Genomic DNA, 55,159 nt, shown 5'->3' on the forward strand with positions numbered 1-55,159 from the left:
GTCGGGAGGCCTTTCTCATTACATCGAACGCGGAACCCGCGAGCCGAGGTTGTCGATGACCTCGCGGGCGTTGAAGGCGTTCGGGTCGTTGGCGGGCTTGGCGCCACGGCCCATGACGATCTCGGACGAGGCCTCGAAGCGCTCGATCTCGCGAACGTCGAAGTTCGGGCCGAACGGATCGCGCCACGGGTTCCAGTAGCCGCCGCGATAGTAGCGCCACGACGGACCCCAGAACGGGCTGTACCGGTCGTAGTAGAACGGATCGCGCATGCCGGTCAGGCGGACATCGCGGTCGGTGGCGCGGTTTACGGTGGCGAACCAGTCGTAGCCGTTGTCGCGGGTCAGCTCGGCGGCTCGCAGCAGCAGGCCCATGTCGACCTGATCGCGGGAGGTGACGGAGTTGCCGGAGAAGCTGATGCGGTAACGGTCGGAATCGATCCGCTGTTCGGAATAGCCGTAGCGGCTGTCAGGGCCGGCCGGCGCATAGGGCGTGGCCGTGGCGCAGGCGGACAGGGTCAACGCGGCCGCCGCCGCCAGCATGACAGGCTTGATAAGGCGGGTGTTCATGGGAGTACTCCTTGACGCGACATCACGCGCCCTGTCGGCTGAACGGGACATGAACGGCCGGGTTCCCGGGGCGAACAAGCCCTTATAAACGCGAGATAATAAGCACGGCCGCAGCCAGCAACAGCAACCCGGTCAGAATGGCGAACCCGCGACGGAAGCGGGGCTCGGACATGCGTCGGGCGAGAGCGGCTCCACCCAGACCGTAGGCGGACATGCTGAGGACGTCCATGCCGATGGTGGCCACGGCGAACAGGGCCAGCTGGGGCGCGGCCGGGCGGTTCACGTCCAGAAACGGCGGCAGGACGGCGGTGAAGAACAGGACCGCCTTGGGGTTGGCGATCTGGACCATGAAGCCGTCGACCAAGGCGCTGCGGCCCATTTTCACGGTCGGCGCGTCAGGATCGGCGGCGGTTGCGAAGGCCCCTCGCAGGGCCTGAACGCCGAGCCAGCCGACGTAGAGGGCGCCGCCGATGGAGATCAGGCGAAACACCTGCGGGAAGGCGACGACGAGCGCGCCGAGGCCCAGGGCCGCTGCGCCGAACCAGACCAGGGTCGCGGCGTTCATGCCGACCACGCCCAGAAGCGCGCCGGCCGGGCCTCTCTGCACGCCATTGGCGACGGAGAAGACATTGGCCGGTCCCGGCGTGATCGCCATGACGGCCATCACGCCCAGAAAGGTCGCGTAGAGGTGCGGATCGACCGGAAGCTGAGCCATGCGCCCCTGTCGGGCCGCAGACGCCTCCGGTCAAGATGTCGCAGGCAGGAGGATCAGGCGCCGGTCTTTACCGACACGGCGACGGCCGGAGTCGGGGTAGCGATCTCGACCGCGACGGCGTCGACGGCCTCGACCTCGTCCATGGCCGCGTCGACCTCGTCCATCGCCTCGCCAAGGGCGTACTGGGCCATCAGGGCGTAGGTCTGCATGTGCTCGGGGTCCTGCGAGGCCCAGGCGCCGTTCATCGCCATGCCCTGACCGACGGCGAGGGCGCCGGACAGGTCGACGTTCGACAGGGCTTCGGTGATCAGCCCGTCCAGGTCGATGTTGGCGAGGGCCTCGCCGGCGATGGCCGAGGCGTGCTCGGTCACCTGGGCGGTGAAGGCCTCGACGTCCGGCGCATACTCGGTCCAGAGGGCGGCGATGCGCGCCTCCTTCTGGTCGTCAGACAGGCTGGCGTCGTCCCCGATGGCTTCGGCGCGTTCGCCGAAGGCTTCCATGCGGGCTTCGAACCGTTCCGCGGCGGCCTCGATGGCCGCCTCGGAGTCGGTCTGGGGGTCGGCGGCGGCCTGCGACAGCGGCAGCAGGGCGAGGGCGGCGGCGAGGGAGAGGGCCTTGATCATGGTCGGGCTCCTGAGAAAATCTGCCCGGAAGGTCCGTCCAACGCCGTTCGACCTCAAGTGAAATCGCGGTAAGGCGCGATTACTGGCCCGCCGTGCCCTCGTCCTCGCCCGGATCCTCGCCGGTGATCAGGGCCTGGGCGATCTGCTCGGGGAACATGCCGCGCACCATCGTGGCCGCCTGGGCGGCCTGCTCGGACGTGGCGCCTTCCGAGGCGGCCTGCAGCAGGATCATCGCCTCGAGCGCGTCGCCAAACTCGTTCAGAACCGGCTGCTTGTCGGCCAGCAGGGCGCGGATGCGGGTTTCCTTGTCGGCGGCCGACAAGGCCGCGTCGGCGCGGATGACCGCGGCCCGCGGCTCCAGCTCGTCCATCATCTCTTCGAGAGCTTCGCCGGCCGCCTGGATGCGGTTGATGACGGCCATCTGCTCCGGCGTCGGCTCGGCGGGCTGCGCTGGTGCGGCCGGCGCGGCGGGGGGAGCGGGCGGCGCGGCGGGCGCGTCCTGTGGCGAAACCAGCAGGGCGGCGGCGAAAGTCAGGGAAAGCAGCACAGGAACCTCGGGGGGAGGGTGAGAGGAATTACGATCCTGCTACACCTGCCCCTCCGAAGCGAGCTTTGCTTCAACCCTTGTCGCGGGCGTCGCGCTTGCCGAGCACGCGCAGGCGCAGGGCGTTCAGCTTGATGAAGCCGGCGGCGTCGCGGTGATCGTAGGCCACGGCGCCCTCCTCGAAGGTCACCAGCTCCTGATCGTACAGGCTGTTGGGGCTCTCGCGGCCGATGATCGAGACATTGCCCTTGTAGAGCTTGACCCGAACCGTGCCCGAAACCCTGGCCTGCGAATGATCGATGGCGGCCTGCAGCATCTCGCGTTCCGGCGAGAACCAGAAGCCGTTGTAGATCAGGTGGGCGTACTTGACCGCCAGTTCGTCCTTCAGGTGCATGGCGCCGCGATCCAGCGTGATCGACTCGATGCCGCGGTGGGCCGCCAGAAGGATGGTGCCGCCCGGGGTCTCGTAGACGCCGCGCGATTTCATGCCGACGAAGCGGTTCTCGACGAGGTCGAGGCGGCCGACGCCGTTGTCGTGACCCAGTTCGTTCAGCTTGGTCAGGATGGTCGCCGGGCTCATCGCCACGCCGTCGATCGAGACCGCGTCGCCCTTCTCGAAGCCGAGGGTGAAGACGGTCGGCGTGTCCGGCGCGTCTTCCGGCGAGATGGTGCGCTGGTGAACGAACTCGGGCGCCTCGATGGCCGGATCCTCGAGGACCTTACCTTCGGACGACGAGTGCAGCAGGTTGGCGTCGACCGAGAACGGGGCCTCGCCGCGCTTGTCCTTGGCGATCGGGATCTGGTGCTTCTCGGCGAAGTCCAGCAGCGCCTCGCGGCTGCGGAACTCCCACTCGCGCCACGGGGCGATCACGTGGATGTCCGGCTCCAGCGCATAGTAGCCCAGCTCGAAGCGGACCTGGTCGTTCCCCTTGCCGGTCGCGCCGTGGCAGACGGCGTCGGCGCCGACCTGACGGGCGATCTCGATCTGGCGCTTGGCGATCAGCGGCCGGGCGATCGAGGTGCCGAGCAGGTACTGGCCCTCATAGACGGTGTTGGCGCGGAACATCGGGAAGACGAAGTCGCGCACGAATTCCTCGCGCAGGTCGTCGATGAAGATGTTCTCGGGCTTGATGCCCATCTTCAGCGCCTTCTCGCGTGCCGGCCCGAGCTCCTCGCCCTGGCCCAGATCGGCGGTGAAGGTGATGACCTCGGCGTTATACTCCGTCTGCAGCCACTTCAGGATGATCGAGGTGTCCAGGCCGCCCGAATAGGCGAGCACGACTTTCTTGACGGGCTTGTCGGCAGCGTTGGTCATGAGATCGGTCCTTCGGCGAACGCGGGGAGGCGTTTCTGGCGGCGCTTAAAGGGCCAGATGACCGACGATGCAAGGGCAGGATTGCGGCTATCGCCTGTCGCCGTGCGCAGAAGCGAGGGTTTCGAGCATGTCCAGGAACTCCTTGACCATCTCAGCGAGGAATTTTGCCCAAGGGGGCATGCTGTCGAAGGCCGCCGCAATACTTCCGACGATAGAGCTCGACACTCCAAAGTAGCGTGCGACGGCTGCCAGTGCCTCGCGCGCCGAACGAGGCAGAAACGTCTGCGCCGTTTCCCGGTGCCTATCCGCAGTCCAGAGTTTGAATTCCAGGTTGGCTCCGGTCAGCCCAAAGCGCCGGAGATTTCTGCCCAAGCGCGGATCGTCCCTTTCCAGAACGCGGATCATCCTGCCTAAATTCTGCACGACGCCGTCTTCGAAAGCACGTCGTGCGAGTGCTTTCGCTTCCTCAAGCTCGAATAACTCCGGAAAGGGGTTGTCTTCCTGCGTTGATTCTTCGGTTGCCAGAACTATCGCGAGGTCATCGCGGAGTCGGGACAGGAAGGCGACAAGGGCCGCACGATCAGCGTCGGTTGGCGTTCCGTCAAAACCCACGTCCGTCATTTCGCACTCCTGATTGCGAGCAACTTTACAATCCTTGCGTGTCTCTTTCCAGCGGACCCATGTTCGCCGGGTAAGGTTTGCTCAACGTCCTGGAAGGGCGGTCTTAAACATTGCGGTTCAAGGTCGCTGGAGTGAACCTGAATCGCGCCCAGTCTCCGGTCGAAAAACTCGCCGTGGCCATCGTGCATGAGCCGACGCGTGCGTCGCCTCCGCATGCCGGCGCGCGTGAGGAGGCGCTGCGATTCCTGCTGCAGACCGCCGGTGACGCGGGCGTCACCCTGATCGCCACCCAGCCGGGCGGCGACGGCGAACGTCTGCTGGGCCAGGCCTGGCCCTTCCCCTCGCCCTTCCAGGTTTCGGTTCGGACCGTTTCGATCGCCGACGGCGTGGATCGCGTCGAGGCGCGGGCCCGCCGGTCGCTGGAGCGACTGGGCCTGCCGCGCGGCGATGTGCTTCTGGCCTCGTCGGCCTGCGATCTGGCCGGCGCCGAGGGGCGCGCCCTGTGGGATCGGATGGTGGCGCTGAAGGAGCGCGGGCTGTTCAAACGGATCGGCTTCTGCGCGACCATGGAGGACGGCCCGGCCCTGCTGGCCCGTCGCTTCCAACCGGACGTAGTTCAGCTGCCCTGCAATCTTCTCGACCAGCGGGCGCACCGCACGGGCGTGCTGGACGAGCTGGCGGCGCTGGATGTCGAGATCCACGCCTCGTCGGTGTTTGCCGACGGCGTGCTGTTCATGAGCGGCGACATCCTGCCGGCGGAAATGGCCGGACAGGCGCATCAGCTGTCGCGTATCCGGCGTCGACTGGCCGAGGCGCGCGTCGATCCGATGCAGGCGACCCTGGCCTATACGCTGAACCTGCCGCAGGTGACCGCGGTGGTGGCCAGCGTGGCGTCAGCTGCCGAACTGCGCGCCATGCTGGCGGCGGCCCATGCGCCGGCGCCCGCCCTGGACTGGGAGGCGCTCCAGCTGGAGCAGCCGGCCGTCCTGACGACGGCCGGCGCCCGCAACCGGATCAGTAGCGCAGCCTGATCCCGACGTAGCCGGAACGACCCGGCTCACCGTAACCCAGCACCTGCTGATAGTGCTCGTCGGCGAGGTTCTCGACGCGCGCCGTCAGGGTGACGTTGTCGTTGAGAGCATACGCGGCGTTCAGATTGGCCGTGACGAAGCCGTCGCGGACCGGAGCCGTCGCCGAGTTGGTGTCGCGCTGTTCGCCTTCCGCGCGGACCGTCAGGGCGCCTGACAGGCGGTCGCCGGTCCAGCCCAGGGTGGCCGAGCCAGCATGCTCCGGGATGCGGGCCAGGGCGATGCCCGTGGTCTCGTCCTTCGCATCGGTCCAGGCATAGGCCAGGCTCAGGTCGAAGCCGCCGCCAAGGATAGCCCGGCCTTCCAGCTCGACGCTGTCCGTCGCCGTCTCGGCGATGTTGACGTAGTAGCTGTCGAAGGTCGTCGTATCGAAGAAGTAGGTGATCTGGTCCTCGACGCCGAGGTGATAGATCGTGGCGCGGGCCTCGATCCGATCGTCCGACGACCGCCAGCCGATGGCGGCTTCATAGCCCTCGGCCTTTTCCGGACGCAGGGTCGGGAAGGGGACCGACGAGAAGCAGAAGTCGCAGACGGCCTGGCTGACCGACGGCGCCTTGAAGCCCGTGCCCCAGGCGCCCGACAGGGTGAAGCCGTAGCCCAGCTCGTACGCCGCCGAGATCCGGCCGGTGGTCTTCGAGCCGAAGTCGTCGGTGTCGTCGAAGCGCAGGCCGCCGGTGACGCTCAGGGCGTCGCTGACCTGATAGCGGCCGGTGGCGAAGACCGAGCTGGTCCCCAGATCGACGCTGTCGCCGGTCGAGATGCTGCCGCTGCTTTCCTCGCGCTCGGCGCCGAAGGCGAAGGTCGCTGCGCCGGTCTCGCCATTGGCCTGCCAGCGATACGCCTGACGGTCGGCCTCGAAGACCGAGCCGAAGGCGCTGAAGGTCTGGCGCTCGATATCCGAACCCGAGACGCTGAACTGGTGTTCCAGACCCAGGGCCTGAACCGTGGCGCGGGCGACGCCGGACCACTGTTCCGACTCCGAGCGGTCTGCGTTGTCGGAGATCGGGAAGCCGTTATCCAGATCGGCCTCGCTCTGCGACCAGCGGGCCGAACCGTCAAACTTCACGGTCGGGGACACGGCATAGCGACCACGGACGCCAACGGTGGTGTTCTCGAAGCCGTCGGCCTCGGGATTGCCGTTGGCTTCGTCGGCGACCGAGATGCCGTCGGTGTCGAAGCGCGAGACATAGCCGCCCAGCGCCCAGGTCTCGTTGGCGCGGCCAACGGCGATGCGGCCGCGGACCGTGTCGAAGCTGCCGGCCTCGGCCTCGGCGCGCAGGCCGTCGATTTCCTTCGTGGTGAAGGCGATCACGCCGCCGATGGCGTCTGAACCCCACAGCGACGACTGCGGGCCTGACAGGACCTCGATGCGCTCGATGTCGCCCAGGTCGAAGCCGGAGAAGTCATAGGCGCCGTTGGGCTCGGCCGCGTCGTTGACCGGGGCTCCATCGACGAGGACGAGGGTCTTGCCCGGCGTCGCGCCGCGCATGCGCACCTGGGCCACGCCGCCGAACGCGCCCGAGCGGGTCACGGACAGGCCGGGCACATCGGCCAGGATGTCGGCGGCGAAGACCGCGCCGCGCTGTTCGATGGTCGCCGCGTCGATGACGCGGGCGCCGGGGGTGTCCTCGACGATGGCCGGGATACGGGTGGCGGTGACCACCACTTCGGGAAGCGTGTCGTCCTGCGCCTGTTGGGCGAAGGCGGACGAAGGGACGAGCACGGCCGCGGCCGTGGCGAGCAGAAGGGATCGCGTCATTTGCGAAACTCCGTCGTCTCCGCGCGAGCGCGTCGCGGCGACGTGAGGATGGCGACCGACCCGTCCGGGATGGACGGCGCAAGTGTCGGGTCGCCTCGACGGAACACCGCGTCTCTGTCTGGTCCCGGACAGCGGACGGACGACGTCGGCGGCCAGGTCTCCTGGCTTGCGGGTCAATGACGGACGATCACGCCTTCCCGGGGGCTCCCAGTGGCGCCGGAGCGGATGCTCCGGATCGATCGGTCGTCTCGCCGCCTACAGTTGCGGGCACAGCCGCGGTTTCGCACCGCGTTCCCTTAACCGCCTGCCGCGGCGTATCGCAGCGCCGCGAAGCTTGTGCAAGACGGGCGGATCGCGCTTGAGACGTTGGCTCCGATCCGTCACCCTGCCGCCACGCATGAACGCCCCCGTCGCCCATCCCCCGCAAGCCGAGCCGGTTCCGTCCATGGAGGGCGTGACGCCGTTCATGGCGCAGTATCTGACGGCCAAGGCCAGCGTGCCGGACGCCATCCTGTTCTTCCGCATGGGCGACTTCTACGAGCTGTTCTTCAAGGACGCCGAGATCGCGGCCGCGGCGCTGGGCATCACCCTGACGAAACGGGGCAAGCATCAGGGCGACGACATTCCGATGGCCGGCGTGCCGGTGCATGCGCTGGAAGGCTATCTGGCACGGCTGATCCGGCAGGGATTCAAGGCTGCAATCTGCGAGCAGATGGAGGATCCGGCCGAGGCGAAGAAGCGCGGCTCCAAGGCGGTGGTCCGGCGCGACATCGTGCGGGTGGTCACGCCCGGCACCCTGACCGAGGACAGCCTGCTCGACGCGCGCGGCGCGAACCGGCTGGCGGCCGTGGCGATCCGCAAGGGTCGGGCGGCGGTGGCGGTGGTCGAACTGGCCGGCGGCGTGGTCGACGTGGTCGCCTGCGCGCTGGAGGATCTGGGCGCGACCCTGTCGTCCTTCCGGCCGTCCGAGGTGCTGGTGCCCGACCGCCTGTTCTCGGACGAGGCGGCCAAGGATGCGCTGGATGGATCCGGCGGCGTGGTTCAGGCCCTGCCGCAGGCGCTGTCCGAACCGGTCGGCGCGCGGGTGCGGGTCGAGCGCCTGTATGGCGTGGCCGCGCTGGACGGCTTCGGCGCCTTCGAGGAGGCAGAGGTCTCGGCGCTGGGCCTGATCGCCGCCTATCTGGAGACGACACAGGCCGGGAAGATCCCGGCGCTGGCGCCGCCGCGACGGTCGGGCGACACGGGCTTCCTGGCCATCGACCCGGCGACGCGGCTGAGCCTCGAGATCGACCGGACACAGCGGGGCGAGCGCGAAGGCTCGCTGCTGGCCTCGATCGACCGGACGGTGACCTCGGGCGGGGCGCGGGCGCTGGCCGAGCGGATCGCCCGGCCGCTGCGGAACACGACGGCGATCAACCATGGACTCGATGCGGTCGAGTGGCTGCTGGAGCGGCGCGACCTCAGGCGTGACCTGCGCGACGGCCTGCGGGCCTCGTCGGATGTGGCGCGGGCGGTGTCGCGACTGGCGCTGGGCCGGGGCGGTCCGCGCGATCTGGCGGCGATCCGGGGCGGCTTGTCGATCGCGGGCGGACTGGTCAGCCTGTTCCCGACGCCGGACGAAACGCTGGACGGCCCGCCGGCGCGGATCGCCGCCTGCCTCGACCGGCTGACACTGTCGCCGGAGCTGGGTGGCCTGCTGTCGGGTCTGGCCGAGGGTCTGGCGGCCGAGCCGCCGCATCTGGCGCGCGACGGCGGTTTCGTGAACCCCGGCTTCCGGCCCGAGCTGGACGAGGCGCGGCAGCTGCGGGACGACAGTCGCCGGGTGGTCGCCGACCTCGAGGCCCGCGCGGTCGCCCAGAGCGGCGTGCCGTTCAAGGTCAAGCACAACGCCGTGCTGGGCTATTTCCTCGAGGCGACGGCCAAGGCGGCGGAACCGCTGCTGCGGCCGAGCGAGGACAGCCCCTTCATCCATCGCCAGACCCTGGCCAATCAGGTGCGCTTCACGACGGTGGAGCTGTCGGAGCTGGACGCGAAGATCAGCCAGGCCGGGCACCGGGCGCTGGCAATCGAGGGCGAGACCTTCGAGACGTGGCGACGCACGGTGCAGGCGCTGGCCCAGCCGCTTCAGGCCGTGGCCGAGGCCTTGGCTGAACTCGACGCCCATGCCGCGCTGGCGGAGTGGGCGCAGGAGGTCGGCGCCGTTCGACCTCACGTCGACGACACCACCTGTTTCGAGGTCAGCGCCGGCCGTCACCCGGTGGTCGAGGCGGCGGTGAAGGCGGCGGGCGACCCCTATACGCCGAACGACTGTCGGCTGGACGGATCGGGGGCAGGCTGTGCGCGCCTGTCGATCGTCACCGGCCCGAACATGGCGGGTAAGTCGACCTTCCTGCGCCAGAACGCCCTGCTGGTGGTGCTGGCCCAGGCCGGGGCCTTCGTGCCTGCGAAGGCGATGCGGCTGGGGGCGGTCGACCGGCTGTTCTCGCGCGTCGGGGCGGGAGACGATCTGGCGCGCGGGCGGTCCACCTTCATGATGGAGATGGTCGAGACCGCCGCCATCCTGACCCAGGCGACCGAGCGTAGCTTCGTGGTACTGGACGAGATCGGGCGGGGTACGGCGACCTATGACGGTCTGGCCATCGCCTGGGCCGTGGCCGAGGCCCTGCACAATCGCAATCAGGCGCGGACGCTGTTCGCCACCCATTATCACGAGCTGGCGGCGCTGGAGACGCGGCTGGCCCACGTCTGCAACCTGTCCATGCGGGCGAAGGAGTGGAACGGCGATCTGGTCTTCCTGCACGAGGCCGCGCCGGGCGCCGCCGATCGCTCCTACGGCGTGCAGGTGGCCAAGCTGGCGGGCGTGCCGGGGGCGGTGGTCAGCCGGGCGCGCGAGGTGCTGGACCGGCTGGAGGGCGAGACCTCGGCCGCCGCGAACCTCAACGACCTGCCGCTGTTCGCTGCCGCCGAGCCGGCCGTGCCCCCGATCACGCCGCCGCCGTCCTCGGCCGTCGATGACGCCCTGCAGGGCATCGAGCCGGACGAGCTGACGCCGCGCGAGGCGCTGGAGGCCCTGTACCGGCTGAAGGGGCTGGCGAAGCGGTGAGCCAGCCGCTGGCCGAGCGGCTGGAGGAGGCGGCGTCCGCTCCGGATGTGCGCAAGGCGGTCGCGTCGGCGCTGCGCGATCACTGGGACGCGGACCGGGCGAAGGCGGCGCGGAAGCTTGAGGGCGGGGCGGACGGCGTGGCCGTGGCGCGGCTCTATTCGGTCGCCGCAGACGAGATGCTGACGGCGCTGTGGGACTTCACCGCGGGCGTTCTCTACCCCGCCCCCAATCCGACCGAGGCCGAGCGGCTGAGCCTGATCGCCGTCGGGGGCTATGGCCGGGGCGTGCTGGCGCCGTTCTCGGATCTGGATCTGCTGTTCCTGCGCCCTTGGAAGTCGAGCCCGCGCACCGAGCAGGTCATCGAGTTCATGCTCTATGTCCTGTGGGATCTGGGCGTGAAGGTCGGACAGGCGGCGCGGTCGGTGGACGAATGTCTGGCGCTGGCCAAGACCGACATGACGGTGCGCACGACCCTGCTGGAGGCGCGGCCGCTGGCGGGAGATGCGATCCTGTCCGAGGACTTCATCGCCCGCTTCCATGCCCAGGTGACCAAGGCCGACCCCCGCGCCTTCATCGCCGCCAAGCTGGAGGAGCGGGATGTCCGGCACCAGAAGACCGGCGCCGTGCGCTATCGGGTCGAGCCGAACGTCAAGGACGGCAAGGGCGGCCTGCGCGATCTGAACACCCTGTTCTGGATCGCCCGGTCGCTGGCGCCGGACAGCCCGTTGGGCGAGCGGGTGCTGGACGACCTGCTGACCCCGCGCGAGCGGCGCAGCTTCGAGGAGGCGTTCGACTTCCTGTGGCGGACGCGGGCGCACATGCATCTGATCGCCGGGCGGGCCGAGGAGAAGCTGACCTTCGACCTGCAGCCCGAGGTGGCCAAGCGGATGGGTTGGCGCGGTCGGGGCGACGAGCCTGCGGTCGAGCGCTTCATGCGCCGCTATTTCCTCGTGGCCCGCGATGTCGGCGGCCTGACCCGCGCCCTGTCGGCCAAGCTGGAGGGGCGGCACCAGAAGCCGACCATGAGCCTGTCGCGGCTGATTCCGGGCCGGAAGCGCAAGCTGGGCGTCGAGGGCTTCGTCGAGGCGTCGGGCCGTCTGTCGGTGACCGGGCCGGAGGTGTTCGCCGAGGCGCCGGAGAAGCTGCTGATCCTGTTCCGGACGGCCGACCAGCACGACCTCGACCTGCACCCGGACGCCTTCTCGGCGGTGACGCGGTCGCTGTCGCTGGTGACGCCGTCTTTGCGACGCGATCCCGAGGCGACTCGGGCCTTCCTCGACATCCTGGCGCACGGACAGCGGCCGTACCGGGTGCTGACGCTGATGAACGAGACGGGACTGCTGGGCCGGTTCCTGCCCGAGTGGGGGCGGATCGTCGGCCAAACCCAGTTCAACATGTACCACGCCTATACGGTGGACGAGCACACCCTTCAGGCCATCGGCATCATCAACGACCTGTGGCGCGGCAAGCTGGGCGAGGAGCACCCGGTGGCGACCGAGATCGTGCACCGGATCGACGACTTCGAGGCCCTGATGCTGGCCATGCTACTGCACGACGTCGGCAAGGGCGGCGACCGGGGACAGCTGGAGGACGGCGCAATCGCCGCGCGTCGGGCCTGCGACCGGCTGGGGCTTGACCCGCGGCGCACAGAGTTCGTGGTCTGGCTGGTGCGCAATCATCTGATCCTCAGCGACTATGCGCAGAAGCGGGACGTGTCTGACCCGGCGACGGTGCGCGCCTTCGCCGATCTGGTGGGCGACCCCGAGCGGCTGCGGACCCTGCTGATCCTGACGGTGGCGGACATCCGGGCGGTGGGGCCGGGCGTCTGGAACAGCTGGAAGGGCCGGCTGATGCGCGACCTGTACCAGCGCACGGAGGCGGTGTTCCGGGGCGAGGACGTGGTGCGCACCGATCCGCGCGACGAATTCCCCGATCTGGCCGCGCGGGCGGCGAAGACCGGCGCGGCGGCCGAGTCCGTGGCCGACTGGCTGGGCGACGCCGAGCAGCGCTCGGTGGCCTCGACGCGCGTGGCCATCGCGGCGCGGGACCGGCCGGGCCTGTTCGCCGATCTGGCCTCGACCCTGGCGGCGGCGGGAGCCGACATCGTCGGCGCGCGGGTGGCGACGGCCGAGGATGGCATGGCGCTGGACGTGTTCGACCTGCAGGACGGCGTCGGCGCCCCCTATGGCCGGGACGAGCCGCGGCGGCTGACGCAGTTGATCGGCGCGCTGGAGCAGGCGGCGAAGGGCGGCACGCCGCGCAAGCCGGCTCCGGCCCAGCCCAATCCGCGTCGGGCGACCTTCGATGTCCGGCCCGTCGCCCTGATCGATCTGGACGAAAGCCCCGACGCGGCGGTGATCGAGGTGTCCGGCGCCGACCGCCCCGGTTTGCTGGCGGATCTGGCGCGGGCGCTGGCGGATCACGGCCTGTCGATCCGCTCGGCCCACATCGCCGGCTTCGGCGAGCGGGCGGTGGACAGCTTCTATGTGACCGATGCGGACGGGGCCAAGCCTGCGGCGGGGGAGGCGCTGGAGACGGTGCGCGCCGCTCTGGAAGGGGTGCTGGACCGTCGCGCCGCGCCGGGCGGATCGGTCTCGGCCCCGGTGCGGGCCAGCCAGCGGGACGTCACCGAGTTCGGCCGTCGCCGGCCGCGCGTGGAGCCCGTATCGCCGACCCCGGAAGCGCGCTAAGCGTCAGATATCCCGACCTTCGAGAACGCGATGAGCCTCGCCCGCAATACGATCGTCCAGGCCACCCTGACCCTGGGCAGCCGCATCCTCGGCTTCGCCCGAGACCTCGCCCTGTCGGCCCGCTTCGGCCAAGGGCCGATGATGGACGCGTTCACGACGGCGCTCATGCTGCCCAACATGTTCCGCCGTCTGTTCGCCGAAGGCGCCTTCGCCCAGGCCTTCGTGCCGGTTTACGGCGGCGTGCGAGCCCGCGAGGGAGACGAGGCCGCGGCGGTGACGGCGTCGGAGGCCATGTCCTTCATGCTGGCGGTGGTGGCCGGGTTCTGCATCCTGCTGCAGCTGTTGATGCCATGGATCATGCCGCTGCTGCTGTCGGCCTATCGCGGCGACGAGGCGGTGCTGCGGGTGGCGGTGACGGCGACCCAGCTGGCCATGCCCTATCTCGCCTGCATGACGGTGGCCTCGCTGCTGTCCGGCGTGCTGAACACGGCCGGCAAGTTCGCCCTGTCGGCGGCGGTGCCGGTGTTCCTGAACCTGTGCACGCTCGCGCCCCTGCTGGCGGCCTATGTTGTGCCCGCCAGCCAGCCGACAGTGCTGATGTGGGTGACGGCGGCGGTGACGGTGTCGGGCTTCATCCAGGCCGGTCTACTGTGGTGGGGCGTGCGGCGGCTGGGCGTGACGCTGAAGCTGTCCGTGCCGCGCCTGACGCCGAACGTTAAGCGGGCGCTGGCGCTGGCTGTGCCCGGCGCGCTGGCGGGCGGGGCGATGCAGGTGAACTCGCTGGTCAGCCAGGTGCTGGCGGGCTCGGACGAAGGCGCGCGCTCGGTGATCTACAATGCCGACCGGCTGTACCAGCTGCCATTGGGGCTGATCGGTGTGGCGATCGGACTGGCGCTGGTGCCGCGCCTGACGAAGGCTTTCGTGGCCGGGGATCACGAGGGCGGTCGAAAGACGCTGGACGACGGCATCACCCTGGCCATGGCCTTCACCCTGCCGGCGGCGGTGGCCTTGTTCGTCATTCCCTTCTTCATCATCGACGCGACCGTGACGCGCGGCGCCTTCACCAGCGCCGACGCCGCGCGCACGGCCGACGTGCTGCGCCAGTTCGCCTGGGGCGTGCCGGCCTTCGTGCTGGCCAAGGTTTTGACCCCGCCCTTCTTCGCCCGCGAGGATACGCGCCGGCCGATGATCTATGCGGTCTCGGCGGTCGTCTTCACCATCGTGGTCGGCTCGGGCCTGTTCTTCTGGCTGTCGTCGCAGGGGATGGACGGGGTGCTGGGTCTGGCCATCGCCACCAGCCTGTCGGCCTGGGTCAACGTGGCCCTGCTGGGCGGGACGCTGATGCGCGAGGACGTGTGGCGGCCCTCCCCGGCCTTCGTCTCGCGCATCGCGAGGGTGCTGCTGGCCAGCGCTGTCATGGCCGGCGCGCTGCTGGCCGCGGGGATCCACTACGAGACGCTCGGCCGCCTGTTCCTGGCCAAGGAGGTCGCCGTGCTGGTGGTCTGCGGGGCGGGCGCGGCCCTGTACGGCGTCTGCCTGCTGGCCTTCCGGGCGGTGACGATCCGCGAGCTGAAGGCGGTCCTTCGTCGCGAGCCCGGCGCTTCGGTCCCGTCCGGTCTGGAGTAGATCGTCGGGTCACCGGTCCGCAGGCGGGTGCAGCAGAACATGTTGGTCATCGGCGTCCGCGATCGCACGGGCGAGGCGCGCGAAGAGGTGGTCCCGGACGTACTGTTCGAGTTTCGGCGTATGCGTCCGGAACAGGCGCCAGGCGTCGTCTGCCGTGCCGGTCGTCGAGGGCTTCCCGGTCGTGTCGGGCAGGACCTCGCCGAGCAGGCGCATCAGATAGTCGGGCCACGACTGCTGGTTCAGGCATTCCGACGGGCGCAGGCGGTACTCCGCCTCGGTCTCCGGCGCCAGCAGATCGTGCAGCGGATCCCATCCCGTGTGCAGGGGCGGCAGGACGGCGTGCAGATCCGTCTCGTCTCCGGTCTCCAGCAACCGGGCGGCGGTGACGCGGATTGCGATGTCCTGCTCGGGAAACAGCAGGCCCTCAACAGCGAACAGATTGAGCACTCCCGGGATGTTGGCCCAGTTGCGCAGCTTCTTGCCGGTGACGATGTCGGCGAAGGCGAGGAAGGCGGTCTCGGCCGTAACGAAGCGGTTGGATCCGACGAAGAGGCTGAGCGTGCCGCGATCGACCCGTCTCGCGACGGAGAGCGTTCGCCGTCCCTGATGCTGCGTCCATGCGCCGGGGTCGTCGTGCACGTCGGTCAGCAGTTGGCGGGCCTGATCGACCCGAAACGTCTTCCCGAGAACGACGAAGACATTGCCGCCGTCGCGGTCATCCTCGAGAGCCTGTGCGAACTTCGCCCGGACCTCGGCGATGGCCTCGTCGATGGCGCGTTCGCATTGCTCGGCGGTCGGGGTGATCATGGCGACAGTCTGGATCAGGTCGGGATGATTGTCTCCGGTCTGGACTGACCGTCGGCGAGACGATAAGCGCGTCAGCCATGACGATATCGGGACTGAACGCCGCCGGCCGGCGATGGCGCGGCTGATCTTTCACAGCATTTCCCGCGCGCGCGTCCCTGCGCGCCTGATCCAGACCTTCTCCCCGAGTATCCGACCATGACCGATCCGACCCCGGCCTCCCCCGCGCCGGCTCCCGCCATCCCCACGTATGATGGCCCGCGCCGCATCCTGTCCGGCATCCAGGCCTCCGGCGCCCTGCATCTGGGCAACTATCTCGGCGCCCTGAAGCGCTTCACCCAGCTTCAGGACCAAGGCGCGCCCTGCTTCCTGTTCGTCGCCGACATGCACGCCATCACCGTGTGGCAGGACCCGGCCCTGCTGACCGCCCAGACGCGCGAGATCGCGGCGGCCTATCTGGCCTCGGGTCTGGACCCGGCGAAGTCGGTGATCTTCCCGCAGTCGGCCGTGCGCGCCCACGCCGATCTGGCCTGGATCTTCAACTGCGTCGCCCGCCTCGGCTGGCTCGACCGGATGACCCAGTTCAAGGAGAAGTCGGGCAAGCACAAGGAGCGCTCGTCGGTCGGCCTGTACACCTATCCGGTGCTGCAGGCGGCGGACATCCTGCTGTACAAGGCCACCGAGGTGCCGACCGGCGAGGACCAGAAGCAGCACCTCGAGCTGACCCGCGATATCGCCCAGAAGTTCAACAACGACTTCGGCGCGCCCGGCTTCTTCCCGCTGCCAGAACCGCTGACCCAGGGCCCGGCCCCGCGCGTGATGAGCCTGCGTGACGGCGCGGCCAAGATGTCCAAGTCGGACCCGTCGGACGCCTCGCGCATCAATCTGACGGACGACGCCGACACCATCATGGCCAAGGTCCGCAAGGCCAAGACCGATCCGGGCAACCTGCCGGAGACGGTCGAGGAGCTGAACGACCGCCCCGAGGCGAAGAACCTGGTGACCATTTACGCCGCGCTGGCGGACATCAGCCGCGAGCAGGTGCTGGCGCAGTTCGGCGGACAGGGCTTTGGCGCCTTCAAGCCGGCGCTGGCCGAACTGGCGGTCGAGTCGATGGCTCCGGTCACCGCCGAGATGCGCCGCCTGATGGCCGACACGGCCGAGATCGATCGCGTGCTGAAGGACGGCGCCGAGCGCGCCGCGGCCGTGGCCGATCCGGTGGTGGAAGAGGTCAAGAAGATCGTCGGCTTCTGGCGGGCGTAAGCTGCCGGATGACGGGCGGCCATCCCCTCGACCGCGCCGTCCGCAACGCTCTGAACGGGCGGCAGGCGGGGCTGTCCGTGCGCTCCGGCGACGTTCTGCGATTCGATCCGGCTTACGCCCTGTTCGCCGCGGCCGGGCCGGAGGCGACGGATGACGACTGGGTCGCGCTGGCCCGGGCGACCGGGCCGGTGGCCCTGTTCGAGACCGATCCGGTCGTGCCGGCCGGCCTGCGCGAGGTCGACCGGATCGACTGCCTGCAGATGGTGGCGACGGAGATCACGTCCGGCGGGCGCGAGGTCGCTTGGGAGGTCCTGACCGACGCGGACGGGCCGGAGATGCTGGCGCTGGCGACCCTGACGAAGCCGGGGCCCTTCTATGCGAAGACCCACCTGCTGGGCCCGTTCATCGGCGTGCGCCACGAGGGGCGGCTGGTGGCGATGGCGGGCGAGCGGTTGAGCCTCGACGGCTTCGGCGAGGTCAGCGGCGTCTGCACCCATCCCGACTGGCGCGGCCATGGCTATGCCGGGTCGCTGATGCGGGTGGTGGCGCGGCGCATTCTGGCGCGGGGCGACGCGGCCTTCCTCCACGCCCGCATCGGCCACGCGGACACCATCGCCTTCTACGAGACCCTGGGTTTCCGGCCGCGCGCGATTCCAAGTTATTCGGTGATGGAACCGATCTGAGTCCGGTTATAGCCTGCAACCAAGGCATTGATCGGGGGCGTCTGTGGATCGAGAGCAGCGAAGTTTCCATTACCGCCCAAGAATCGTGGCCGCGTATCTCCTCCTCGCGGTCGCTACCGGCCTGAGCCTGTATCTCGGCCAGGGCGGAGTCGGCAGGTATTCGATATACATTTTTCTCGAAGAACCTCCGGGGTCGTATTTCCTTTATTTGGTGGGCGGTGTCCTTGCTCTTGGCCTTCTCAGGGAGCTTCCAGCATTCGTCAGGGCCGTCGTAAGAATTCCTGCGGTCCAGTTCGATGGGCGGACGCTCCTCGTGCGGGGGTGGGACAACCACGCCTTCGACACTGTCGAGGATTCATCGATCTGGCATTCCATCAATGACGCCGGATCAGTCATCACGATCGGGTCCGGCAAAGGCGCGAAAGCGCGCATCTACACGAAGCAGGTCGAAGGCCATCTTTCCCTGTTGAGGTTCCTCGACGACCTGCTGGGGCCGCGCGCCGAAACCTAGGAGACGCGATCCAGACGGGCGACGAAGAAGCCGTCGACGCCGCCCTTTTCAGCCCACATCGAGGGCAGGATGCGCAGCCAGCCTTCGGGAGTCAGCGCCTCGTCCGGGGCGCCGATCTCGGCCGGGACCGCAGGCGTGGTCTGGAAGGCCGGGTTGCGGCGCAGGAAGGCGATGATCTGGGTCTCGCCCTCTTCGCGCTCCATCGAGCAGACGCAATAGACCAGGCGGCCGCCCGGCTTCACACGCTCGGCGGCGGCGTCCAGCAGGCGGTGCTGGACGTCGGCCAGCTTGGCGACGTCGGCGGGCTTGGTGGCGCGCAGGACTTCCGGATTGCGGCGGAAGGTGCCGGTGGCCGTGCAGGGCGCGTCCAGCAGGACGGCGTCGAAGGCGCGGTCGTCCTCCCAGTCCTCGGCCGGGGTGACCACGACCTCGGCGGTCAGGCCGGTGCGCTCCAGATTGGCGCGAAGGCGCTTCAGGCGGGTGTCCGAACGGTCCAGCGCGACGACCTCGGCGCCCGAGGCGGCCAGCTGCAGGGTCTTTCCGCCCGGGGCGGCGCACAGGTCGGCGACGGTCTCGCCGGCCTTCAGGGCCAGCAGGCGGGCGGGGACGGCGGCGGCGGCGTCCTGCACCCACCATGATCCCTCCTCGAAGCCCGGCCAGCTCGCCACGTCGCCGCGGCGACCGGTGCGGACCGTGCCGCCGGGCAGAGCCTCGCCCTCGACGGCGGCGGCGAGGGCTGCAACGTCGACATCGGGCTTGGCGCTGAGGTCGGTGGCGGGCTCTTCGCGGGCGACGAGGGCCAGGGCAGTCAGCGCCGCCTCGCCCCAAGTCGCGCGCCAGCGGGCGGCCAGCCAGTCGGGCAGGTTGCTTTCGGCCGTGGTCAGGCCGGGGCCGTCGCGGCCGACGCCGCGCAGCACGGCGTTGACGAGGTTCTTGTAGGGCCGGGTCCTGGTGTCGCGCTCGGCCAGCTTCACGGCCGTGGAGACGGCGGCGAAGGCGGGTGTTTCGAGCACGAGGATCTGGGCCAGAGCGATGCGCAGGATGGTGCGCACGGCCAGCGGCGGGGCCTTCTGCAGGCGACGGTCGAGTATCTGGTCGATCTCGCCCAGACGACGCAGGGCGGCCATGGCCACGGCGCGGGCGAAGGCGCGGTCGGGACCGGGCAGGGCGGCGACCTCGCGGAACGACAGGGCGGCGTCCAGACCGCCCCGGCCCTCGAGCGCGGCGTTCAGAAGGACCCCGGCGGCCAGACGGGCCTCGACGCCGATGTCGGCGGCCTCGTCACGAGGCTGCTCGACGCGCGGCGGGCGCGGGCCGCGCGCCTTGTCGGCCATGCGGCGGCCGTGTGCGGCGGAGTTGCGGCCTGCGCCGTTGCGTTCGTTCATACGGAGACCTGCGTGCCCAGTTCGACCACGCGGCCGGGAGGAATATGGAAGAAGTCGGTCGGGTTGGCGGCGTTGCGCATCAGGAAGATGAACAGCCTGTCCTGCCACATGGGCATGCCCTCGGTGGCCGAGGCCACGACCGAGCGGCGGCCGAGGAAGAAGCTGGTCGACATGATGTCGAATTTCAGACCCTGCTTGCGGCACACGCCCAGCGCCTTGGGCACATTGGGCTGCTCCATGAAGCCGTAGGAGATGGTCAGCTTCTTGAAGTCGTCCGAGATCGGCTCGATGACCACGCGCTCGCTGTCGGGCACGCGCGGGCGGTCGCTGGTGCGGACGGTCAGGATGACGTTCTTCTCGTGCAGCACCTTGTTGTGCTTGAGATTGTGCATCAGGGCGACCGGGGCGATGTCCGGGTCCGAGGTCAGGAAGATGGCCGTGCCCGGGGCGCGATGCGGCGGACGGGCGCGCAGCATCTCGATCAGGTCGTTCAGCGGCAGGCTGTCCTTGCGGGTCTTGGCGGTCAGGATCTGCGTCCCGCGCACCCAGGTCCACATCAGCAGCACCAGCGCCGCGCCCAGCACCAGCGGCATCCAGGCGCCGTCCGGGATCTTCAGCAGGTTGGACGTCAGGAAGACGGTGTCGATGAAGCCGAACGGGATCAGCGTGCCCAGCACGGCCCACAGCGGCCACTTCCACTTATGGGTGATGACGAACCAGGCCATCAGGGTGTTGATCAGCATGACCCCGGTGACCGCCACGCCATAGGCGGCGGTGAGGTTGTGCGAGCTCTGGAACATGACCAGCAGCACCAGCACGCCGATCATCAGGAAGGTGTTGACCGCCGGGACATAGATCTGGCCGGCCTGGGTCTCGGACGTATTGCGGATGTCGATGCGCGGCAGCAGGCCCAGCTGGACAGCCTGCTGGGTCACCGAGAAGGCGCCGGTGATCACGGCCTGCGAGGCGATGACGGTGGCGGCGGTCGCCAGCGCCAGCATCGGCCAGTAGATGACCTGTGGCACCATGCTCCAGAACGGGTTCTCGGAGGCGCCGGGATTGTCGAGGATCATCGCGCCCTGGCCGAGGTAGTTCAGCGTCAGGCAGGGCAGTACGAAGTAGAGCCAGCCGGCGCGGATCGGCGCCTTTCCGAAATGGCCCATGTCGGCATAGAGGGCCTCGGCGCCGGTGACGGCGAGGAAGACGCTGCCGAGGATGACGAAGCCGAGGAAGCCGTCCTTGATCAGCAGCTCGACGCCATAGTGCGGCGACAGGGCGCGCAGGATCGAGATGTCGTCGAAGATGTGGATCAGGCCCAGCACGCCGAGGCTGAGGAACCAGACGGCGGTGATGGGGCCGAAGAACTTGGCCAGACCGGCGGTGCCGCGGGCCTGAACCAGGAACAGGGCGATCAGGATGCCGGCCGAGACCGGCACTATGAACGGGTCCAGCGAGCCGCCGACGCCCGGCGCGTCCTTCACGCCCTCGATGGCGGACAGGACCGAGATGGCCGGGGTAATGATGCCGTCGCCGTAGAACAGGGCCGCGCCGAGCACGCCCAGAATGAAGATCAGGGCCGAGCGACGGCCGATCGCATGCTGCGCCAGCGCCATCAGGGCCAGGGTGCCGCCCTCGCCCTTGTTGTCGGCCCGCATCAGGAAGAAGACGTATTTGAACGTCACCACCACCATCAGAGCCCAGAAAGCCAGAGAGACGACGCCGACCACGGCCAGATCGCCGCCCACGCCGCCGCGGGCGTGGTCGATGGCTTCACGCAGGGCGTAGAGCGGGCTGGTGCCGATGTCGCCGAAGACGACGCCGATGGCGCCCAGGATCAGGGCCGCCTTGCCGCCCTTGCCCGAGCCGTGGCCTGCGCCATGGCCATGCCCGCCCGCGGGATGCGGAGGAGCAGCGGCGGAATGATCGGATTTGGACGGGGTGCTGACGACGGATGATCCGTCCTCGCCCTGGGAGGGGGCGCCGGCCATGAATGTCCTCCGGGGACGCCGCACAGCGCGGTCCCCATCAACGAGCGGCGAGCCTTTAGGCTCTTTCCGAGGCGGATTCAATCGTGCTGCAAGTGCGAAGGTTGCACCGGTTTGTGAAACCCCTTCACAGCGCTTATCTTGGGTAGCGAAAGAGCACCCATGTCCGACAGCCAACGCTTCCCCGTCGCCGCCCACTCGCTGGCCTATCTGGCCCACAAGGGCGCCTACTCGCCGGCCGAGGCCGCGCCGAGCGCAGTTCTGGCCGCCTCGGTGCCGACCAATCCGGTGGTGGTCCGTCGCGTGACGGCCCTGCTGGCCAAGGCCGGTCTGATCGCCACCCGTCCCGGCGCATCCGGCGGCGCCTGGCTGCTGCGTCGTCCGGAGGACATCCGGCTGGACGAGGTTCTGAAGGCCGTCAACGGCTGCGCCCATCTGGGCTCCACGCCAAAGGGCGCCAAGGGCTGTCCGGTCAGCGAGCATATTCCGCGTCAGGTGGCCAAGGCTCTGACGGCGGCGGATCAGGCGGCGGCCCAGGCCCTGTCGAAGATCACCATCGCCGACCTGCTGGCCGAGAACCCGCCGTCGCTGGTCGGGTTCGAGATGCACAAGTCCTGCCCTGTCGCGGCCTGATCCGCGCGTGAACCCCGGCCGCCGCCGTACAATCCTGATCACAGGCGCCTCCGCTGGCATCGGCGCGGCTCTGGCGCGGGTCTATGCGGCGAAGGGCTGGGATCTGATCCTGACCGCCCGTCGCGAAGGACCGCTGGAAGCTTTGGCTGAGGAACTGCACGGCTATGGCGCCGTCGTCACCGTCATCACCGATGATCTCGCCGACCCGGCCGCGCCGCGCCGGCTGTTCGATGCGATCGCCGACAGGAGCCTGATCGTCGATGGCCTGGTCAACAATGCGGGCTTCAGCCGGACCGCCGGCTTCCTGCAGACCGAACCCGAGGCCCATGCAGCCATGATCCGGGTCATGCTGACCGCACCGGTCGAGCTGGCCCGGCTGTTCGCGCCCGGCATGGCCGAGCGGGGCTTCGGCCGCATCCTGAACGTCGCCTCGCTGGCAGGGCAGATGCCGGCGACGGGAGGAGATACCCTCTACGGCCCGATCAAGAGCTTCCTGATCAAGGCGTCGCAGGGCCTGCACCTGGAGATGGCCGGAAGCGGGGTGCACGTTACCGCCCTGTGCCCCGGCTACACCCTGACCGAGTTCCACGACGTCAACGGCACCCGCGCCGAGGTCTCCTCCGCCTATCCCGCCTGGATGTGGCAGACCGCGGAGCACGTCGCCGAGATCGGCTACGCCGCGCTGGAGGCCAACCGGCCCAAGGTCACGCCGGGATTCATGAACAATGTGCTGGCGGGTCTGGCCAAGCACCTGCCGGACGCCACGGCGCTGCGGATGGTCGGCGGACATGCGAAACGGCTGAAGCGGATCTGAGGATCCCCTTGCCGACATTTCACCCGCAGCGACCAGCAACCAGTGCGTTAACAACACGCTACTGTGAGTTGCGATTCGTTTGGTTCTGACGCCTCATTCCCGGGCAGCCAGAGGGGCTGTCAGGAGGAAGCCATGTTGAAGAAAATCACCGTCGCCGCAGCCTTCGCTGCGAGCGTTCTGATCGCGCCCGCTGCTTCGTCGACCCCTACGCCCATGCCGGCGCTCGCCCAGTCCAGGGTCGCGGCGATGGATCTCACCGAGTGCCAGGTTCAGCACCTCGCCCGCTGCTATGCGGTCTGGGGCGACTACGGTTGGTGCTATCAGCAGGCCCAGGACTACGCCTGTTACGACGGTTGAACTGACGAAGCTCGGCTATCAGACGGCGGTCTTCCATGGGGCCGCCGTTTTTTGCGTCGACTTTCTGATCAGACCCTTACCTTGGCGATCGGGCGCGGCCGATGGCGCCAAAAGCAAAAGGCCCGGTCCGAAGACCGAGCCCTTTAAAGCTTCGACTGGAGCGGGCGAGGCGATTCGAACGCCCGACCCTCACCTTGGCAAGGTGATGCTCTACCCCTGAGCTACGCCCGCACTCCGTGGGGCGGCGATGCCGTCCCGTGTCGAGGAGGGGGCGTATAGCGGACCCTCGCGGGCGACCGCAAGCCCCCTTTCGAGAAATTACCGCGGAGCCAGTCGAATAGCCCCATCCAGGCGGATGCATTCGCCGTTGATGTAGACGTTGCGGGCCAGTTCCAGCACCAGCGAGGCGTAGTCGGCCGGGCGGCCGAGGCGGCTGGGGAAGGGGATGGCGGCGGCGAGGCTGTCCTGAACCTTCTGGTCCATGCCGGCCATCATCGGCGTCCACATGATGCCGGGCAGGATGGTGTTCACGCGCACGCCTTCCTGCGCCAGATCGCGGGCGATCGGCAGGGTCATGGCGTAGACGCCGCCCTTGGACGCCGAATAGGCCGCCTGGCCGATCTGGCCGTCCTGCGCCGCCACCGAGGCGGTGTTGACGATCAGGCCGCGCTCGCCGTCCTCCATGGGCTCCAGCGACACCATGCCAAGCGCCGACTGCGACAGGACGCGGAAGGTGCCGAACAGGTTGATGCGGACGGTGCGCTCGAACGAGGCCATGTCGTGGGCGCGGATCTCTCCGGTGTCACGCTTGCGGCTGACGGTCTTCTGGCCGGTGGCGATGCCGGCGCAGTTGACGGTCAGGCGCTCCTGACCGTGGGCGGCGCGGGCCTTGGCGAAAGCGGCGGCCACTTCCTCGTCCGAGGTGACGTCGACCTTGCAGAAGACGCCGCCGATCTCTTTCGCGATGGCCTCGCCCTTTTCCTCGTTCATGTCGAACAGGGCGACCTTTGCGCCGGTGGCGGCGATGGCGCGCGCGGTGCCTTCGCCGAGGCCGGAGGCGCCGCCGGTGACCACCGCGGCGATGCTGTTGTCGAGTTTCATCCCTGTCGTTCCTATATTCAGCTGAACCTGAGTTTCGTTCGAGGATTTAGCGGCCATGACGGCCAATGCCAAACCTGCCGCAGGGGCAACCAGCCCCGATGACGCGCTCGATCCGGCCCGCGCCCTGGTCCCTGTGGTGCAGCAGGTCAACGAGACGCGCGTGCGCCGCGGCTTCTGGCCGAAGATCCGGCGCACGGCCTCGCACATCCCCTTCGCGGACCAGCTGTTGTCGGTCTGGTTCGCCGCGCGCGACCCCCAGACCCCGGCGGCGGCCAAGGGCCTCATGTTCGCGGCCCTAGCCTATTTCGTCCTGCCGACCGACGCGATCCCCGACGTCTTCGCCGGCATCGGCTTCACCGACGATGCGGCGGTGATCGCCGGCCTGCTGGCGACGCTGGGAGCCAACATCAAGCGGCGGCACAAGGACGCGGCGAAAGCCGCGCTGGAGCGGCTGCGCGACGCGGACTAGTCCTCGATCGTCACCACGACCTTGCCCATCACGGAGCGGTCGCCCAGCGCCTGGATGGCCTCGTGGGCGCGTTCCAGCGGGAAGGTGCGGCTGATGCGCGGCTTGATCTTCCCCTCGCTCCAGAATTTGAACAGGTCGGCCATGTTGGCGGCGTGGATCGACGGATCACGGGCCACGGCGGCGCCCCAGAAGACGCCGATCACCGACACCGACTTCAGCAGGGTCAGGTTCAGCGGCAAGGACGGGATGCCCGCCGGGAAGCCGACGACCAGATAACGGCCGTTCCAGTCCATGGCGCGCAGGGCCGGCTCGCAATAGTCGCCGCCCACGCCGTCATAGACCACGTCCGGGCCGTCGCGTCCCGAGGCCAGCTTCAGTTCGCCGGACAGCTCCTTCTGCGCCGCCTTGTCCATAGGACCGGTCGGATAGATCAGGCCGTTGTCGGCGCCGGCCTCCAGTGCGAACTGGACCTTGTCGTTGGTCGAGGCGGCGGCGATCACATGCGCGCCCATGGCCTTTCCCAGCTCGACCGCGGCCACGCCGACGCCGCCGGCGGCGCCCAGCACCAGCAGGCTCTCGCCCGCCTTCAGCTGCGCCCGGTCCTTCAGGGCGTAGTAGGAGGTGCCATAGGTCATGATCAGGGCCGCGGCGGTCTGGAAGTCCATGCCGTCGGGGATCTTGATGACCGAGGCGGCCGGCACGGCCAGTCGCTCGACCATGCCGCCCCAGCCGGGGACGGCGATGACCCGGTCGCCCTTGAAGATGCCCTTCACGCCCTCGCCGACGGCCTCGACGATGCCCGCCACCTCGCCGCCGGGCGAGAAGGGGCGCTGGGGTTTGAACTGGTATTTGTCCTCGATGATCAGGGTGTCGGGGAAGTTCACGCCGATGGCCTTCACCTCGATCACCACCTCGCCCTTCTGCGGGCGGGGGTCGAGGACCTCCTCCACGACCAGGGTTTCGGGACCGCCGGGAGCCTTGGAGAGAACTGCGCGCATGTAGATCACCTTCCGGGGAGAGAAGCGCTCGCCCCCGTGGCGCTCGCGTCGTGCAAACGCTAAGCAGCGCCACGCCCGTTGAAAAGAGGCGATCAGGAGACACCCGCATGACCGCCCTCATCCTGCACGGCGGCGCCGGCGCCCGGCGCGAGCGCAACTACGACGCCGAGGTCGTGCATATGCGCGAGGTCGTCGAGGCGATGAAGGTGCGGCTGGACGCGGGCGCCTCGGCGCTGGACGTCGCGGTCGAGGCGGTGGTGATGCTGGAGGACTCGGGCCTCTATGTCGCCGGCCGCGGCGCTTCTCCGAACCTCGCCGGCGCCTATGAGCTGGACGCCAGCATCATGGACGGATCGACGAAGCGGGCCGGGGCGGTCGCCGCCCTGCAGGGCTTCCGCAATCCGGTCGTGGCCGCCCGCGCCGTCATGGACCGCACGCCCCACGTCATGCTGGCGGGCGAGGGCGCGGCCCTGTTCGCGCTGGATCAGGGACTGGAGCCGATCGCCGACGAGGAGGCCTGGTTCACCCGCGCCGGCAAGGGCGAGGACAATCATCCGCCGGGCACGCTGAGCCACGGCACTGTCGGCTGCTGCGTGCTGGACGCCCAAGGCCGTCTGGCCGCCGCGACCTCGACCGCCGGCGTCTTCGGCAAGATGCCCGGCCGGGTGGGCGACACCCCGATCCCGGCGGCCGGGACCTGGGCCGACGGAAACGTCGCTGTCTCGGGCACAGGGCAGGGCGAGTATTTCATCCGCGTGGCCGCCTGCGCCCAGACCGGCTGGCGCGTCGCCGCCGGCCAGTCTCTGGCCGAGGCCTCGCGCGCCGTCATCGACGAGATCGGCGCCCTGGGCGGTGACGGCGGCCTGATCGCGCTGGACCGCCACGGCAACATCGCCGCGCCCTACAACAGCCAAGGCATGAAGCGCGCTTGGCTGAACCCCGCCGGCGAAATCGGCGTCGAGGTGTTCGAGCGCTGAGCTGGACCGTGACCCCGGCGTCACGAACTGTGTTGCGGATGTGAAATTACCGCGAATTCATTCGTGAACGAACGGTGTTGGGTGGAGGCTTCCGCAAAAGAAACGGAAGTCTCTCCAATGAAATCCCTGATGCCCGTGGCGGCCGTGGTCGCCGCTCTCGCCCTTTCCGCCTGCTCGCCCGTGATCGAGGGCGGTCCGCCTATGGCCCTGCCCATCGGCCTGCAGGAGACCGCGCAGGTCGGGATGATCACCATGTCCAGCGCCTGGCTCAATGCCGAAGACGATTTCGCTGACACTTTCAATGACGAGGTGCATGAGGAACTGCGCCGCTGCATGTGGGGCACGGCGCTCATCAATGTCCGGATTCATCTCGACGACCTGCAGCGGGCGGGACGGCTGGAAACCCTGTTGAACGGCGATGGCAAACATCATCTGTCCGGCACGGTCGAATTCGTCGATCCGGCGCGCAACAACCGCGTGTTGGGCCGCTTCCCGATCCGTGTCTCGACGAGCGCGCAGGGCCGCGTCGGCGGGCTCTTGGGCGACCGCCAGATGATGGTGTCCGAAGCCTTCGGCCGTGCGGTCTGCGAGGAAGCCTTCGGTCGCAATCCGCGTGATCCCGGACCGCACAACGCGACGCGGGGCTGAACGGGAAAGGGCCGGCGGATTGCTCCGCCGGCCCTTTTGTCCTTGTGCCCTAACGCTCGCGACGCGGTCGCTCGCTGCATGAGGGCGGTTGGCCGTGGATTATTCCGCGGCCACGGCTTCCGGCGACGGCTGTTCGCCGCCGGCGAGGTTGCGCAGGACGTACGGCATGACGCCGCCGGCACGCAGGTATTCCAGCTCGGTCTGGTTATCGATGCGGCAGCGGACCGGGAAGCGGGCCATCTTGCCGTCCGACGGACGGAAGAGCTCGACCCACAGGTCCTGACGGGGCTTCAGCTTGCCGACGTTGGCGTCGGTCAGGCCGCGGATCGTGACGATCTCCTCGCCGGTCAGGCCCAGCTTCTGCCAGCCGTCCATCTTGAACTGCAGCGGCACGACGCCCATGCCGATCAGGTTCGACCGGTGGATACGCTCGAAGCTCTCGGCAATGACGGCGCGGACGCCCAGCAGGTTGGTGCCCTTGGCGGCCCAGTCACGCGACGAGCCGGTTCCGTATTCCTTGCCGGCGAAGACGACCAGCGGACGGCCTTCGGACTGGTAGCGCATGGCGGCGTCGTAGATCGACATGACGTCGCCCGACGGGAAGTGCTTGGTGACGCCGCCCTCGATGTCCGGGGTGATCTTGTTGCGGATCCGGATGTTGGCGAAGGTGCCGCGCATCATGACTTCGTGGTGGCCGCGGCGGGCGCCGTAGCTGTTGAAGTCCAGGGCGTCGACGCCGTGACTGGTCAGCCAGTGGCCGGCCGGCGAGGTCTTCTTGATCGAACCGGCCGGGGAGATGTGGTCTGTGGTGATCGAGTCGCCGAAGATGGCCAGCACGCGGCCCTCGACGATGTCCTGAACCGGCTTCGGCTCCATCGACAGGCCCTCGAAATAGGGCGGGTTGGCGACGTAGGTCGAGCTGTCGTCCCAGGTGTAGGTCTGGCCGCCCGAGACCTTGATCGCCTGCCAGTGCTTGTCGCCCTTGAAGACGTCCTTGTAGCGCTTGGCGAACATGCCCGGGGTCACCGACTTGCGCTGGATGTCGGCGACTTCCTGCGTGGTCGGCCAGATGTCGGCCAGGAACACGTCCTTGCCCTTCTTGTCCTGACCGATCGGGTCCTTCGTGATGTCGATGCGCATCGAGCCGGCCAGGGCGTAGGCGACGACCAGCGGCGGCGAGGCCAGGTAGTTGGCCTGCACGTCCGGGTTCACGCGGCCCTCGAAGTTGCGGTTGCCCGACAGGACCGAGGTGGCGACGATGCCGTTCTCGTTGATGGCCTTCGAGATCGCCGGATCCAGCGGGCCCGAGTTGCCGATGCAGGTGGTGCAGCCGTAGCCGACCAGGTTGAAGCCGAGGGCGTCCAGATCCTTCTGCAGGCCGGCGTCGGTCAGGTAGTCGGTGACGACCTGCGAGCCCGGAGCCAGCGAGGTCTTGACCCAGGGCTTGGGCTTCAGGCCCAGCGCCAGCGCCTTGCGCGCCACCAGACCGGCGGCGATGAGCACCGACGGGTTCGACGTATTGGTGCACGAGGTGATGGCGGCGATGACGACGTCGCCGTCTCCGACCGAGAACTTCTGACCCTCGACGTCGACGCGCGGGGCGTCGGCGGCGCGGGCGAAGGTCGAGGTCAGGTGACCCTCGAACTCCGGTGCGGCGGTGGTCAGCTCGACGCGGTCCTGCGGACGCTTCGGACCGGCCAGCGAGGGCACGACGGTGGCGAGGTCGAGTTCCAGCGTGTCGGTGAAGACCGGCTCTTCTGAGTCGGCGTCGATCCAGAGGCCCTGGGCCTTCGCATAGGCCTCGACCAGGGCGACGCGCGCCTTGTCACGACCGGTGGCGGTCAGGAAGTCGATGGTGGCTTGGCTGACCGGGAAGAAGCCGCAGGTGGCGCCGTATTCCGGAGCCATGTTGGCGATGGTCGCCTGGTCTTCCAGCGTCAGGCCCGACAGGGCGTCGCCGAAGAACTCGACGAATTTGCCGACCACGCCCTTCTTGCGGAGCATCTGGGTGACGGTCAGCACCAGGTCGGTGGCGGTGGCGCCTTCCGGCAGCTTGCCGGTCAGCTTGAAGCCGATGACTTCCGGGATCAGCATCGGGATCGGTTGACCCAGCATGGCCGCCTCGGCCTCGATGCCGCCGACGCCCCAGCCCAGAACGGCCAGGCCGTTGATCATGGTGGTGTGCGAGTCGGTGCCGACGACCGTGTCCGGATAGGCGACGGTCTTCTTGCCCTCTTCCAGCGTCCAGACGGTCTGGGCCAGGTTCTCGAGGTTCACCTGGTGGCAGATGCCGGTGCCGGGGGGCACGACGCGGAAGTTGTTGAAGGCCGACGAGCCCCAGCGCAGGAAGTTGTAGCGCTCGATGTTGCGCTCGTACTCACGCTCGACGTTCTGGCCGAAGGCCTTGGCGGTGCCGAAGTGGTCGACCATGACCGAGTGGTCGATGACCAGGTCCACCGGGACCAGCGGATTGATCTTGGTGGCGTCGGCGCCGAGGGCGGCCATGGCGTCACGCATCGCGGCCAGGTCCACGACGGCCGGAACGCCGGTGAAGTCCTGCATCAGCACGCGGGCCGGGCGGAAGGCGATCTCGTGCTCGACCGAGCCCTTGTTCTCGATCCAGGCGGCGACGGCCTTCAGGTCGGCCTCGGTGACGGAGACGCCGTCCTCGTTGCGCAGGAGGTTCTCCAGCAGCACCTTCATCGAGCGCGGCAGGCGGGAAATCCCGGCCAGACCGGCTTCCTCGGCGGCCGGAAGGCTGTAATAGGCGTACTTCTTGCGCCCGACGGAAAGGTCCTGGCGGGTCTTGAGGCTGTCAATCGACGGCATGGAGAGGTTTCCTCTGGTCAAAGCCGCCCGACAATCCGGTTGCACGTTCGCGCGATCGACGGCGGGGCTCACAGGGTCCCGACGCGCGCGGCGGACGCCTGCTGCGGCGACCGCGCATATAGCGAGGGTCGGCTTTCACGTCCATGAATCCATGACGCCATTGTGGGCATTGAGAGCGGTTCGCAACTGGGGGTGTGGCCGATGCTGAGCGTCGCCGGCCTGACCCTGTCGCGCGGCGAGCGTCGACTGTTCCGCGGCCTGTCGTTCGAGGTCGCCGCCGGGGAGGCTGTGGCCCTGACCGGAGCCAATGGCGCGGGCAAGACCAGCCTGCTGCGCGCGGTGGCCGGATTTATTCGCCCCGACGCCGGAACGGTGGGATTCAACGGGCTGGAGCCGGGCGAGGCACGGGCCACCGGCCTGCACTGGCTGGGCCATCTGGACGGGTTGAAGCCGGCGCGCCGGGCACGCGAGGAACTGACCTTTCAGGCGAAGTGGTTCGGCGCGGACGCCGACGGGATCGCCGCGGCCATCGACGTGCTGGCGCTGGAGCCGCTGCTGGATCTGGAAGTGCGCAAGCTGTCGGCCGGCCAGCGTCGCCGACTGGCCTTCGCCCGCCTGATCGCCGCGCCGCGCCCCCTGTGGCTGCTGGACGAACCGTTCAGCCCGCTGGATGCCCGCTGGCGCGAGGTGATGGGGCTGATCCTGCAGGCGCATCTGGACAAGGGCGGCGCCGTGCTGGCCGCAGTGCACGACCCGCTGCCAGTCCCGGCGCGGGCGCTGGATATCGGCGGAGGCGGCCGATGAGGGCGCTGACCATCCTGTGGCAGCGCGAGCTGGCGTTGGCCTGGGCCGGCGGCGGCGGGCCGCTGCTGGCCTGCGGTTTCTTTCTATGCCTGACGGTCCTGCTGCCGCTGGCGGCGGGCGGCGATCCGGCGGGGCTCAAGCCGATCGCCGGCGGCGTCGCCTGGCTGGCGCTGGCGGTGTCGTCGATCCTGTCGCTGGAGCGTTTGTTCGAACGCGATCTCGAGGACGGGGCGCTGGACCTGTTGACGCTGGGGCCCGCGCCGCTGGAGCTGGTGGTCCTCGCCAAGGCCAAGGCCCAGTGGTTGGCCGTCGGCGGGCCGCTGGCCCTGACTGCGCCGGTCGCGGCCATCACGCTGGGGCTGCCGCCGGAGCTGGCGCCGCTCGCCGCCCTCTCGGCCCTGATCGGCGGACTGGGCTTCGCCCTGACCGGAGCGCTGGGCGCGGCTCTGGCGCTGGGCTCGAAGCGCGGCGGCCTGCTGATCGCGGTGGTGGTCCTGCCGCTGTTCATCCCGCCGGTGATCTTCGGCGCCGGCACGCTGGAGCGGGCGGCCAACGGCCTGTCGCCGGCCCCGGCCCTGGCCTTCCTGTGCGCCTGGGTCCTGTTCGCCGGCGTCATCACGCCCTTCGCGGGCGCAGCGGCGATCCGCAACGCCCAGAGCTAGGACTTTCCGGGGCTAGGCCTTCTTCACGAACTCCGTGCGCAGGACGAGGCCGCGCACCTTCTCGACATTGGCCTCGATCTCGTCCGGGTCGCCGGTCAGGCGGATGTTCTTCACCGGCGTGCCGCGCTTCAGGGTCACGCCGCCCGAGCCCTTGACCTTGAGGTCCTTGATCAGGGTCACGCTGTCGCCATCGGCAAGAACGTTGCCGTTGGAATCCTTCGTCACTTCGTCGGTCATGGTCGGTCCCCGTCTGAGCGCGACCGTCTAACACATCGAATCCTGACGGCCTCAAGTAGCGCGACGCGCGATAGGCCACTAAGAGAGCGAATTCCATGTTCGGCCTCGCCAATCCCGACCGTTTCGCCCGCTTCACACGGCCCCTCGTGCCGGTGTTGTGGGCGGCTGCCGCCCTGCTGCTGATCGCCGGGGCCTGGTTCAGCTTCACCGCGCCCGAGGACTACCAGCAGGGCGACACCGTGCGGATCATGTTCGTGCATGTCCCCGCGGCCTCGGTCGGGCTGATGGTTTATGGCGCGCTGGGCGTCTCCAGCTTCTTCGCCCTGGTGTTCCGCCATCCGCTGGCGGATGCGGCGGCGCGGGCGGCGGCCCTGCCCGGCGCCGCCTACACCCTGCTGGCGCTGGTGACCGGCAGCCTGTGGGGCAAGCCGATGTGGGGCGCATGGTGGGTCTGGGGCGATGCGCGGCTGATGTCGGTGCTGGTGCTGTTCCTGTTCTACCTCGGCTACATGGCCCTGCGCGCCTCGATCGACGATGAGGCCAAGGCCGCGCGCGCCGCCGCCGTGCTGGGTCTGGTCGGGCTGATCAACCTGCCGATCGTCAAGTTCTCGGTCGATTGGTGGAACACCCTGCACCAGCCCGCGTCGCTGGTGCGGGCCGACGGACCGTCGATGCCGACGATCTTCCTGACGCCCCTGCTGACGATGATGGCGGCCTATGCCGTCCTGTTCCTGGCCCTGTGGCTGACCGCGATCCGGACCGAGATCGTGCGTCGCCGGGTCGTCGCGATCCGCGCCCGCCGCGCGCTGGAGGCCTGAGCATGCCCGACTTCGACATGGGCCAGTACGGCGCCTACGTCTGGCCGGCCTGGGGCATCAGTGCCGTGGTGCTGGCGGCTCTCACCGTCCGCTGCGCGATGGCCGCCCGTCGCTGGAAGGCCGAGCTGAAGCGGCTGGAGACGAACGAGGAATGAGCCGCTGGTTTGCCCTCATCCCGCTGGTGGTGCTGGTCGCATTGGCGGCCCTGTTCATCGGCTGGTCGCTACAGCGTGATCCGTCGGTCAAGCCGGACGCCCTCGTCGGACAGGCTGTGCCCGAGACCGTCCTGCCGATGCTGACCGGCGACGTCGCCGGGCCGGGCCATGTGGATCTGAAGACCGCCGGCGTCGGCAAGCCGATGCTGATCAATGTCTTCGCCAGCTGGTGTGCGCCATGCCGCATCGAGCATCCGAAACTGATGGCGCTGCGGGAGCAGGGCGTCGCCGTGGTCGGGGTGGCGTGGAAGGACGATCCGGTCGCCACCCGCGCCTTCCTGGACGAGCTGGGCGATCCCTATTCGATGGTGCTGGTGGATCGAGAGGGCCGTGCCGGTCTGGACCTCGGCATCACCGGCGCGCCGGAGACCTTCGCCGTGGACGCCATGGGCCGGATCGTCGGCAAGGTGTCCGGGCCGCTGCTGGACGACGCGGAGATCGACCGGCTGGTCGACGCCATGCAGGCGCCGCCCCGTCCGTTGCCGACCGCGACGGCCCGCTAACGCGCGTTAACCCATTTCCGACGGTTTTCATTAACCCTGTCGGCATGAGCGCGATTCGACCGCCCGTTCAGTCTCCGCTGTTCCCGACGCAGCAACCGCCTTCGCCGGCGCGCGCCGCGCGTTCGGACTTCTTCCGCGCGGCTCTGGATGGCGTCCGGACTCCGGCCGCCACGACCCTGCCGGTCGAGGTGAAGGCCGAGACCAAGGTGGCCAGCGCCTCCCCGCTGCCCTTCGAACCGTCCGGCGATCGCACGGTGCGTCCGGGCAGCCTTCTCGACATCCGCATCTGATCTCACGCGAAAATGAGCGGCGCGTGTTCGCTCGCCGCGCTTAAGGTGCGCGCCATGAAAGCTCGGGGGTGGATTTCCGTATCGGCGGCGGCCGTGGCTGCGATGCTGGCGACCGGTTCGGCGGCGCAGCCCGAAACCGTGCGCGTGCGTCACCGCGCGACACCGCCGGCCGAGCCCATCGTGGTCGAGCTGTTCACCGCCCAAGGCTGCTCCGGCTGTCCCGAGGCCAATGCCCGTATCGAGGCGATCGCCGACGAGCCCGGCGTGATCGCCCTGACCTATGCCGTCGACTACTGGGACTACCTCGGCTGGACCGACACCTTCGCCAAGCCGGAGTTCGCTCAGCGCCAGCGTGCCTATCGCCAGCCGCTGAGGGTGCGGGCGGTGTCGACGCCGCAGGTGATCATCGACGGCCGTCGTCAGGTCGAGACCGGCGAGACCCTGCAGGCGGCCATCGAGGCGGAATCCGCCAACCGCGTCTTCCCGCCGGAGATCGAGTTCCGCGAGACCGGCGACCGCGTCGGCGTCGGCTCGGGTCGAGCCCCGACGGGCGGGGCCGAGGTGGTGGCGGTCACCTTCACGCCGGGCCCCCAGACAGTCGAGATCGGCGCCGGGGACAATCGCGGCCAGCGCGTGCGCCACACAAATGTGGTGCGCTCGATCCGGGTTCTGGGGCCGTGGACGGGCCGACCTGTGCTCTATGCCCTGCCGCAGGCCGGCGAAGGTCAGGCCGTGGCCGTTCTGGTGCAGGCGCGGGCGGATCGGCGCATCCTGAACGGGGCCGTCCGGTCGGCTGACTGATCGGCCGTCATATTCCGTCAGTATCCCTGTTCTCCGAGCACGGGACAGTGCATGCTGGCCCCTGACGTCGGGGCGTCTGCGGGTGGGTACGGACGATGGGCAATCGAAACTGGGTCCTTGCCGGGCTGGTGCTGGCGACGATCGCCGCGGCCGGCGCCGGTGCGACGGCCTTCGCGCATGACGAGGCGCCGACACCCGTAACCTCGCCCGAAGCCCATGCCGTGGCCCAGGCCGTGACCGCCGCCGAACTGGCCCGCTGGGGACGCGAGCGAGGAGACGCCGGAGCCCTGATCATGGCCGCCCGGCTGCTGGCCGAGGTGCCGGTAAGGCAGGGCGAGGGCGATGCGCCCATTCTGACGCCGGGCCGGTTGCTGGACGAGGCCGCGGCCCTGTCGCCGGGCAACGAGACCCTGCTGGCCGCCATCGACCGCCTGCGCGAGCCGCTGATGCGCGGCGTGCGATCCTCCAGCTTCGGCGCGGGGCCGGTCTTCACGGTCAAGCAGCTGCGCGCCCGCGAGACCTGGTCGTTCGAGGTCGACGCCCGCGAGGGCGAGGTGCTGCGCGTGGCGGCCATCGGCGACGGCGACACCAATATCGATCTGGCGATCCGCAACACCCGGGGCGCCGTGATCTGCCGCGACGGCTTCGGCGACCACTACCCAGTCTGCACCGTCTCGCCGCGTCCGGGCGGCAAGATGCAGGTCAATGTGCAGAACCGGGGCGACGTCTGGACCAGCATCCAGGTGCTGAGCAACTGATGAAACGGCTGACGGCGGCAGTTCTGGCGGCGGGCCTGCTGGGGCTGGCCGGCGCCGCGCCCGCCAGCCCGGATACGCCCGAGGCCCTGCGCGCCGAGGCGTTCGAGGCGGCCCAGTGGGCCATCGCTTCGGAGGCCGCCGACGCCTTGGCCCGCGTCTCCGCCCGCTTCGCCCAGTGCGACGACGAACTGGGCCTGCTGGCCGAGGAGCGTGAGCGACTGATCGTCGAGCGCGACCGGCTGGAGCGGGAGCTGGAGCAGCACTACGCCTCGGGCGACGATGCCGATCTGCAGGCCCGCACCCGCGCCCGCATGGCTTGGGAGGCCGCGGACGGACGGCTGAAGGCGGTCGACGGCGAGATCGAGACCCGCTTCCCCGCCTGGGCCGAACTGACCAGCCCGCGCGCCCTGTCGGTTCGGGAAACGCAGGGGCTGTTGAAGGACGATGAGGGCCTTCTGCTGGTCATGGTCAATCCCGAGGCGACCTATGTCTGGGGCGTGACCCGCGACCGCATCGCCTGGGCGCGGGCGGAGGATCTGGGCGCGGCGGCCATAACCGAAGCGGTCAACACGCTCAGACGCTCCCTGACCGCGACGGCGGCGCGGGGGCCGGAGGTCGATCCGTTGCTGTTCGCCGGAAACAACGGGGCGACGTTCGACCGTGGCGTGTCGCACTGGCTGTATTCCGAGATCGTGAAGCCGGTGGAGCCGGTCTTCGACGGCAAATCGACCCTGATCACCGTAGTCACCGGCGCCCTGACGACCCTGCCCTTGGCGGTGCTGTCGACCAATGCGCCGAGCGGGCGCGACGATGCTGTGGGCGCGCTGGACGACACCCAATGGCTGATGGACCGATACGCGCTGGCGACCCTGCCGGCGGTGTCCAGCCTAAAGGCCCTGCGCTGCCATCTGGTGGCGACAGCCGCCGATCGCAGTCCGGGCTGCCCGCCGGCGGTGTCGACCGGTCGGCCGGTGCGGGTCGCCGAGCGCCTGCCGCTGGTGGCTTTCGGAGCGCCGGTGCTGACGGGCGCGCCGGATGACGGCGGGCGGGGCTCGCCCTCGGCGGATCAGGTCATGGGCACGGGTCGGCTGGCCGACGTCGCCAAGCTGAAGGCGCTGCCCTATCTGCGCGGCTCGCGTCTGGAGCTGGAGACGTTGAAGAGCCGGTATCCCGACTCCGTCGTGCGCATCGGGGCCGAGGCGACGGAGCGCTCGGTCCGGGCGCTGGACGCGCCGGCGCTGGAGCGGGCGCGCTTCGTGGTCTTCTCGACCCACGGCCTGATGGCCGGATCGGCGGCGTCCGAGCCGGGGCTGGTGCTGACCCCGCCGGACGAGGCGACCGAGGCCGACGACGGCTATCTGAGCGCCTCCGAGGCGGCGCAGCTGAAGCTCAATGCCGAGTTCGTGGTCCTGTCGGCCTGCAACACGGCGGCCTCGGATGGCCGGCCGGGCGGGGAGGGGCTGTCGGGTCTGGCCCGCGCCTTCTTCTACGCCGGGGCGCGGTCGATGATGGTGTCGCACTGGGAGGTGTCGGACGCGGCGACGACGAAGCTGATCACCGAGACCTTCGCCAGCCTCGACGCGCGTCAGGCGACCGATCCGGGTGTCCGCGCGCGGGCGCTTCAGGCCGGCATGCGCGCCGTCCGCGCCGAACGCCGCTGGGCCCACCCGGCCTATTGGGCCGCGTTCACTCTCGTCGGTGAACCGGGCTAGGCGCCGGCTCTCTTCGCGAAGCTCAAGGCGCCTTCAGACAACAGCGGGACCTGCGCGGCCATGGTGCGGGCGTGGGCGCTGGCGGCGGTGCCGTCGCGGACGCGGCCGGCGATGCCCTGACAGATGGCCGCCAGCCGGAACAGGTTGTAGGCGAACAGCCAGTCGAGGTTTTCCGGCGCCGCGCGACCGGTCTGGCGGGCGTAGCGCTCGACCGTCTCGGCCACCGACGGAATGCCCAGCGCCTCGATGTCCGCCCCGGCCAGACCGTTGCGCTGGCTGGCGGGGATGACCCAGGCGATCAGCAGATAGGAGAAGTCGGCCATCGGATCGCCGAGCGTCGACAGCTCCCAGTCCAGCACTGCGCGGACCTGCGCCCGATCCGGTGCGAGGATCATGTTGTCGAGGCGGAAGTCGCCGTGGACGATGCCGACCGGTCCCTCGGGCGGCAGGGTGGCGGGCAGGAACTCGATCAGCCGGTCCATGGCCGCGATCGGATCGATCTCGGAGGCGCGGTACTGCTTGGTCCAGCGCCCGACCTGCCGCTCGAAATAGTTGCCCGGCTTGCCGTAGTCGCCCAGCCCGATGGCCGCGGGATCGAAGCGGTGCAGGGCGGCCAGGGCGTCGACCTGGGCGTCGTAGATGGCCCGGCGCTCGCCCGGCTCCATGCCCGGCAGCTTCAGGTCCCACAGGACGCGGCCGTCGACCTTGTCCATGACGTAGAACATCGAACCGATGACGTCCTCGTCGGTGCACAGGGCATAGGGCTTCGCGACCGGATAGCCCTGCGCGTGCAGGGCCGAGATGACGGTGAACTCGCGATCCACCGCGTGGGCGCTGGGCAGCAGGGTCCCGGGCGGCTTGCGGCGCAGGACATAGGCGCGCGTCGGCGTGGTCAGTTCATAGGTCGGGTTCGACTGGCCGCCCTTGAACTGGCGGATCGCCAGTGGAGGGGTGAAGCCCTCGACATTGTCGGCCATCCACGCCGCCAGCTTCGCCTCGTTCAGGGCGTAGCGGGGGTCCACCTCGCGGGTGCCGGAAAATGCGTCCTGAGCGTCATCGATCTGGGTCATTGTGCGGCGATGATGGCGGCCTTCACCGCGCCGCGCCAGCCCTTCAGAAGCCGCTCGCGCTCGTCGGTGGACATGCGCGGCTCCCACCGCGCCGGGGCCTCGACAGGATGGTCCTCGAGGTCGTCGATCAGGCCGACGCCCAGCGCCGCCAGCTTGGCCGCGCCCAGCGCCGTCATCTCCTGAAACGCCGGGCGCTCGACGGTGACCTCGCAGATGTCGGCGACGAACTGCATGGCGAAGGCGTTGGCGGTTACGCCGCCGTCGACCTTCAGCACCTTCAGCTTCGGCGCCCCGTCCTTGGCCAGCGCGTCCAGCAGATCGCGGGTCTGGAAGGCGAGGCTCTCCAGCGCGGCGCGGACCATGTGGGCGGGGCCGCTGTCGCGGGTCAGGCCGACGATGGTGCCGCGCGCGTCCGGCTCCCACCAGGGCGCGCCCAGACCGGTGAAGCCCGGCACCAGATAGACGCCGCCATTGTCCTTCAACCCCTGCGCCATCGCCTCGGACTGCCGGCTTTCGCTGATCACCTTCAGCCCGTCGCGTAGCCACTGGATGGCCGAGCCGGCGGAAAAGATGGAGCCCTCCAGCGCATAGGCCGTCACGCCATTCGCCGAATAGCCGAGGGTGCCCAGCAGGCGGGTGGTGGAGGGCACCGGCTCGGCCCCGACATTGGCGACGAGAAAGGCGCCGGTGCCATAGGTGATCTTGGCATCCCCGGCCTTCAGCGCTCCATGGCCGACCAGAGCGGCCTGCTGGTCGCCCGCCGCGCCGTGGATCGGCAGGGCTTTGCCCAGCAGCGAGGCCTCCGCGTCGCCCAGATGGTCGGCGCAGCCCCGGATCTGCGGCAGGGCCTGAACCGGCACGCCGAACAACTCGGCCAGATCCGGCCGCCAGTTCATCGTGCGCAGGTCCATCAGGGAGGTGCGGCTGGCATTGGTGGCGTCTGTGACGTGGCTGGCGCCGCCGGTCAGCTTCCAGATCAGCCAGCTCTCGATGGTGCCCAGCTTCACCTCGCCCTTCTCCGCCCGCTCATGCGAGCCGGGCACGGCGTCCAGCAGCCAGCGATACTTCGACGCCGAGAAATAGGGGTCGAGGATCAGGCCGGTCGCGGCCTGCACGTCCGGCTCGTGGCCGGCGGCGGCCAGCTTGCCGGTGGCCTCGGCGGTACGGCGGTCCTGCCAGACGATGGCGCGGTGCAGGGGCTCGCCCGTCGCCGCGTCCCAGATCACCGAGGTCTCGCGCTGGTTGGTGATGCCGACGGCGGCGAAGCGGCTGATCCCGCCGGCCTTCTTCACCACCTCGCGGCAGGTCTGCAGGGTGGCGGTCCAGATCTCGGCGGCGTCGTGCTCGACCCAGCCGGAATGCGGGAAATGCTGCTCCAGCTCGATCTGGCTGACGGCGACGGGCTGCAGCCCGCCCTCGGGCGCAGGCTCGAAGGCGATGGCGCGGGTGGAGGTGGTGCCCTGGTCGATGGCGAGGATCAGTCGGGTCATGGGGGCAGGTTAGACATTCCTCCCCCATCGGGGGAGGGGGACCATGCGAAGCATGGTGGAGGGGCGTCAAAGCGAGCGCGGATCGGGCGCCCCTCCACCCACCACCGGCTTCGCCGGCGGTCCCCCTCCCCTGAACGGGGAGGATCAGCTAGACAGCGCTCATGCACACAGCCTCCTTCGAAGGCGTCCGCGACGCCGCCCGTCAGATCGCCGGCCACGCCGTGCGCACGCCCCTGATCGAAAGCCCGGCGCTCAACGAGCATCTGGGCGGCAGGGTGCTGTTGAAGGCGGAGAACCTGCAGCGGGCGGGGGCCTTCAAGTTCCGGGGCGCGTACAACCGGATCAGCCGTCTGACGGCGGATGAGCTGAAGCGCGGCGTCGTCGCCTACTCCTCCGGCAACCACGCCCAGGCAGTGGCCTGCGCCGCACGGATGATGGGAACCAGCGCCGTCATCGTCATGCCGGCTGACAGTCCGAAGGTGAAGGTCGAGGGCGTGATCGGCTTCGGCGGCGAGGTCCGTCTGTACGACCGGTACACTGAAAGCCGCGAGGCCATTGGCGAGGAGATCGCGCAGACGCGCGGCTCGGTCCTGGTGCGGCCGTTCGATGATCCGTTCGTGATCGAGGGGCAGGGCACGGTCGGTATCGAGATCGTCGAACAGGCGCAGGAAGCGGGCGCGCAGATCGACCAGCTCCTGTGCGGCGCCTCGGGCGGCGGGCTGATCGCGGGCATCAATCTGTCGATGGCGGCGCTGGTCCCGGACGCCCCGGTGATCGGGATCGAGCCTGAGGTCTACAACGACACCTTCCTGTCGCTTCAGGCCGGGGAGCGGGTGAAGCATGCGCCGGTCGCCAGGCCCTCGATCTGCGACGCCCTGATGACCGAGATTCCGGGCGAGCTCACCTTCCCGATCAATCGCCGGCTGGCGCGGGTGGAGACGGTATCGGACGCCGAGGCGGCGGAGGCCGTTCGCTACGCCTTCCGCACGCTGAAGCTGGTGATCGAGCCGGGCGGGGCGGTGTCGCTGGCCGCCCTGCTGGCCGGCAAGGTCGAGACGAAGGGCAAAACGACGGCGGTGGTCCTGTCGGGCGGAAACATCGATCCGGGCCTGTTCTCCGAGATCATCGAGGGGCGTTTCGCGGGTTGAGGTTGCCCTTGCGGCGCCTTGCGCAATCCCCACTGGCGGCTAGCGTGGCGGCCAGACAGAGGAGAACGCCATGCCCAAGCCGAGCGAACTGGAAGGCCTGATCGGAACCGAGGTCGGGGTCTCGAAATGGATCGAGATCGATCAGGCGCGCGTCGACGCCTTCGCCGATATCACCGAGGATCACCAGTTCATCCATGTGAACCCGGAGCTGGCGAAACAGACGCCTTTCGGCGGCACCATTGCGCACGGCTTCCTGACGCTGAGCCTCGCCTCGGCCATGTCCTATGACGCGGTGAAGCCGCTGGATGGGGTAGTGATGGGCGTCAACTACGGCTTCGACAAGCTGCGCTTCCTCGCCCCCGTGCCGGTCGGCTCGAAGGTGCGCGGCCGGTTCAAGCTGCTGTCGGCCGAAGACAAGGGCGGTGGCCGCTGGCTGATCAAGCACGAACTGACCGTCGAGATCGACGGCGGGGACAAGCCGGCCCTGATCGCCGAGTGGCTGGGCATGCAGATGGTCGCGCCCTGAAGGATGGACGAACGCCCGAAGTTCTGACGATAGTCGGACGAGGCTGAACGCAGATCGGAACACCGATTGCACCACGACCACGGGATCGTCTTCATTGTCCTGTCCTACGCCGTCGCGGCTCTGGCGGCGTGGACGGCGCTCGACCTGTTCCAGCGCATTCAGGATCGCGACGGGCGGGACCGGTTGCCATGGCTGGCCGTGGCCTCGCTGGCCATGGGCGGCGGCGTCTGGTCGATGCATTTCATCGCCATGCTGGGCTTCGATCCCGGCGCGCCGGTCCGCTATGCGCCCGGCCTGACGATCCTGAGTTTCCTGCTGGCGGTCGCGGGCACGGCCAGCGCCTTCTCCGCCGCCTCGCGCGCACAGTTGGGGCCGGTCCGCCTGCCGCTGGCGGCGACCGCCATGGGGCTGGCCATCGCCCTGATGCACTACGTCGGCATGGCGGCCATGCGCACGGCGGCGGCGGTCGACTGGAAGCCGGGTCTCGTGGCTCTGTCGGTGGCGATCTCTATCGCCGCCTCGGGCGCGGCGCTGTGGGCCGCCGGGCGACGCACCTCGGTGATCTGGAGGACCGGTGCGGCGGCGACGCTGGGCGTGGCGGTGGTGGGCATGCACTACACCGGCATGGCCGCCCTGGTGCTGGAGCCGACCTCGGCTGCGGCGCCCGTCGACGGCATGGCCCCGCCGCTGGCCATCGCCATCGGCATCGCCGCGGTCACAATGCTGATCCTGCTGCTGGCGCTCGGCGCGTCGATCGCCGACCAGCGCTCGCGCCTGCTGGATGTGATCGAGGCCGGAGGCGTCGGCTACTGGGAGGTTAGCCTGAAGGACCACACGATCCGTCTGTCCGAGCGCGCCCGCGCCCTGTTCGACCTGCCGCAGGGTCAGGCGACCTATCCGTTCGACAATCCACCATGGCTCAGATCGGAAAACGTAGGTGAGCGGTCGGCCTCGCTGAAACGGGCTTTGGCCGGCGAGGCCCCCTACGATGTGGAGTTCCGGATCGGCGACGGGGATCGCTGGGTGCAGGCGCACGGCAGTCTGGTCCGCTCGCGCTCCGGCCGGCCGTTGAAGCTGGCGGGGGTGATCCGGGATGTGACCGACCGCCGTCGCGCCTTCGCCGATCTGGAGGCCAGCGAGCGGCGGCAGAAGCTGCTGATCAACGAGCTGAACCACCGGGTGAAGAACACCCTCGCGACCATCCAGTCGATCGCCGCCCTGACGGCCCGCAAGGCGGCCTCGACAGAGGACTTCGCCCGCCAGTTCCAGGCCCGCCTGATCGCCCTGTCGGAGACCCACAACCTGCTGACCGCGCGCGGCTGGGAGCAGGCGACGCTGGACGAGTTACTGGCCAAGGAAATGCGGCCCTGGTCGGCCGAACAGTTCCGGCTGGAGGGCGCCGAGGTCATGCTGGATGCGCCTCAGGCCCTGGCCATGGGGATGGTGATCCACGAACTGGCCACCAACGCCGCCAAGCATGGCGCGTTGAGCATCGACGGCGGGGCGGTCGAGGTGCGCTGGTCAGGCCCCGACGAGGCGGGACTTTATGCGCTGGACTGGACCGAGCAGGGCGGCCCGACGGTCAGCCCTCCGACCCGCAGCGGCTTCGGCTCGCGCCTGATCTCGACCAGCGTGAAAGGCGACCTGCATGGCGAGGCGACGCTGGACTATGCGCCCGAGGGGCTGAAGGTCCGGATGCTGTTCCGGACCGCCCCGCCGCGCGGCTAGGGCGTCAGGCCTCGCCGAGGCAGCGCAGGGCCACTTCGAGATTGCGCAGGCCGTCCTCGCCGGTCACCGCCGGGGTCTCGCCGGTACGGATGGCGTGGGCGAAGGCTTCCAGTTCCTTCTTCAGCGGCTCGTTCGGCCAGCTCATCACGCCGCGCGTGGAGTAGCTGCCGTCCGGCTGCTGCCCGAAATACTCGGTGACCTGACGGGTCATCAGATCGGCGACCACGAACTTGTTCGTCGTCGCGACCTGCAGGGTTCGGGTCTTGTAAGGCGTGACCCAGTTGGTGGTGATGTGGGCGATCGCGCCGTTCTCCAGCCGGAACTGGAGCAGGGCGGTGTCCTCGCGCTCGGCCTTGGTGCGGGCCAGCTGCGGCTGGACCTCTACGATCTCCGAGCCGGTCAGGTGACGGATGATGTCGATGTCGTGCACGGCCAGATCGATGACCACTCCGACCTCGCCCATGCGGGGCGGGAAGGGGCCGACGCGGGTGATCTGGATCGAGATGACGTCCTCACCCTCGATGGCGCGTTTGACCGCCTCGACCGCCGGATTGAAGCGCTCGACCTGGCCGACCATCAGGATGCGTTTGTTGGCCTTCGCGGCGTCGATGATGCGCTGGGCGTCCTCGACCGTGGCGGCGATGGGCTTCTCGACCAGCACATGGACGCCCGCTTCCAGCAGGGCGACCGACAGGTCCGCGTGGGTGCGGTTCGGCGTGGCGACGACGGCGGCGTCCAGACCGGCGGCGACGAAATCGGCGGCCGTGGTGACGGCCTTCGCGTCATACAGACCCGCCACCCCGTCGGCGACGGCAGCGTCCGGATCGAACACGGCCGAGACGACGACGTCGCGGATGTCCGACAGCACCCGGGCGTGGTTGCGGCCCATGACGCCGGCGCCGGCGACGCCGAATTTGAGCGGAGCGATCTGTGCGGTCATCGGATCAGCCCTTGAACGAAGCGACGGCGGCGATGATGCGGTCCTGGGTGGCCTCGTCCAGATCCGAATGCATCGGCAGGCTGATCACGCGGCTCATCAGGCGTTCGGTCACCGGCAGGCCCTGCGGGCCGCGCGGATACATGTCGTAGGCCGGCTGCAGGTGCAGCGGGATCGGATAGTAGACCGCCGTCGGCACGCCCTGTTCCTTCAGGTGGGCGGCGAGGGCGTCACGGTTCTCGTGCTCGATCGTGTACTGGGCCCAGTTGGAGACGTTGCCCTCAGGAACCTCGGGCACGGCGGCGACGTGGGGGCGCAGACCCTCATTGTAGCGGGCGGCGATGCGGTTGCGCCATTCGATCTCCTGACCGAAGACCTTCAGCTTCTCGATCAGGACGGCAGCCTGGATGGTGTCCAGACGGCTGTTCAGGCCGATGCGCATGTTCAGGTATTTGGTCTCGTGCTCGAAGGTCTTGCCCTCGAGGTCGGAGGCGACGGCCTTGCCGTGCACGCGGACGGAGTCGATCAGCTCGGCCAGCTTGTCGTCATTGGTCAAAACCGCGCCGCCGTCGCCGTAGCAGCCCAGCGGCTTGGCCGGAAAGAAGCTGGTCGTGGTGATGTCGGCCCATTTCAGCGGGTGTTCGCCATTGATGGTGCAGCCGAAACCCTGGGCCGAATCCGAGATCAGCTTGAGGCCATGCTTGTCGCAGATCTCCTTGATGGCTGGATAGTCGGCGGGTTGGCCGAACAGGTCGACGGCGATGACCACGCGCGGTTTCAGCCGGCCTTCCTTGATCGTCGCCTCGATCGCGGCCTCAAGGTGGGCGGGGTCCATGTTGTACGTCTTCTCGTCGACGTCGACGAAGACCGGCTCGGCGTCGAACCACGGCACGACCTCGGCGGTGGCGGCGAAGGTGAAGCTGGGCACGAAGACGGCGTCGCCGCGGCCGATGCCCCAGGCCATCAGCGGCAGGGCCAGGGCGTCGGTGCCGTTGGCGCAGCCGAGCGCGTGCTTCGCCTGACCGAAGGCGGCCAGATCGGCCTCGAACTGCCGGACCTGCGGGCCCATGACCCAGGCGCCGCCGACCACGGCCTCCTGCACGGCGGCCTCGATCTTGCCGCCCAGACGCAGGCGCTGGGCCTGAAGGTCGATGAAGGCGATGGTCATGCGGTGATCTCCGGTCGTGGCGCGCGCGGCGGGGAGGCGCGGATCAAACGCGCCTGACAGGTGGGGCGCTCCCTAACAAATGCTCCGCCCCGGGCCAAATGTCAGCGGGTCACTTCGGGTGAGGGATTGCAACGAAGCGGCATGGCGCCTATCCCCGTCGCCATGTCGAACGGCGTCCCCGCCGTGTTCCTCGACCGCGACGGCGTTCTGATCGAGGACACGGGATATCCGCATCTCGAGAGCCAGCTGCGCATGATGCCCGGCGCGGGCGAAGCCGTGCGCCGCCTGAACCGGCTCGGCTATCTGTGCGTGATCGTGACCAACCAGTCGGGCGTGGCGCGCGGCCTGTTTACCGAACAGCAGATGCACGCCTTCAATCAGGTGATCGTGCGCCGCCTTGCGCTGGCGGGCGGGCGGATCGGGGCGGTCTATGCCTGCCCCTACCACTCCGAGGGCCGCGTCGAGGCCTATCTGCATCCCGACCATCCGGACCGTAAGCCCAATCCGGGCATGCTGCTGAGGGCCGCGGCCGACCACAACATCGACATGGCCAGGAGCTTCATGATCGGCGACCAGCCGTCGGACATGGAGGCCGCCCGCCGCGCCGGCGTGTCCGGCTTCCGCTTCGAGGGCGGGAACCTGGACGACTTCGTCCGCGACCTTCTGGGGCACTGAGCTCCTCCCTCGAACCGCCATCGTCATCTACCGACGGTGTATTTCCTCTACCGATGAAATATCGTCGGGCGAGCCGACGGAGTTTTTCATGAGCCAGACCTTCACCGAACGCCGCTGGACCAGCGCAGACGGGCTCAGCCTGTATGCGCGCGATTACGCGGGCGCGGCGGGGCTGGCGAAGCTGCCGGTCATCGCCATCCACGGTCTGACCCGCAACTCGGCGGACTTCGATAGCATCGCGCCGCTGATCGCCCAGACCGGCCGTCGGGTGCTGGCCGTCGACGTGCGCGGGCGCGGCAAGTCGGACCGGGCTCCGGATCCGATGACCTACCAGCCCGCGACCTATGCGCAGGACGTGCTGGCCCTGCTGCAGCAGGCGGGGATCGAGAAGGCCGTCTTCATGGGCACCTCCATGGGCGGGCTGATCACCATGGCCCTGGCCGCGATCCGCTCGAAGGTCATCGCCGGCGCCATCATCAACGACGTCGGCCCAGAGGTGGCGAAGGAAGGGCTGGCCCGCATCGCCGCCTATTCCGGCCAGCCGGTGGACACCCCGACCTGGGCCGACGCCGCCGCCTATGCCAAGAAGATCAACGCCGTCGCCTTCCCTCACTACAAGGCGAAGGATTGGGACGCCTTCGCGCGCCGGATCTTCACCGAGGGGACCGAGGGCGCGCCGATCCTGAACTACGACCCCGACATCGCGGTGCCGATCAAGGCGGCGGGAGCCAAGGCCCTGGTGCCGAACCTGTGGCCGATGTTCGGGAAGCTGACGAAGGGCCGGCCGGTCCTGCTGGTGCGTGGAGCCACCTCCGACCTGCTCAGCGAGGAGATCGCGGCGAAGATGCGCAAGCGCGCCCCGCGGATGGATTTCGTCGAGGTCCCCGGTGTGGGACATGCGCCCATGCTGGATGAGCCGGAAGCCCGGGCAGCGATCTTCCCGTTCCTCGGCGAACTGCCCTGACCAAATATTGAGTGCGAGTCGTCCGGAAATCTCGCTGAAGCCCGCCACGCCCGATGTTGGATTTCCGGACTCGGTAGCTCGCAAGGCCATCTGCAGAGCATGGCATGCTCGTGCGTCAGATCCTGACGTACTATTGGGTCACGCGTCCGGGACCTGTGTCTCCAGCTCATTCAGCCAGACCGTCGCCGCTGAATCCGACGGCGCACGCCAGTCGCCACGGGGGCTCAGCGAGCCGCCGGTGACGACCTTGGGTCCGTTCGGCAGGGCCGAGCGCTTGAACTGGCTGGTGCGGAAGAATCGAACCAGGAATTTGCGCAGCCAGTCCTTGATGGTCTTCAGGTCGTACTCGACCTTTTCGTCGTCCGGCGTGTTCGCCGGCCAGTCGCCGCGCGCCGCATCCTTCCAGGCCTGATGGGCGAGGAAGGCGACCTTGGACGGCTCCAGTCCGAAGCGGGTGATGTAGAACAGGAAGAAGTCGTTCAGCGCATAGGGGCCGACGGTCGCCTCGGTCGACTGGATCTGTCCGTCCTTGGCCGGGACCAGCTCGGGCGAGATCTCCGTGTCGAGGATGGCGTGCAGGATGTCGGCGGTCTCGCCGCCGTGCTCCTTCGCCGCAACCCAGCGGATCAGGTGCCGGATCAGGGTCTTCGCCACGCCGCCGTTGACGTTGTAGTGGCTCATGTGGTCGCCGACGCCGTAGGTGGCCCAGCCCAGCGCCAGTTCCGACAGGTCGCCGGTGCCCAGCACGAAGGCGTTGTTCTGGTTGGCCAGCCGGAACAGATAGTCGGTGCGTAACCCCGCCTGCACATTCTCGAAGGTGATGTCGTGGACCGGCTCGCCCTTGGCATAGGGGTGGCCGATGCCTTCGAGCATGGTCATGGCGGTCGGCCGGATATCCAGCTCGGCGCCGGTGACGCCCAGCGCCTTCATCAGGGCCCAGGCGTTGGACTTGGTGCCGTCCGAGGTCGCGAAGCCGGGCATGGTGTAAGCGAGGATGCCGGTGCGCGGCAGGCCAAGCCGGTCGAAGGCGCGGCAGGCGACCAGCAGGGCCTGGGTCGAATCCAGTCCTCCCGAAACGCCGATGACGAGGCGCTCGCCGTTCGTCGCCTTCATCCGCTTCATCAGGCCCTGGACTTGGATGTTGAAGGCCTCGTAGCAGTCCTGATCCAGCCGGGCGGGATCGTCCGGCACGAAGGGGAAGCGGTCGAGCGGGCGGATCAGGTCTGTGGTCGGCCCGGCCGGCGCCTCCTCCGCCTCGATGATGATGCGGCCGAAGCGGTCGTCCTCGCTCGTGCGGCGATCCTCGTCGCGGGCGCAGTCGGCGAAGGTGCCGGTGCGCAGTCGCTCCAGACCGATCCGCTCGACGTCGATGTCGGCTAGGGTCAGGTGCGACTCCATCGAGAAGCGCGGGCCCTCGGCCAGCTTGGCGCCCAGTTCGTGGATCATCGCCTGACCGTCCCAGGCCAGATCGGTGGTGCTCTCGCCCCAGCCCGAGGCCGTGAAGACATAGCCGGCCATGGCGCGGGCCGACTGGCTGGCGCACAGCAGGGCGCGGTCGTCGGCCTTGCCGATCAGGACGTTGGACGCCGACAGGTTCAGCAGGATCCGCGCCCCGGCCAGGGCTGCGCGGGTCGACGGCGGCACGGGCGACCAGAAGTCCTCGCAGATCTCGACCGCGAAGGTGAAGCCGGGCCGGTCCTCGACCTCCATGACGACACGCGAACCGAACTTGCACCAGTGTCCGCCGATACGGACGGAACCGCGCGCCTCGCCGCCCGGGCTGAACCAGCGCTTCTCGTAGTACTCCCGATAGTTGGGCAGGAAGGTCTTGGGCACGACCGCGCGGGCCCGGCCGCCGGCCAGCACCACGGCGCAGTTGTACAGGGCGTCAGTCTGGCGGATCGGGGCGCCGACGACGGCGATGACGCCGGCCGCCTGCGCGGCCGCGGCGATCATGGAGATGGCCACCTCGACCCCTTCCAGCAGGGCGTCCTGCATCAACAGGTCGTCGATGGCGTAGCCGCTGACGGAAAGTTCGGGGAAGACGATCAGATCGGCGCCCTCGCGGCCAGCCTGCTCGATCAGGGCGATATGCTCCAGCGCATTGGCCGTCGGATCGGCGGGGTGCACGACCGGCGTTGCGGCCGCGACGCGGACGAAGCCCTGATTGCGGGGGGCGTGGAACGGTTCGGTTCGGGCCATCTGGTCTTCCGTTCGTCCCGCCGGAGGGCGGATGCTTATGCTCATATAGGGAATAACGAACCGGCTAAAGAATTCCGAAGTTCATCACGGCGAACACGGCGAGGCACAACGTACACGGCGAGACGTGCACTCAACCCGCAGTGACCGCCGTGGTTCGCAGTGCTCGCCGTGATGAACCAAGGGTCGCAGGCGAGGACGCCGGTAGTTGATGACGCGCCGCATAAGCCCCGCTAAAGCCTGAGTATGACCGACGCGCCGAAAAAAGGCTGGTTCTCCCGCCTGACCGAAGGGCTGAGCCGCTCCTCGAAGCAGATGACCGAACAGGTCGTCGCCACCTTCGTGAAGGAGCCGCTGAGCGAAACGGCGCTGGAGCAGCTGGAAGAGCATCTTCTGGAGAGCGATCTGGGCCCGGCCGCGACCGACCGGATCGTCGAGCGCTTCCGCGAGCTGCGCTTCGGCGCCGGCGCCAACGAGCGCGAGGTCAAGGAGGCGCTGGCCGAGGCCGTGGCCGCCGAACTGATCAACCACGAGGCCCGCTACGAGCCGCTGACGGGCGACAAGCCGTTCGTGACCCTGTTCGTCGGGGTCAACGGCTCGGGCAAGACCACGACGCTGGGCAAGATCGCCTCGGACCTGACGGCGCAGGGCGCCAAGGTGATGATCGTGGCCTGCGACACCTTCCGCGCCGCCGCCCGTGAGCAGCTGAAGGTCTGGGCCGAGCGCGCCGGGGCCACGTTCGAGAGCCGACGCGACGGCGCCGACGCGGCCGGTCTGGCCTTCGACGCCTACACCCGGGCGAAGGCCGAGGGCTTCGACGTGGTGCTGATCGACACCGCCGGCCGCCTGCAGAACAAGATCCAGCTGATGGACGAGCTGCTGAAGATCGTTCGCGTCCTGAAGAAGGTCGATCCGGAGGCCCCGCACGAGACCCTGCTGGTGCTGGACGCCACCGTCGGCCGCAATGCGCTGGAGCAGGAGAAGATCTTCGGCCGGACGGCCTATGTCTCCGGCGTGGTGATGACCAAGCTGGACGGCACGGCGCGCGGCGGGGTGCTGGTGCCCGTGGCCCAGGCCTCAGACGCCCCCATCAAGCTGATCGGCGTCGGCGAGGGCGTCGATGACCTGCAACCCTTCGACGCGCGGGCCTTCTCCCGATCGCTGGTTGGACTGGAGGACTGAGAATGGCCGAGAACCGGACCGGATCGAACATTCGTCAGGCCGTCGACTTCGGCGCCCTGGTCGCCTTCATGGTCGCCTATGCGGTCAACCGCTTCGTGCGCGGGCTGGACGGGCAGGAAGCCCTGGTCCAAGCGACCTGGGTGCTGGTCGGCGCCTCGCTGCTGGCCCTGATCGTCGGCTGGATCGTCGAGCGGCGTCTGGCCCCGCTGCCGCTGCTGACCGGCGGCTTCGCCCTGCTGTTTGGCGTGCTGACGCTGGTCTTCCACGATCCGACGCTGCTGAAGATCAAGCTGACGATCCAGAACGGCCTGCTGGCGATCGTGCTGCTGGGCTCGCTGCCGCTGCGGAAGTACCCGTTCAAATATCTTCTGGGCGAGGCCATCAAGATCACTGACATCGGCTGGCGCGGCCTGACCCTGCGCTACGGCCTCTACTTCGCCGCCGTGGCCATCATCAACGAGGTGGTCTGGCGGACCCAGTCGGACGATACTTGGGTGGCTTTCCGTGGCGGTCTGTGGATCGCGTCGGCCGCCTTCGGCATCTGGCAGGTGTTCTTCATCATGAAACACATGATCAAGGACGAGGAACCGGAACCTGTTTCACCCGATACCGGACTCTGAGAGAGATCGTCCGTCGTCAAACCGTAAAACGTCACTGCTAGCTGTATCGCAGCAACCGAGGGGATACGGTTACATGGTCAAGTCGGGTAACAAGTCGAAGCGGGGGCCGGGCCTGTCCGGATCGCCCAGCCATCTTATGCACCGCGCGCTGCAACTGGCGCTGGACATTTATTCGGAAGAGACGGGGCCGGACGGTCTGACCCAGCGGCAGTTCGCCGTCCTGGAGGCCGTCAGCCACAGGTCGGGCCTGACCCAGACGGATCTGGTGCGCGCCACCGGCATCGACCGGTCGACACTGGCGGATCTGGTCGCCCGGATGACCACCAAGGGGCTGCTCGATCGCGAGAAGTCCACGCTGGACGCCCGCGCCAAGGCCGTGCGCCTGTCGCCCGTCGGCGAGGCGGCGCTGGAGGCGGCGCGCCCACAGGTCGAGGCCGCGGACAAGCGCATCATGGGTCTGCTGCCCAAGGGCAAGCGCGACGGCTTCCTCGAACTGCTGGCCGAACTCGCCGGTGAGGCGGACGCCGCCCCGCTGAAGGCCAAGGCCGAAGCCAAAGCCGCCAAGAAGGCCGCTCGCGAAGGCCGCAAGGCCGAGAAACTCGCTCGCAAGGCCGAGAAGGGCGACAAGCCCGCCAAGGCCGAAAAGCCGGCCAAGGTGAAGAAGCTGAAGGTCGTGGAAGCGGCGTGAACAGACGTCCTTCTCCCCTTGCGGGAGAAAGTGGCAGCCGAAGGCTGACGGATGAGGAGTGGATCAGCCGCCCCTCATCCGACCTCGCTGCGCTCGGCCACCTCCTCCCGCAAGGGGAGAAGGCTCCGGACATCAATCCATCAACTGCTGCGCCAGATACACATAGTGTCTCGCCCAGCGGCGGGCGTTGGCGACCGGATCGGCGTCGTTGGAGTGACCGCCGGCCGTTTCCTCATAGTAGAGGTGGTCATAGCCCATGTCGCCGAGACGGGCGGCGAACTTGCGGGCGTGGGCCGGGTGGACGCGGTCGTCGCGCGTGTTGGTGGTGATGTAGACGCGCGGATAGTTCCGGCCCGGCGCGAGGTGCTGGTAGGCCGAATAACGGGCGATCCAGGCGGCTTCCTCAGGGATGCGCGGGTCGCCGTACTCGCCGATCCACGACGCGCCGGCGGGCAGCTCGTGGTAGCGCAGCATGTCGACCAGCGGACTCTCGATGACCGCCGCGTTGAACAGTTCCGGATGCTGGGTGATCGACACCGAGGTCAGGACGCCGCCGTTCGAGCGGCCATAGATGCCGAGGCGGCGTGGGCTGGAGATGCCGCGGGCCTCGAGGTCGCGGGCCACGGCCGCGAAGTCGTCGAAGGCCAGCTGGCGGTTCTCGTTCAGGGCCGCCTGGTGCCAGGCCGGGCCGAACTCGCCGCCGCCGCGGATGTTGGCCTGGACGAAGACGCCGCCGTTCTCGAGCCACAGCTTGCCCATCTCGGGCTTGTAGGCGGGCGGGAACGAAACCTGGAAGCCGCCGTAGCCGAACAGGATGGTCGGCGCCGGGCCGCTCATCTCGCGCGGGCGGGTGACGAAATAGGGGATGCGCACGCCGTCCGAGGACACGGCCTCGAACTGCTCGGTCACATGGGTCGAGGCGTCGAACTTGGCCGGGGCCTGACGCAGCTCGGTCAGGGTCGCGTCCGGCACATCGGCCAGGCTGAGGGTCGGCGGGGTCAGGAAGCCCTGGGTCGAGATGAAGACTTCGCCGCGCGACTTGGAGCTGTCGCCCAGACCCACGGCGCTGTTGGCCGGGACGGCGATGTCCGTGGCGGTCCAGGCGGCGTGTCGGACGCCCTGCGTGGTGACCGTAAAGCGCTTCAACGTGCCGACGACATTGTCCGAGACGACGGCGAGGATGCTGTCCGACATGACGCGCACGCTGTCGATCGACTGGCGCTCGCCGGGGGCGAAGATGACGCCCGGGTTGCCGTTGGAGGCGACCAGTTCGGGCTGCTGCAGGGTGTCCAGTCGGACGATCACCAGCGACCCGGCGTCGATGCGGTTCCAGTCCTCGTCCGGCGAGAACACCAGTTGCGCGCCCATCGTCCCGTTGATCGAGACGCGCTCGGGGAGGTTCAGCTTGACCGCGCGGCCGTCGACCCACTGCCAGGTCTCGGAGCGGAAGGTGTCCAGCGGACGCGAGATCAGCACCGCTTCGACCACGCCGTCCTTGTTGCGCCAGACCGAGGGGCTGACGCCGTAGCCGCCGTCGGACTGGTCGCCGCGATAGATCTCGGTCGCCTGCGCCAGGGTCCGGCCGCGCGACAGGGTCTTCACGATGAAGGGATAGCCCGACTCCGTCATCGTGTTCGGACCGAAGTCGGTGGCGACCAGCAGGGTGTCGCGGTCCAGCCATTCGAGGCGATGCTTGCCCTCCGGCAGGACGAAGCCGCCGTCGACGAACTGTTTCGTCGTGGTGTCGAACTCGCGGATCACCACGGCGTCCTTGCCGCCGTCCGACAGGCTGATCAGGCAGCGCGTGTCATCCGGCGCGAGGCAGTCGGCGCCCTTGAAGACCCAGTCCTTGCCCTCGGCGCGCGACAGGGCGTCGATGTCCAGCAGGGTCTCCCACTGCGGACTGGCCGTGCGGTAGCTGTCCAGCGTCGTCCGGCGCCAGATGCCTTTCGGGTTGGTTGCGTCCTGCCAGAAGTTGCCGATGCCGTTCCCGAGGAAGCTGGGCGCCGGGATGCGGTCGGTGGCGGTCAGGATCGCTTCGGCCTGCTGGCGGAAGGTCTCGTAGCGCGGATCGCCGGTCAGGCTGGCCAGCGCCCGTTCGTTCGACGCGCGGACGAAGGCCATGGCCTCGGCGCCCTCGACCTGCTCCAGCGCCAGATGATCGTCGGCTGCGCGCACTCCGGCCGGCGTCAGGTCCGCCGGGAAGTGGGGCGGGGTCTGCTGGGCCAAGGCGGGCGAGGCGAGGGCCACGAAGGCGACGCCGGCGAGAAGGGACTTCATCATGAGGCAACTCCGCACGTCAGTTCCTCCCCGAACGGGGAGGGGGACCATCCGAAGGATGGTGGAGGGGTGTTGGACCAAAAGCGGCGGAGGCGCCCCTCCACCGCTTCGCGGTCCAACGCTAAAGTCCTACTCCTGCGCCGGCGTGTCCATCAGGCGGCGGCTGAGGTAGGTGTATTCCAGCGCCAGACGGCGGGCGGTTTCCTGCAGGTTGGCCGCCGCGCCGTGGCCGCCATCGGTGTTCTCGTAGAACAGGACCGGATAGCCGAGCTCCAGCAGACGGGCGGCCGCCTTGCGGGCGTGGCCCGGGTGGACGCGGTCGTCCTTGGTCGAGGTGTGGATGAAGACCTCGGGATAGGGCTGGCCGGCGGCGAGACGCTGGTAGGGCGAGTATTCGGCGATCCAGGCGCGCTGCTCGGGGATGTCCGGGTTGCCGTACTCGGCAATCCAGGAGGCGCCCGCCAGCAGGCGGTGGAAGCGCATCATGTCGAACAGCGGCACCTGGATGACGGCGCCGTTGATGAGGTCCGGACGCTGGGTCAGCATCGCGCCCATGAACAGGCCGCCCTGCGAGCCGCCCATGATGCCCAGGTGCGGCTGGCTGGTGATGTTGCGGGCCTGCAGGTCCAGGGCGACGGCCTGGAAGTCCTCGTGGGCGCGCTGGCGGTTCTGCTGCAGCGCCGCCTGGTGCCAGCGCGGACCGAACTCGCCGCCGCCGCGCGTGTTGGCCACGACATAGACGCCGCCGCGCTCCAGCCACAGCTTGCCGACGGTGGCCGAATAGCCCGGCAGCAGGGAGTTCTGGTAGCCGCCATAGCCGTAAAGCAGGGTCGGGTTCGAGCCGTCCATCGCCATGTCGCCCTGATGGACGACGAAGTAGGGGATCATGGTCCCGTCGGCGCTGCGGGCCTCGTACTGCTCCACGACCATGCCGTCGGCGTTGAACTTGGCCGGCAGGGACTTCATCTGCTCGGTCGAGCCGTCGGTCGCGTCGGCCAGATACAGGGTCGACGGCGTCAGATAGCCCGAGGCGCTGACGAAGACGCGGTCGTCATGGTCACTGGACGAGCCGATGCCGACGGTGGTGTTTTCCGGCAGGTTCAGTCGCGTGCGGCTCCACTCGCCCGCCGGGTTCGGCGTGTACGAATAGATCGAGCCGCGCACGTTGTCGTACAGGGCGACGATCAGCTTGTTGCGGGTGTTCGAAATGCCCTCGATGGCCTGGCGCTCGGTCGGGCGGATCACCAGCTGGGCCTGCGTCGCCGGGTTGGCCAGCCACTGCTCGAGGTTCCACGAGATGACGTCGCCGGTGCGGAACTGCTGGCCTGACGGCGCCGTCCAGTCCTGATCGGTGGTGACGACCAGCTGGCCCTGGATCAGGGCGTTGATGTTCGACTTGGCCGGCAGCTGCAGCTGCGTCGTCGTGCCGTCGGCGTTCAGACGCCAGGTCTCGGCCTCGTAGAAGTTGATGCCGCGGTTCAGCAGGGTGGCCTTCACCACGCCATCGGCGTCGCGCAGGGTGTAGGCGCTGACCGAGACGTCGGTCTGCTGACCCTCGAACACGACCGGCGCCTGA

The 55,159-nt window shown here is 68.9% G+C and carries 51 protein-coding genes, 1 tRNA gene and 1 riboswitch (1 of these 53 running past the window's edge); of the genes, 30 read left to right on the forward strand and 22 right to left on the reverse strand.

The genetic code is table 11. The features are described 5' to 3' along the window. Positions 1 to 18: 18 nt before the first annotated feature. From ABDZ95_RS03820 to ABDZ95_RS03845, 6 genes are all read right to left on the reverse strand, one after another. Entirely contained in the window at positions 19 to 567 is a 549-nt protein-coding gene (locus tag ABDZ95_RS03820; protein ID WP_343790615.1) for a CC0125/CC1285 family lipoprotein, read from the reverse strand. Between the two features lie 82 nt (positions 568 to 649). Beyond that, positions 650 to 1,282, reverse strand: coding sequence for a LysE family translocator (locus tag ABDZ95_RS03825; RefSeq protein ID WP_343790618.1), 633 nt, complete (start codon positions 1,280 to 1,282; stop codon positions 650 to 652). A 53-nt stretch (positions 1,283 to 1,335) separates the two neighbouring features. Continuing rightward, a complete protein-coding gene (locus tag ABDZ95_RS03830; protein WP_343790621.1) occupies positions 1,336 to 1,905 on the reverse strand; it encodes a hypothetical protein in 570 nt (189 codons plus the stop codon). 79 nt (positions 1,906 to 1,984) lie between these two features. Beyond that, on the reverse strand, positions 1,985 to 2,452 hold the full coding sequence (locus ABDZ95_RS03835; protein ID WP_343790624.1) for a hypothetical protein: 468 nt from the start codon (positions 2,450 to 2,452) through the stop codon (positions 1,985 to 1,987). Positions 2,453 to 2,522: 70 nt separating this feature from the next. Then, positions 2,523 to 3,764, reverse strand: a complete 1,242-nt coding sequence (locus ABDZ95_RS03840; RefSeq protein ID WP_343790627.1) for an argininosuccinate synthase — start codon at positions 3,762 to 3,764, stop codon at positions 2,523 to 2,525. Between the two features lie 87 nt (positions 3,765 to 3,851). Next, the gene (locus ABDZ95_RS03845) at positions 3,852 to 4,385 is read right to left on the reverse strand and encodes a hypothetical protein (RefSeq protein WP_343790630.1); all 534 of its coding nucleotides are present in this window, start codon (positions 4,383 to 4,385) and stop codon (positions 3,852 to 3,854) included. A gap of 131 nt (positions 4,386 to 4,516) precedes the next feature. Between ABDZ95_RS03845 and ABDZ95_RS03850 the strand changes: the two genes are divergently transcribed. Next, the gene (locus ABDZ95_RS03850) at positions 4,517 to 5,416 is read left to right on the forward strand and encodes an aldo/keto reductase (RefSeq protein WP_343790633.1); all 900 of its coding nucleotides are present in this window, start codon (positions 4,517 to 4,519) and stop codon (positions 5,414 to 5,416) included. Here the strand turns inward: ABDZ95_RS03850 and ABDZ95_RS03855 are convergent. After that, a complete protein-coding gene (locus ABDZ95_RS03855) occupies positions 5,400 to 7,232 on the reverse strand; it encodes a TonB-dependent receptor plug domain-containing protein (protein WP_343790636.1) in 1,833 nt (610 codons plus the stop codon). The genes ABDZ95_RS03850 and ABDZ95_RS03855 overlap by 17 nt on opposite strands. 134 nt (positions 7,233 to 7,366) lie before the next feature. Next, positions 7,367 to 7,551, reverse strand: a riboswitch (cobalamin riboswitch). A gap of 78 nt (positions 7,552 to 7,629) precedes the next feature. Between ABDZ95_RS03855 and mutS the strand changes: the two genes are divergently transcribed. The 3 genes from mutS to murJ are packed head-to-tail and all read left to right on the forward strand — an operon-like array spanning position 7,630 to position 14,651. Beyond that, positions 7,630 to 10,335, forward strand: coding sequence for a DNA mismatch repair protein MutS (gene mutS, locus ABDZ95_RS03860; RefSeq protein ID WP_343791238.1), 2,706 nt, complete (start codon positions 7,630 to 7,632; stop codon positions 10,333 to 10,335). Next, positions 10,332 to 13,025 carry a [protein-PII] uridylyltransferase gene (glnD, locus tag ABDZ95_RS03865; RefSeq protein WP_343790639.1) on the forward strand — a complete coding sequence of 898 codons (2,694 nt, stop codon included), beginning with the start codon at positions 10,332 to 10,334 and terminating at the stop codon, positions 13,023 to 13,025. The genes mutS and glnD overlap by 4 nt, the downstream gene beginning before the upstream one ends. A gap of 30 nt (positions 13,026 to 13,055) precedes the next feature. Beyond that, entirely contained in the window at positions 13,056 to 14,651 is a 1,596-nt protein-coding gene (murJ, locus tag ABDZ95_RS03870; protein ID WP_343790642.1) for a murein biosynthesis integral membrane protein MurJ, read from the forward strand. A gap of 9 nt (positions 14,652 to 14,660) precedes the next feature. Here the strand turns inward: murJ and ABDZ95_RS03875 are convergent, their stop codons facing one another. Further along, on the reverse strand, positions 14,661 to 15,458 hold the full coding sequence (locus ABDZ95_RS03875) for a hypothetical protein (protein WP_343790645.1): 798 nt from the start codon (positions 15,456 to 15,458) through the stop codon (positions 14,661 to 14,663). Between the two features lie 195 nt (positions 15,459 to 15,653). On the opposite strand from ABDZ95_RS03875, the gene trpS reads away from it, so the two are divergent. The 3 genes from trpS to ABDZ95_RS03890 all read left to right on the forward strand — a co-directional run bounded on the left by trpS (position 15,654) and on the right by ABDZ95_RS03890 (position 17,912). Further along, complete coding sequence (gene trpS / locus ABDZ95_RS03880) at positions 15,654 to 16,718, forward strand: tryptophan--tRNA ligase (RefSeq protein ID WP_343790648.1); 1,065 nt, start codon at positions 15,654 to 15,656, stop codon at positions 16,716 to 16,718. An 8-nt stretch (positions 16,719 to 16,726) separates the two neighbouring features. Continuing rightward, positions 16,727 to 17,401 carry a GNAT family N-acetyltransferase gene (locus ABDZ95_RS03885; protein ID WP_343790651.1) on the forward strand — a complete coding sequence of 225 codons (675 nt, stop codon included), beginning with the start codon at positions 16,727 to 16,729 and terminating at the stop codon, positions 17,399 to 17,401. A gap of 85 nt (positions 17,402 to 17,486) precedes the next feature. Beyond that, a complete protein-coding gene (locus tag ABDZ95_RS03890; RefSeq protein WP_343790654.1) occupies positions 17,487 to 17,912 on the forward strand; it encodes a hypothetical protein in 426 nt (141 codons plus the stop codon). On the opposite strand, the gene ABDZ95_RS03895 is transcribed toward ABDZ95_RS03890, so the two are convergent. Then, the gene (locus ABDZ95_RS03895) at positions 17,909 to 19,246 is read right to left on the reverse strand and encodes an RsmB/NOP family class I SAM-dependent RNA methyltransferase (protein ID WP_425542960.1); all 1,338 of its coding nucleotides are present in this window, start codon (positions 19,244 to 19,246) and stop codon (positions 17,909 to 17,911) included. The two genes, ABDZ95_RS03890 and ABDZ95_RS03895, sit on opposite strands and share 4 nt — an antisense overlap. Before the next feature lie 47 nt (positions 19,247 to 19,293). Further along, entirely contained in the window at positions 19,294 to 21,285 is a 1,992-nt protein-coding gene (locus ABDZ95_RS03900) for a potassium transporter Kup (protein WP_343790660.1), read from the reverse strand. A 159-nt stretch (positions 21,286 to 21,444) separates the two neighbouring features. On the opposite strand from ABDZ95_RS03900, the gene ABDZ95_RS03905 reads away from it, so the two are divergent. From ABDZ95_RS03905 to ABDZ95_RS03915, 3 genes are all read left to right on the forward strand, one after another. Beyond that, on the forward strand, positions 21,445 to 21,915 hold the full coding sequence (locus ABDZ95_RS03905) for an Rrf2 family transcriptional regulator (RefSeq protein ID WP_343790663.1): 471 nt from the start codon (positions 21,445 to 21,447) through the stop codon (positions 21,913 to 21,915). A 7-nt stretch (positions 21,916 to 21,922) separates the two neighbouring features. Then, entirely contained in the window at positions 21,923 to 22,729 is an 807-nt protein-coding gene (locus ABDZ95_RS03910; RefSeq protein WP_343790666.1) for an SDR family NAD(P)-dependent oxidoreductase, read from the forward strand. Positions 22,730 to 22,861: 132 nt separating this feature from the next. Then, positions 22,862 to 23,086, forward strand: coding sequence for a hypothetical protein (locus tag ABDZ95_RS03915; RefSeq protein ID WP_343790669.1), 225 nt, complete (start codon positions 22,862 to 22,864; stop codon positions 23,084 to 23,086). 156 nt (positions 23,087 to 23,242) lie between these two features. Here ABDZ95_RS03915 and ABDZ95_RS03920 read toward each other — a convergent pair. Then, positions 23,243 to 23,317: transfer RNA gene (locus ABDZ95_RS03920), tRNA-Gly, on the reverse strand. An 87-nt stretch (positions 23,318 to 23,404) separates the two neighbouring features. Beyond that, positions 23,405 to 24,187, reverse strand: coding sequence for an SDR family NAD(P)-dependent oxidoreductase (locus ABDZ95_RS03925; RefSeq protein ID WP_343790672.1), 783 nt, complete (start codon positions 24,185 to 24,187; stop codon positions 23,405 to 23,407). A 55-nt stretch (positions 24,188 to 24,242) separates the two neighbouring features. On the opposite strand from ABDZ95_RS03925, the gene ABDZ95_RS03930 reads away from it, so the two are divergent. After that, complete coding sequence (locus ABDZ95_RS03930; protein WP_343790675.1) at positions 24,243 to 24,656, forward strand: YkvA family protein; 414 nt, start codon at positions 24,243 to 24,245, stop codon at positions 24,654 to 24,656. On the opposite strand, the gene ABDZ95_RS03935 is transcribed toward ABDZ95_RS03930, so the two are convergent. Beyond that, a complete protein-coding gene (locus ABDZ95_RS03935; protein WP_343790678.1) occupies positions 24,653 to 25,654 on the reverse strand; it encodes an NADPH:quinone oxidoreductase family protein in 1,002 nt (333 codons plus the stop codon). The genes ABDZ95_RS03930 and ABDZ95_RS03935 overlap by 4 nt on opposite strands. Positions 25,655 to 25,761: 107 nt before the next feature. Here ABDZ95_RS03935 and ABDZ95_RS03940 point away from each other — a divergent pair, with 107 nt between their 5' ends. Continuing rightward, on the forward strand, positions 25,762 to 26,631 hold the full coding sequence (locus ABDZ95_RS03940) for an isoaspartyl peptidase/L-asparaginase family protein (protein ID WP_343790681.1): 870 nt from the start codon (positions 25,762 to 25,764) through the stop codon (positions 26,629 to 26,631). 201 nt (positions 26,632 to 26,832) lie between these two features. Then, complete coding sequence (locus ABDZ95_RS03945) at positions 26,833 to 27,279, forward strand: hypothetical protein (RefSeq protein ID WP_343790684.1); 447 nt, start codon at positions 26,833 to 26,835, stop codon at positions 27,277 to 27,279. 99 nt (positions 27,280 to 27,378) lie between these two features. Here ABDZ95_RS03945 and acnA read toward each other — a convergent pair whose 3' ends face one another. Beyond that, entirely contained in the window at positions 27,379 to 30,108 is a 2,730-nt protein-coding gene (gene acnA / locus ABDZ95_RS03950; RefSeq protein ID WP_343790687.1) for an aconitate hydratase AcnA, read from the reverse strand. 201 nt (positions 30,109 to 30,309) lie between these two features. Between acnA and ccmA the strand changes: the two genes are divergently transcribed. Together ccmA and ccmB are read left to right on the forward strand one after the other, a co-directional pair. Further along, positions 30,310 to 30,912: a heme ABC exporter ATP-binding protein CcmA gene (gene ccmA, locus ABDZ95_RS03955; protein WP_343790690.1), complete on the forward strand. Its 603-nt coding sequence runs from the start codon at positions 30,310 to 30,312 to the stop codon at positions 30,910 to 30,912. Beyond that, positions 30,909 to 31,574, forward strand: a complete 666-nt coding sequence (ccmB, locus tag ABDZ95_RS03960) for a heme exporter protein CcmB (protein WP_343790693.1) — start codon at positions 30,909 to 30,911, stop codon at positions 31,572 to 31,574. The genes ccmA and ccmB overlap by 4 nt, the downstream gene beginning before the upstream one ends. A gap of 12 nt (positions 31,575 to 31,586) precedes the next feature. Here ccmB and ABDZ95_RS03965 read toward each other — a convergent pair whose 3' ends face one another. Next, positions 31,587 to 31,811, reverse strand: coding sequence for an alkylphosphonate utilization protein (locus ABDZ95_RS03965; protein ID WP_343790696.1), 225 nt, complete (start codon positions 31,809 to 31,811; stop codon positions 31,587 to 31,589). A 95-nt stretch (positions 31,812 to 31,906) separates the two neighbouring features. On the opposite strand from ABDZ95_RS03965, the gene ccmC reads away from it, so the two are divergent. From ccmC to ABDZ95_RS04000, 7 genes are all read left to right on the forward strand, one after another. Beyond that, on the forward strand, positions 31,907 to 32,629 hold the full coding sequence (ccmC, locus tag ABDZ95_RS03970; protein WP_343790699.1) for a heme ABC transporter permease CcmC: 723 nt from the start codon (positions 31,907 to 31,909) through the stop codon (positions 32,627 to 32,629). Positions 32,630 to 32,631: 2 nt separating this feature from the next. After that, positions 32,632 to 32,784: a heme exporter protein CcmD gene (ccmD, locus tag ABDZ95_RS03975; protein WP_343790702.1), complete on the forward strand. Its 153-nt coding sequence runs from the start codon at positions 32,632 to 32,634 to the stop codon at positions 32,782 to 32,784. Next, entirely contained in the window at positions 32,781 to 33,347 is a 567-nt protein-coding gene (locus ABDZ95_RS03980) for a DsbE family thiol:disulfide interchange protein (protein ID WP_343790705.1), read from the forward strand. The genes ccmD and ABDZ95_RS03980 overlap by 4 nt, the downstream gene beginning before the upstream one ends. 44 nt (positions 33,348 to 33,391) lie before the next feature. Then, positions 33,392 to 33,637: a hypothetical protein gene (locus ABDZ95_RS03985; protein ID WP_343790708.1), complete on the forward strand. Its 246-nt coding sequence runs from the start codon at positions 33,392 to 33,394 to the stop codon at positions 33,635 to 33,637. Positions 33,638 to 33,691: 54 nt separating this feature from the next. Next, on the forward strand, positions 33,692 to 34,438 hold the full coding sequence (locus ABDZ95_RS03990; protein ID WP_343790710.1) for a DUF1223 domain-containing protein: 747 nt from the start codon (positions 33,692 to 33,694) through the stop codon (positions 34,436 to 34,438). A 95-nt stretch (positions 34,439 to 34,533) separates the two neighbouring features. Beyond that, entirely contained in the window at positions 34,534 to 35,196 is a 663-nt protein-coding gene (locus ABDZ95_RS03995; protein ID WP_343790713.1) for a hypothetical protein, read from the forward strand. Next, positions 35,196 to 36,908 (forward strand): CHAT domain-containing protein, encoded by a 1,713-nt coding sequence (locus tag ABDZ95_RS04000; RefSeq protein ID WP_343790716.1) that lies wholly within the window; start codon positions 35,196 to 35,198, stop codon positions 36,906 to 36,908. The genes ABDZ95_RS03995 and ABDZ95_RS04000 overlap by 1 nt, the downstream gene beginning before the upstream one ends. On the opposite strand, the gene ABDZ95_RS04005 is transcribed toward ABDZ95_RS04000, so the two are convergent. Further along, the gene (locus ABDZ95_RS04005; RefSeq protein WP_343790719.1) at positions 36,905 to 37,978 is read right to left on the reverse strand and encodes a phosphotransferase family protein; all 1,074 of its coding nucleotides are present in this window, start codon (positions 37,976 to 37,978) and stop codon (positions 36,905 to 36,907) included. The genes ABDZ95_RS04000 and ABDZ95_RS04005 overlap by 4 nt on opposite strands. Next, positions 37,975 to 39,468, reverse strand: a complete 1,494-nt coding sequence (gene glpK, locus ABDZ95_RS04010) for a glycerol kinase GlpK (RefSeq protein WP_343790721.1) — start codon at positions 39,466 to 39,468, stop codon at positions 37,975 to 37,977. The genes ABDZ95_RS04005 and glpK overlap by 4 nt, the downstream gene beginning before the upstream one ends. A gap of 161 nt (positions 39,469 to 39,629) precedes the next feature. Between glpK and ABDZ95_RS04015 the strand changes: the two genes are divergently transcribed. The 3 genes from ABDZ95_RS04015 to ABDZ95_RS04025 all read left to right on the forward strand — a co-directional run bounded on the left by ABDZ95_RS04015 (position 39,630) and on the right by ABDZ95_RS04025 (position 42,870). Then, positions 39,630 to 40,616 carry a threonine ammonia-lyase gene (locus tag ABDZ95_RS04015; protein ID WP_343790724.1) on the forward strand — a complete coding sequence of 329 codons (987 nt, stop codon included), beginning with the start codon at positions 39,630 to 39,632 and terminating at the stop codon, positions 40,614 to 40,616. A 70-nt stretch (positions 40,617 to 40,686) separates the two neighbouring features. Then, positions 40,687 to 41,142: a MaoC family dehydratase gene (locus ABDZ95_RS04020; RefSeq protein WP_343790727.1), complete on the forward strand. Its 456-nt coding sequence runs from the start codon at positions 40,687 to 40,689 to the stop codon at positions 41,140 to 41,142. A 66-nt stretch (positions 41,143 to 41,208) separates the two neighbouring features. Further along, positions 41,209 to 42,870 carry an MHYT domain-containing protein gene (locus ABDZ95_RS04025; protein ID WP_343790731.1) on the forward strand — a complete coding sequence of 554 codons (1,662 nt, stop codon included), beginning with the start codon at positions 41,209 to 41,211 and terminating at the stop codon, positions 42,868 to 42,870. Positions 42,871 to 42,874: 4 nt separating this feature from the next. Here the strand turns inward: ABDZ95_RS04025 and ABDZ95_RS04030 are convergent, their stop codons facing one another. Then, positions 42,875 to 43,810, reverse strand: a complete 936-nt coding sequence (locus ABDZ95_RS04030; protein ID WP_343790734.1) for a Gfo/Idh/MocA family protein — start codon at positions 43,808 to 43,810, stop codon at positions 42,875 to 42,877. Positions 43,811 to 43,814: 4 nt separating this feature from the next. Next, positions 43,815 to 44,975, reverse strand: a complete 1,161-nt coding sequence (locus tag ABDZ95_RS04035) for a DegT/DnrJ/EryC1/StrS family aminotransferase (RefSeq protein ID WP_343790737.1) — start codon at positions 44,973 to 44,975, stop codon at positions 43,815 to 43,817. A 141-nt stretch (positions 44,976 to 45,116) separates the two neighbouring features. On the opposite strand from ABDZ95_RS04035, the gene ABDZ95_RS04040 reads away from it, so the two are divergent. Then, positions 45,117 to 45,650, forward strand: a complete 534-nt coding sequence (locus ABDZ95_RS04040; RefSeq protein ID WP_343790740.1) for a D-glycero-alpha-D-manno-heptose-1,7-bisphosphate 7-phosphatase — start codon at positions 45,117 to 45,119, stop codon at positions 45,648 to 45,650. 88 nt (positions 45,651 to 45,738) lie between these two features. Then, positions 45,739 to 46,614: an alpha/beta fold hydrolase gene (locus ABDZ95_RS04045; protein WP_343790743.1), complete on the forward strand. Its 876-nt coding sequence runs from the start codon at positions 45,739 to 45,741 to the stop codon at positions 46,612 to 46,614. A 138-nt stretch (positions 46,615 to 46,752) separates the two neighbouring features. On the opposite strand, the gene ABDZ95_RS04050 is transcribed toward ABDZ95_RS04045, so the two are convergent. Further along, positions 46,753 to 48,816: an NAD(+) synthase gene (locus ABDZ95_RS04050; protein WP_343790746.1), complete on the reverse strand. Its 2,064-nt coding sequence runs from the start codon at positions 48,814 to 48,816 to the stop codon at positions 46,753 to 46,755. A gap of 243 nt (positions 48,817 to 49,059) precedes the next feature. Between ABDZ95_RS04050 and ftsY the strand changes: the two genes are divergently transcribed. From ftsY to ABDZ95_RS04065, 3 genes are all read left to right on the forward strand, one after another. After that, on the forward strand, positions 49,060 to 49,995 hold the full coding sequence (gene ftsY, locus ABDZ95_RS04055) for a signal recognition particle-docking protein FtsY (RefSeq protein ID WP_343790749.1): 936 nt from the start codon (positions 49,060 to 49,062) through the stop codon (positions 49,993 to 49,995). A gap of 2 nt (positions 49,996 to 49,997) precedes the next feature. Then, a complete protein-coding gene (locus tag ABDZ95_RS04060; RefSeq protein ID WP_343790753.1) occupies positions 49,998 to 50,615 on the forward strand; it encodes an inner membrane-spanning protein YciB in 618 nt (205 codons plus the stop codon). 73 nt (positions 50,616 to 50,688) lie between these two features. After that, positions 50,689 to 51,303, forward strand: a complete 615-nt coding sequence (locus ABDZ95_RS04065) for a MarR family winged helix-turn-helix transcriptional regulator (protein ID WP_343790756.1) — start codon at positions 50,689 to 50,691, stop codon at positions 51,301 to 51,303. A 132-nt stretch (positions 51,304 to 51,435) separates the two neighbouring features. Here ABDZ95_RS04065 and ABDZ95_RS04070 read toward each other — a convergent pair whose 3' ends face one another. Both ABDZ95_RS04070 and ABDZ95_RS04075 read right to left on the reverse strand, forming a co-directional pair. Further along, positions 51,436 to 53,586 carry a prolyl oligopeptidase family serine peptidase gene (locus ABDZ95_RS04070; RefSeq protein WP_343790760.1) on the reverse strand — a complete coding sequence of 717 codons (2,151 nt, stop codon included), beginning with the start codon at positions 53,584 to 53,586 and terminating at the stop codon, positions 51,436 to 51,438. Positions 53,587 to 53,712: 126 nt separating this feature from the next. Then, a protein-coding gene (locus tag ABDZ95_RS04075; protein WP_343790763.1) for a prolyl oligopeptidase family serine peptidase crosses the window boundary here: on the reverse strand, positions 53,713 to 55,159 show its 3' portion. Its footprint extends 737 nt past the window's final position; the window shows 1,447 of its 2,184 coding nt (coding positions 738–2,184); its start codon lies off the right edge, out of view — the gene reads right to left on this strand; the stop codon is at positions 53,713 to 53,715.

Source organism: Brevundimonas kwangchunensis (genome assembly GCF_039523815.1).
Classification (GTDB): domain Bacteria; phylum Pseudomonadota; class Alphaproteobacteria; order Caulobacterales; family Caulobacteraceae; genus Brevundimonas; species Brevundimonas kwangchunensis.

Coding starts and splice junctions, on each gene's coding strand:
- ABDZ95_RS03875 (WP_343790645.1), bottom strand. CDS start 15,458: ATGATCACCCCGACCGCCGAGCAATGCGAACGCGCCATCGACGAGGCC.
- glpK (WP_343790721.1), bottom strand. CDS start 39,468: ATGACCCGACTGATCCTCGCCATCGACCAGGGCACCACCTCCACCCGC.
- ABDZ95_RS04070 (WP_343790760.1), bottom strand. CDS start 53,586: ATGATGAAGTCCCTTCTCGCCGGCGTCGCCTTCGTGGCCCTCGCCTCG.
- ccmB (WP_343790693.1), top strand. CDS start 30,909: ATGAGGGCGCTGACCATCCTGTGGCAGCGCGAGCTGGCGTTGGCCTGG.
- acnA (WP_343790687.1), bottom strand. CDS start 30,108: ATGCCGTCGATTGACAGCCTCAAGACCCGCCAGGACCTTTCCGTCGGG.
- ABDZ95_RS03945 (WP_343790684.1), top strand. CDS start 26,833: ATGGCCCTGCCCATCGGCCTGCAGGAGACCGCGCAGGTCGGGATGATC.
- ABDZ95_RS03985 (WP_343790708.1), top strand. CDS start 33,392: ATGAGCGCGATTCGACCGCCCGTTCAGTCTCCGCTGTTCCCGACGCAG.
- ABDZ95_RS03840 (WP_343790627.1), bottom strand. CDS start 3,764: ATGACCAACGCTGCCGACAAGCCCGTCAAGAAAGTCGTGCTCGCCTAT.
- ABDZ95_RS04060 (WP_343790753.1), top strand. CDS start 49,998: ATGGCCGAGAACCGGACCGGATCGAACATTCGTCAGGCCGTCGACTTC.
- ABDZ95_RS03990 (WP_343790710.1), top strand. CDS start 33,692: ATGAAAGCTCGGGGGTGGATTTCCGTATCGGCGGCGGCCGTGGCTGCG.
- ABDZ95_RS03940 (WP_343790681.1), top strand. CDS start 25,762: ATGACCGCCCTCATCCTGCACGGCGGCGCCGGCGCCCGGCGCGAGCGC.
- ABDZ95_RS04015 (WP_343790724.1), top strand. CDS start 39,630: ATGCACACAGCCTCCTTCGAAGGCGTCCGCGACGCCGCCCGTCAGATC.
- ABDZ95_RS03925 (WP_343790672.1), bottom strand. CDS start 24,187: ATGAAACTCGACAACAGCATCGCCGCGGTGGTCACCGGCGGCGCCTCC.
- ccmD (WP_343790702.1), top strand. CDS start 32,632: ATGCCCGACTTCGACATGGGCCAGTACGGCGCCTACGTCTGGCCGGCC.
- ABDZ95_RS03825 (WP_343790618.1), bottom strand. CDS start 1,282: ATGGCTCAGCTTCCGGTCGATCCGCACCTCTACGCGACCTTTCTGGGC.
- ABDZ95_RS03820 (WP_343790615.1), bottom strand. CDS start 567: ATGAACACCCGCCTTATCAAGCCTGTCATGCTGGCGGCGGCGGCCGCG.
- ABDZ95_RS03935 (WP_343790678.1), bottom strand. CDS start 25,654: ATGCGCGCAGTTCTCTCCAAGGCTCCCGGCGGTCCCGAAACCCTGGTC.
- ABDZ95_RS04000 (WP_343790716.1), top strand. CDS start 35,196: ATGAAACGGCTGACGGCGGCAGTTCTGGCGGCGGGCCTGCTGGGGCTG.
- ABDZ95_RS03830 (WP_343790621.1), bottom strand. CDS start 1,905: ATGATCAAGGCCCTCTCCCTCGCCGCCGCCCTCGCCCTGCTGCCGCTG.
- ABDZ95_RS04045 (WP_343790743.1), top strand. CDS start 45,739: ATGAGCCAGACCTTCACCGAACGCCGCTGGACCAGCGCAGACGGGCTC.
- ABDZ95_RS03895 (WP_425542960.1), bottom strand. CDS start 19,246: ATGGCCGACAAGGCGCGCGGCCCGCGCCCGCCGCGCGTCGAGCAGCCT.
- ABDZ95_RS04050 (WP_343790746.1), bottom strand. CDS start 48,816: ATGGCCCGAACCGAACCGTTCCACGCCCCCCGCAATCAGGGCTTCGTC.
- ABDZ95_RS03995 (WP_343790713.1), top strand. CDS start 34,534: ATGGGCAATCGAAACTGGGTCCTTGCCGGGCTGGTGCTGGCGACGATC.
- ABDZ95_RS03905 (WP_343790663.1), top strand. CDS start 21,445: ATGTCCGACAGCCAACGCTTCCCCGTCGCCGCCCACTCGCTGGCCTAT.
- ABDZ95_RS03855 (WP_343790636.1), bottom strand. CDS start 7,232: ATGACGCGATCCCTTCTGCTCGCCACGGCCGCGGCCGTGCTCGTCCCT.
- ABDZ95_RS03965 (WP_343790696.1), bottom strand. CDS start 31,811: ATGACCGACGAAGTGACGAAGGATTCCAACGGCAACGTTCTTGCCGAT.
- ABDZ95_RS03900 (WP_343790660.1), bottom strand. CDS start 21,285: ATGGCCGGCGCCCCCTCCCAGGGCGAGGACGGATCATCCGTCGTCAGC.
- ABDZ95_RS03885 (WP_343790651.1), top strand. CDS start 16,727: ATGACGGGCGGCCATCCCCTCGACCGCGCCGTCCGCAACGCTCTGAAC.
- ABDZ95_RS04020 (WP_343790727.1), top strand. CDS start 40,687: ATGCCCAAGCCGAGCGAACTGGAAGGCCTGATCGGAACCGAGGTCGGG.
- ftsY (WP_343790749.1), top strand. CDS start 49,060: ATGACCGACGCGCCGAAAAAAGGCTGGTTCTCCCGCCTGACCGAAGGG.
- ABDZ95_RS03845 (WP_343790630.1), bottom strand. CDS start 4,385: ATGACGGACGTGGGTTTTGACGGAACGCCAACCGACGCTGATCGTGCG.
- ABDZ95_RS04030 (WP_343790734.1), bottom strand. CDS start 43,810: ATGACCGCACAGATCGCTCCGCTCAAATTCGGCGTCGCCGGCGCCGGC.
- ABDZ95_RS03980 (WP_343790705.1), top strand. CDS start 32,781: ATGAGCCGCTGGTTTGCCCTCATCCCGCTGGTGGTGCTGGTCGCATTG.
- ABDZ95_RS04065 (WP_343790756.1), top strand. CDS start 50,689: ATGGTCAAGTCGGGTAACAAGTCGAAGCGGGGGCCGGGCCTGTCCGGA.
- ABDZ95_RS03915 (WP_343790669.1), top strand. CDS start 22,862: ATGTTGAAGAAAATCACCGTCGCCGCAGCCTTCGCTGCGAGCGTTCTG.
- ccmA (WP_343790690.1), top strand. CDS start 30,310: ATGCTGAGCGTCGCCGGCCTGACCCTGTCGCGCGGCGAGCGTCGACTG.
- trpS (WP_343790648.1), top strand. CDS start 15,654: ATGACCGATCCGACCCCGGCCTCCCCCGCGCCGGCTCCCGCCATCCCC.
- murJ (WP_343790642.1), top strand. CDS start 13,056: ATGAGCCTCGCCCGCAATACGATCGTCCAGGCCACCCTGACCCTGGGC.
- mutS (WP_343791238.1), top strand. CDS start 7,630: ATGAACGCCCCCGTCGCCCATCCCCCGCAAGCCGAGCCGGTTCCGTCC.
- ccmC (WP_343790699.1), top strand. CDS start 31,907: ATGTTCGGCCTCGCCAATCCCGACCGTTTCGCCCGCTTCACACGGCCC.
- ABDZ95_RS04035 (WP_343790737.1), bottom strand. CDS start 44,975: ATGACCATCGCCTTCATCGACCTTCAGGCCCAGCGCCTGCGTCTGGGC.
- ABDZ95_RS04005 (WP_343790719.1), bottom strand. CDS start 37,978: ATGACCCAGATCGATGACGCTCAGGACGCATTTTCCGGCACCCGCGAG.
- ABDZ95_RS04040 (WP_343790740.1), top strand. CDS start 45,117: ATGGCGCCTATCCCCGTCGCCATGTCGAACGGCGTCCCCGCCGTGTTC.
- ABDZ95_RS03930 (WP_343790675.1), top strand. CDS start 24,243: ATGACGGCCAATGCCAAACCTGCCGCAGGGGCAACCAGCCCCGATGAC.